A 55,929-nucleotide genomic window follows, 5' to 3' on the forward strand; every position below is an offset into this window, starting at 1 on the left:
GCATCAGCCCGGCGCTCACGGCGGGTGCGGGGATCATTCGCACAGACCGTCGCGGCGAGATCGTCGAGACGCTGCTCGAGAATCTTGCGGTCGGTGACCCGCAGCCGCCCCCAGAACGAACTCACCCCATTGGGGTCGTCCTTGTCATCGAACTCGATGTAGCAGTCCTTGGCGGTCGGATCAGACCGGATCACCGCGTCCGGATCGAACTTCTCGACCCAGAGATCCACCGCGTCGACCAGACCCTTCTCGGATTTGGTGCCGTAGTTGGCGGCCTCGCGGGCGATGGCGGCATCGATGAGCGCCATCGCGTCGGGATCCTCGACGAGGCGGGTGCGCCAGGTGATCGCATCGACCACCGTCGCCGAGACCTCACCGCGCGCGAAGACCGCCGCGGTGCGGGGCAGCCGATTGCGCAGTGCGACCGCGATGCGCATCTGTTTGGATGCCGCCGTCGGCCCCAGGTTGCAGGCCGCACTGATATCGGCCTTGGCCACTGCCCAGCCATCGATCAGCCGATATGCGATCTCGTCGTCCTCGTCATCACACTGTCGGGCAGTCACTTCGCCGATCAACGCGAGCCGACGGGCCGCGACTGCGGACTCGCACCGGGTCGTGGCCGCGACGGCGGTGGTGAGCATCGCATCACTCATCACCGCCAGCGCGGCCGGACTCGGCACTTCGAACATATGTGCAATCTACGCCGCGGCACCGACATCCGAGCCCGTCATCCACAGGCCAGGATTCATCCACAGATACCGAAAAAGCATTGGCGGACAGCCGATCCGAAGAGTACAAGCGCGCCTCAGCGCCTGCGCAGCACCATCACGTTGTCGGTCAGGTGCCCGGTCTGCCCATCGGGCCCGACCGCCTCACGAGCGACGGCCTCGACACGTACCCGCTCCCACTCGTCCCCGAGATCCAGCCCGGCCACCACTTCCTCGGCAGACGGGAACTCGACATGGCGGTGGTTGGACCAGGGCGGCGCCTCGCCGTGGTCGACGATCAGCAGCGTGCCGCCCGGCGTCACCGCCTCGGCGGCGCGGCGCAGCACCCGCACGCGATCCATCGGCAGCTTCGAATGCAGGAACTGCGCCGACACCAGGTCGAACTGCCCGTCCGGGAAAGTCTCCTCCAGATCGTGGTGCTGAAAATCGATGTGGCTCAGCAACTCCCCCGCATCCTCGGTGGCACGCTGCAGCGCGACATCGGACACATCCGTGGCGACCACCGACCACCCTCGGGCAGCCAGCCACATGGCGTCGGCCCCCTCCCCACAGCCGAGATCCAAGGCCCGGCCCGGTGAAAGCCCTTCTGCCACCTCGGCCACCCGCGCGTTGACGCGACCACTCCAGATCCGGTCGGCTCGGCCGTAGTGCGCATTCCAATGGTCCTGGGTCTGCGGGGTCGGCCACGGCGGCACCGGTAGGCCGACATCGTCGCCGAGCAGACTCTGCACCACGGCGGCGGCCGCCATCGATCCACTCGCCACCGCGGCGGCCACCTGCGGCATCTGCACGCTGACGTCGCCGGCGGCGAATACATTCGGCACGGTGGTGCGCTGGAACTGGTCCACGACAATGGCGTCCGCCGCCACCGGACTCGCCGGCGCGAAGTCAACCCCCAGGTGCGCGGCCAAGTGCGAACGCTGATGCAGTGTCGCGGCCACCAGCGCACCGCGGCGCGCCAGCGGTTCGCCCGATGCGAACCTGATCTCGACCAATTCACCTTTCTCCGAGTGGAATTCGGTTACCATCCGGTCGTCGACACGGAGCCCCTCGACTGCCGGGGCGGTACCACCGTTGGTCAGCAGGACGATATCGTCGGTCCAGCCGCGCAGCATCAGCGCCATGTGCACCGCTCGATCGCCATCGGCCAGCACCGCCAGCGGCTGGTCACGCACCTCCCATCCGTGGCAGAAGGGGCAGTGGAACACCGACCCACCCCACAACTGCGCCAGCCCGGGGATCTGCGGCGGCCGGTACTCCATCCCGGTCGCCAGCAGGATCCGCCGGGTACGCACGGACTCCCCGTCGACATCGAGCACGAGGCCCCCGTCATGATGGGAAGCGTCCGTCACGCGCCCCTTCCGGAACTGCACACTCGGATACTTCGCCAGTTCCTCGCCACCCATCGAGTACAGCTCGGCGGGCGGTCGACCATCATGTCCCAGCAGCCCCCCGACACCGTGCGCCGCCAGGTTGCTCTGCTCGCCGGCATCGATGACCAGTGTCTTCCGACGTGCCCGGCCCAGAACCAGCGCCGCACTCAGGCCGGCGGCACCGCCGCCGACGACCACACAATCCCATTGCGTATCCATGCCATCGAGCTTGCCGACGGCCGGTCAGAATGCCAAGCTGGTTTGCCATGGAGGCAAATCAACAGAGCGTCGACGACACCGTCCGTAAGCGACTGCGCGACCTGCGCACCCAGCAGGGCCTGACCCTGCAGGATGTGGCGGCCCGGGCCGCCATCGACGTATCCACGTTGAGCCGACTGGAATCCGGCAAACGACGATTGGCCCTGGATCATCTGCCCCGGCTGGCGAGTGCGCTGGCGGTCACCACCGACGAACTGCTACGCGAACCCGAATCCGCCGATCCCCGGGTCCGCGCCAGTTCACAGACCCGGCACGGGGTCACCTACTGGCCGCTGACCCGGCAGGGCCCGGTCGGCGGCAGGCACACCTACAAGGTGCGGGTCAGCCCCCGCCGCAACACTCCCCCCGCCGAGTTGCCGACGCATGAGGGCCAGGACTGGATGTACGTGCTGTCCGGAAAGCTGCGGCTCATTCTGGGCGAACGCGACTTCACCATCAAACCCGGTGAGGCCGTGGAGTTCTCGACCTGGACACCGCACTGGTTCGGCACCGTGGACGGACCCGTCGAAGCCATCATGATCTTCGACGTCCACGGCGAACGGCTACACCTGCACAGCTAGAGATACGACGTCTGGTTCACCAGTCGCACCGAGGCCAGCCCGTCCGGATAGAACTCGGCGATACTGAGCGACGCCAGATCCAGGTGCAGCCGGTACAGGATGCCGGCATTGCCGTCGAGCGCCAGTCGCAGCATCGTCTTGATGGGCGTCACATGCGACACCACCAGCACCGTCGTCCCGGCGTACTCGGCGACGATCCGGTTGCGGGCGGCGCGCACCCGATCGGCGACCGCATCGAAGCTCTCACCATCCGGTGGCGTCACACTGGTGTCACGTAACCAACGCCGATGCAGATCCGGATCCCGTTGCGCCGCTTCGGTGAACGTCAGCCCTTCCCAGGACCCGAAGTCGGTTTCGATCAATCCGTCGTCGGTCGTCACGTCCAGACCGAGTTCCTTGGCCGCGGCCGCGGCGGTCTGCTGTGCCCGCTGCAGCGGCGAGGACAACACCGCTCCGATACCACCCTGGGCACCGAGATACCGTGCCGCCGCCTCGGCCTGACTGCGGCCCAGCTCGGTCAACGCAGGATTGCCCCGGCCCGAATACCGGCGTTCGATGGACAGTTCGGTCTGACCGTGCCGCAGCAGCAACATCCGGGTCGGCTCGCCCCGGGCACCGCTCCAGCCCGGTGACGATGCGGGCACCGGCGCCGAGTCTGCGTTGTCCATGGCCGCGTTGTCCATGGCCGCGTTGTCCATGGCCGCGTTGTCCATGGCCTCGTTGGCCAACCGGTCGGCATGCGAATTCTGTTCCCGCGGAATCCATCCGTATTCGACCGGCCCGATCCGACGCGCCAGCGCGGTGGCCTCACGATGCAGTTCCAGCAGGTCGGGATGTTTGACCCGCCAGCGGCCCGACATCTGTTCGACCACCAGCTTGGAGTCCATGAACACCACCGCTTCGGTGGCATCGATTTCGGTCGCGGCCGTCAGACCCGCTATCAGACCCCGGTATTCGGCGACATTGTTGGTCGCCACGCCGATGGACTCGCGTCGCTCGGCGAGCACCGTCGAACGGTCTGCGCTGAACACCACGGCGCCGTACCCGGCCGGCCCCGGGTTGCCACGCGAACCACCGTCGGCCTCGACGACGACCTTCACTGCCGGAACCGCAGCAGGATCGCGCCGCATTCGGGGCAGCGCACCACGTCATCGTCGGCGGCCGCGGTGATCCTGGCGATCTCGCCGCGGTCGATCTCGATCCGGCACGCACCGCACCGGCGTCCCTGCAAAAGCCCGGCGCCCGCTCCGCCACCGGCACGCACCTTGTCGTACAACGCCACCAGGTCGGCATCCAACAGCGACACGAGTTCAGCGCGCCGGGTGCCCGAAACCTGCCGGATGTTGTCGATGTCCACCAGCGCCGCATCACGCGCCAGTTGCGCGGCCGACAGCGCGTTCTGCAGGGTGTCGATCCGGGTCAGATCGTCGGACTGCTTGCGCTGCAACTCTTCCCGACGTTCCATGATCTCCAGCAGTGACTCCTCCAGCGACGCCTGCCGACGCTCCAGAGTCTCCAGTTCGTGCTGCAGTTCGGTGAGCTGTTTGGCGTTCACCGTGCCGCCCTGCAGCAGCGCGCGGTCACGGTCCTCACGCTGGCGCACCGAGTCGATCTCGCTCTCCAGCTTGGCGATCTGACCGTCGAAGTCCTCCAGTGCGATGCCCACGACCGCCAACTGGTCGTTGGCGACCCGGTGCTCGTCGGCCACCCGCTCGAACTCCTGCTGCTCGGCCAGATTCTTGGCGCGATGCTCGACGCGGCGCATCTCGGCGTCGAGTTCGACCAGATCCAGAAGCGAACGCTGCTGGGTGACTGCGGCTTTCATGTTTGACGTCCTCCATCGATATTCCATGGATCGGTGCGTACGGTACTCACCCGCACCGGTAGTTCGGTCCCGAATCGTTCGCTCAGCAGCGCCGCAGCCTGATGGCACCACGGGTACTCGCTGGCCCAGTGCGCAACGTCGACGAGCGCGACATCGGAGACCCGGCCGTGTTCGTCGGCCGGATGGTGCCGCAGATCGGCGGTCACATAGGCGTCGACGCCGGACCGGGCCACCGTCGCCAGCAGCGAGTCCCCGGCGCCCCCACACACCGCCACCCGGGAGACCACCGCCTCGGCATCCCCGGCCCCCCGTACCCCCCAGGTGGTCGCGGGTAGCGCCCCTTGTACCCGAGAGACGAAGGCCGCCAACGGTTCCGGTTGCGGCAAGGAACAGATGCGCCCGATCCCCACGCCGGCGGGCAACGGTGCGAGGGCGAACACGTCGAACGCGGGCTCCTCGTACGGATGGCCGGCCCGCAGCGCGGCGAGGACCCGGGCGCGCAGCCGGGCCGGCGCGATCACCTCGATACGATCCTCGGTGACACGCTCGACCGTGCCCACCGACCCGATCGTCGGGGTCGCACCGTCATGCGGCAAGAACTGGCCCGTGCCGGCCACACTCCAACTGCAGCACGAATAGTCCCCGATCTGCCCGGCGCCCGCGGCGAACAGCGAATCCCGCAGCGGCCCGGCGTGATCGGCAGGCACGAACACGACCCATTTGTCCAGATCGGGCCCGGACGGCACCGGCGAGAGCACGTCCTCGACCAGCAGACCCAATGTGTCGGCCAGGGCGTCGGACACACCGGGCGAGGCCGAGTCGGCGTTGGTGTGCGCGGTGAACAGCGACCGGCCGCCCCGGATCAGCCGGTGGATCAACGCCCCCTTCGCCGTCGATGCGGCGACGGTGTCCACCCCGCGCAGCAACAACGGGTGGTGCGCCAACAGCAGACCGCCCTCGGGAACCTCGGCGGCCACCGCGTCGGTGGCGTCGACGGCGACCGTGACCGAGGTCACCGGCTCCGACGGATCACCGCACACCAGCCCGACCGAGTCCCAGTCCTGGGCCAACGCGGGCGGATAGGCCGCCTCCAGGACGGCGATCACCTCGGACAGCGGCACGCTCACCGGACCGACAGTAGTGCGCCGACCAGCCACACACGTACATCGGCGACAATGGAGGCGTGACCGTTTCCGAGCCCGATACCGCGACCCGCACTCCACAGCTGGTGCTGTTCGACCTCGATGGCACCCTGACGGACTCCGCCGACGGCATCGTGGCCAGCTTCCGGCACGCGCTGACCGAGGTCGGTGCCGTCGTGCCCGACGGTGACCTGGTCACCAGGATCGTCGGTCCGCCGATGCATCACACCCTGAGCGCGATGGGGCTGGGCGCCCGTGTCGACGAGGCCATCACGGCCTACCGGGCCGACTACACCACCCGCGGTTGGTCGATGAATCGCCTGTTCGACGGCATCCCCGAACTGCTGGCCGACCTGGAACGCGCCGGGGTGCGACTGGCGGTGGCGACCTCCAAGGCGCAGCCGACGGCCCAGCGCATCCTCACCCATTTCGGCTTGGACGGGCACTTCGAGGTGATCGCCGGTGCCAGCCCGGACGGCACCCGCGCCGCCAAGGCCGATGTGGTGGCACACGCCCTGGCCCAGCTCGCGCCGGTGCCCGACCGGGTGCTGATGATCGGTGACCGGTCCCACGATGTCGAGGGCGCGGCCGCCCACGGTATCGAGACCGTGGTGGTGGACTGGGGTTACGGCGGCGCCGACTTCGACGGACCGGACGCGCCGGCTCCGCTGCGCCGGGTGGCGACGATGGCCGAACTGCGGGAGGCCCTCAGTGTCTAGCCTGCATGTGACCTTCGTCTGCTCGGGCAACATCTGCCGCTCGCCGATGGCCGAGAAGATGTTCGCCCACCAGATCGAGCAGCGCGGGCTCGCCGAGCAGGTCCGGGTGACCAGCGCGGGCACCGGGCACTGGCATGTCGGCGACGGCGCAGACCGCCGCACCAACGCCGTGTTGGAGGCGCACGGCTACCCGACCACCCATCGCGCCGCCGAACTCGCCGACGACCATCTGGCCGCCGACATGGTCGTCGCGATGGGCCGCAATCACGCCCGCTTTCTGGCCGAAAAAGGTGTGCCGACAGAGCGGCTGCGGATGATGCGCGCCTTCGATCCGCGCTCGGGTGCGCATGCGCTCGACGTCGAGGATCCGTACTACGGCGGGCCGGAGGATTTCGAGGCGGTCTTCACCGTCATCGAGGCATCGCTGCCGGGTCTGCACGGCTGGGTCGACGAACGGCTGGCTTGTCGATGAGCGCTTGCGCGAAGAGGAGACGACCACGATGAAGCGCTGGGCGTTCCTGTTCCGGCCGCAGTGGCTGGCGCTGTATGTCGTGGTCGCCGCGTTCGCCTGGCTGTGTTTCACGGTGCTGGCGCCGTGGCAGCTGGGCAAGAACACCACCACCTCGCGCGAGAACGCCCAGATCGCATCATCGCTGAACACCGATCCGGTACCGCTGACAGATCTGCTGCCGCAGCAGGATTCGTCATCGCATGAGCATCAGTGGCAGCAGGTGACGGCCACCGGCCATTATCTGCCCGACAAGCAGGTGCTGGCCCGGCTGCGCTCGGTCGACGGGGCACCGGCCTACGAGGTGCTGGTGCCGTTCGTCGTGGACGACGGGCCGACGGTGCTGGTCAACCGGGGCTACGTCAAACCCGAACAGGGCACCGCGGTACCGCCCATCGCGGCGGCGCCCACCGAGACCGTGAGCATCACCGCGCGGCTGCGCGACCCGGAGGGCGTCTATCCCGGCAAGGACCCGTTCATCGCCGAGGGCGCGCAGCAGGTGTACACGATCAATCCCGGCCAGATCACGCAGGTCACCGGGGTGCCGTTGGCCGGTTCGTATCTGCAGCTCGTCGAGGAGCAACCCGGTGTGCTCGGTCCGATCCCGCTGCCCATCCTGGACGCCGGGCCGTTCCTGTCCTACGGCATCCAGTGGATCGCGTTCGGGATCATCGCGCCGATCGGCGTGGGTTACTTCATCCTGGCCGAGGTGAAGATCCGGCGCCGCGAGAAGGCCGCCTCGGCCGCAAGCCGAGAAACCAGCACGGCGGCCACTCCGGAGCCTGCAGCGCCGGTGTCTACCGAGCAGAAACTCGCCGACCGGTACGGCAGGCGAGGATGACCGCCAGCGTCGTCGCACAGGCCTGAACCAGCCGCGACAGCCGGGCACCCCGGCGTAGATCCGCGGCCGTCGGGGCCGGGCCGTCACCGAGCGTCGGCCGCATCTCCAGGCGGTGCGCGTACTGGGTCGGCCCGCCCAGGCGCACCCCCAGCGCACCCGCGAAGGATGCCTCGGCCACCCCGGCGTTCGGGCTGGGATGTTTGGCCGCATCGCGCTGCCAGGCCCGCCAGGCGGCACCCGGCGCCCCCGACACCGCGACGACCACCAGTCCGGTGGCCCGCGCACCGAGGTAGTTGAGCGCATCGTCGAATCGTGCTGCGGCCCAGCCGAACCGCAGATACCGCGGCGACTTGTGTCCGATCATCGCGTCCAGGGTGTTCGCGCCGCGGTACACCAGCAGCCCCGGTACCCCGGCCACCGCTCCCCACAGGATGGGTGCCACCTGCGCATCGGAGGTGTTCTCCGCCACCGATTCCAGTGCGGCGCGGGCCAGCCCGTCGGCGTCCAGCGCCGCCGGATCACGCCCGCACAGCGACGGTAGCAGCCCCCGGGCGCCGGCGATATCGTCACCGTCGAGCAGGTCGGCCAGCTCACCGCCGGTGCGGGCCAGCGAGGTGCCACCGAGCACGACATAGGTGCTCACCGCAGTCACCGCGGCGGTGGCCAGCGGGCCACGTCGGGCGGAGGCGCGCTCCACCAACAGGCCGAACGCGCCGAGCGCACCGAGCAGCACCCCGGTGTGGGCAACACCGGCCACCCGGTCATCGGTGTAGGTACGACGCTCCAGCGCGGCGGCCGCCGAGCCGAACAGGGCGACCGGATGGCCGCGCTGCGGGTCGGTGAAGTACAGATCGGCCAGGTAACCGGCTGCCAGGCCGAAGGCTCGGGCAGGACCTCTGTGCGCAAACACGTCGGGCAGCGTCTCACAAAGTGGTCTACTCGCTTACATGAGGTTGGGTCCACCGCGACGACCTACTCGCGTCGCCGATCTGATCAATCCGGCCGCGGCGCTCGCCCCGGCGGCCAATGTGATCATGCAGCTGTCCTCCCCCGGCGTCGGCCACGGCGTGTTGGAGAGCCCGGTGGACAGCGGAAATGTCTACAAGCATCCGTTCAAGCGGGCCCGCACCACCGGCACATATCTGGCCGCGGCGACCATCGGTACCGATGCGGACCGGGCACTGATCCGTTCCGCCGTGGACGGGGCGCATCGTCACATCAGGTCGGGCCCCGACAGCCCGGTGCGCTACAACGCCTTCGACCCGCGCCTGCAGCTCTGGGTGGCGGCGTGTCTGTATCGGTATTACATCGACCAGCACGAATTCCTGTACGGCCCACTCGACGATGACGCGGCCGACGCGGTGTACCGCGACGCCATCCGGCTGGGCACCACGCTGCAGGTGCGCCCGGAGATGTGGCCGGCCGACCGGGTCGCGTTCGACGAGTTCTGGAAACGCTCGCTGGAGGACCTGCACATCGATGAGCCGGTGCGCAGGCATCTGCACGGCGTGGCCGCACTGACCTTCCTACCCACCCCGCTGCGTCAGCTCGCCGGACCGGTGAACCTGTTTGCCACCACCGGATTTCTTCCCCCGGAGTTCCGCGAGCTGATGCGCCTGCGGTGGACACCGCGTCAGCAACGGGCCTTTGACCTGCTCATCAGGGCGCTCCGGTTGGCTGACCGGGTGGTCCCGCGGGAGGTCTATCTGATGGGTTATCAGCTCTACCTGTGGGATATGCGCAACCGTGCCCGGCGCGGCAGGTGCGTGGTCTGAACAGTTCACAAGGAGGTAGTCCCATGTCCTTCGCAGCACTCAACCATGTGGCGATCACCATCGCCGATATGGACGTCAGCGGACCGTGGTATCGCGCACTGATCGGCTCCGATCCGGTGCTCGACGAGCACACTGAGGCCGAATTCCGCCATCTGGTGTGGGCGCTGGACGGCGGCACGCTGTTCGGCATCCATCAGCACGACCGTGAGATCGAGGCAGGTGGATTCACCGAATTCCGTTGCGGTCTGGACCATGTCGGCTTCGGCGTGGAGAAACGAGCCGATCTGCAGGACTGGGTCCGACGGCTCGACGAGCTCGGCATCGCGCACAGCGGTGTGGTGGACGCGCACTACGGATCGGGGCTGAGCTTCCGCGATCCGGACGGCATCGCACTGGAATTCTTCGCACCACCCGGATGATTCGAGGCTATCGGATACCGGACATCGCGTCACCATGTTCATATCCGACCCATAGAGTCTCGAATATTCTCGTGGGCAATACATTTGAGCTTTCTATGCGTCAGGCCCACCGGCCACGGCTTGCTCATACGGTGAGAGCATCACGTCAGTTCCCACCACTTAGGAGAAGCCATGTCGAACATCACCTTCACCGTCGCCACCATCGCCGTCGCCCTCACCCCGGCCCTACCGCTGGCGGCAAGCGCCGCCGCGGCCGGACCGACCGGCGCGACGGCCGCCGAGACCGTCGAGGACTTGCGTGCCCAGGGGTACAGCGTGCAGGTCAGCGGAGCGACCATGAACGCTCCGCTGCACAGTTGCTCGGTCAACGGGGTACGCGAGATGCGCGGCCTCGGCGCGTCGGTCAACTCCGTCTACGTCGACGTCTCGTGTCCCCTGGAGTACGCCAACGACTGATCAACGGCGTGGGGAAAACCCCCGGTGATCCGTCGGGAATACCGCATGGCATCCGCCTTGTTGAAAGTGGACGATGAATTCAGACGCGAACAGCGTTCGCAGTAAACATATTTCGCACTTCAAGGAAAGAGATATCACGATGCGCAAGATTTTCTCCACCACCGTCATGTCACTCGCCCTGATGGGCGCCGCCGCCACGGTCGCCCCCTTCGCAACGGCGGCACCGGCCGGTCCGCAATCGGCCACCGAAACCGTCAACAACCTTCGCGCACAGGGTTACAACGTGCAGGTCAACGGAACTCGCAACGGTCCGTTGAGCAACTGCTCCGTGGACTCGGTGCGTGGCCCGAGCACCGATCGGCCGGGTGAAACGGTCTACGTCGACCTGTCTTGCCCGTTCGAGTATCAGTACTGACCCCGTTCGGCGCCCGGCCAAGCTGGCCGGGCGCCGTCGGTGTCCGCGGGCCACGAAGCGGGTATCCCCCGCGACATGTTGACCAGAATTGCGCGCACCGCCCTTCAATTCGTCGAAGGCATCGGTGGCGTCATCGGCATCCGGATCGGCACCGAGGAGCCGCTGTACCTGAGTGAAGGGCGCATCGGCCGCGCCGAGATCCGGCGATACGGACCGCGTATCGCCGCGCAGACATCGGTTGCCGGCCATGACCAGGACGCTCGTAGCACCGGGTTCAGGCGACTGGCCGGATACATCTTCGGCGGTAACCACCGTGCGACGCCGACACTCACCGAACAGCGCGGCGAGCAGATCGCGATGACCGCACCGGTTGCCCAGAGCTTCCAGGACGGCAGTTCGGTGATCCGCTTCTATCTGCCGTCCAGATGGTCGATGGACACCCTGCCCGAACCCGATGACAGCTCGATCACCGTGGTCGAGGTGCCGGGTGAACGCTATGCGGTGCTGAGCTTCAGCGGTGACCGCAGCAGCGCGGCAGTCACCGCCAAGTCGGCCGAGTTACTGGCAGAACTTGAAGGCACAGACGGCCAACCCGACGGCGACCCCGTCGCATGGTTCTACGACCCGCCGTGGACGCTACCGTTCCGGCGGCGCAACGAGGTCGCCGTGCGGCTGATTTCCTGAGCCGACTCAGTACTGGTACTCGAACGGGCAGGACAGGTCGACGAAGACCGTCTCACCAGGTCGATCGCTGTTCGGGCCGCGCACGGCGTCGACCGAACAATTGGTCAAGGGGCCATTACGTGTTCCGTTGACCTGCACGTTGTAACCCTGCGCACGAAGGTTGTTGACGGTTTCGGTGGCCGACTGGGGGCCGGCCGGAGCGGCGGAAGCGATCGGTGCGGCCGCCAGCAGCGAAGCCGACACACCGATCAAAGCCGCAGTGGACAAGCGAAGTTTCTGCATGACTGAATGCCTTTCTGGCAGCAGACCACCAGCCGGCAAACGTTTATGGCGTTCCGGTGGTTCCGTCTGCAATTGTGAAATCTGTTCGATATGACTGTCTTTGGCGCGTACTACTGGTTATTGATTTGCATTTCAATCGCTTTCAGGCACGGGACCCGCCTTTCGTGGACCACACCCTTGTCGTCTTTTGACATGTGGACCCCCCAGCGGTATCGCGAAGGGCCCCACACGAGCGACAACAACTCCCGACCGTGGAACATTCCGCATTTATCATCGGACTTCGTGACCGCTGCCACCAGCCGGGTAGCCCTACACCTGACCGGGGGTTATCCCCAAGTAAGGAATGTGCCGACCCGCGCTGCGCGTTAGAGTTTCTGACACGGATCCCGGCCATGCGCCGCCCGGAGTTTTCAGCACTCGATGAAAAGGAAGGTTCGAGAAAATGGCAACACAGAGTTTGGCGCGGCGGCGGGTTTCGGCACTGATCGGCGGTGCCGCCATCATAGCGATGATCGGTTTCACCGCCGCGTGCAGCACGGAAAGCGATCAGCCCGAGGAAACTCCCACCACCACCACGACGGAGCCCTCGCTGACGCCGACCGAGAAGTCGATCAACCCGGGCGGCGGCATCTTCACTCCGCCGGTGACCGCACCGCAGCAGACGGTCGAGGGTCCCAACGACTGACCGATACAACAAACAAGCGGGCGGGTCCGAATCCATTCGGGTCCGCCCGTTTGTTGTCTGCCGGGTTTTACTGGTGGGCGCGGACGGTATCGAACCGCCGACCGCTGGTGTGTAAAACCAGAGCTCTACCACTGAGCTACGCGCCCCGTCGCAGGCACGCTACCCTGCGGTGACCGCCTGCACGAAATCCTCAACCACTCCGCAGCGCTTCCAGGGCACGGCGCCAGTCGGCCGGTTCCCGCGGAACCCCTGGATCCTTCACCTCGGCGAACCGGATCACCCCGTCGGCGTCGATGGCGAAGGTGCCCCGATTCGGGTAGCCGGTGGCGTCGTTGAACACTCCGTACGAGCGGGCCACCGCTCCGTGCGGCCAGAAATCTGACAGCAGCGGGAAGTCGAAACCATGCTCGGCGGCCCAGGTCTTGTGGGTGGGCGGCGGACCGACCGAGATGGCCAGCACCGCGGTGTCGTCGCTCTGGTACTCGGCGAGCCGATCCCGGATCTCCCCGAGTTCCCCCTGACAGATCGGGGTGAAGGCGAGCGGAAAGAAGACCAGCAGCACATTGCGCGGCCGCAACGCCGACAGCGTCACCGGCCGGCCGTTCTGGTCCTTGAGCGTGAAGTCCGGCGCGGTTGTGCCGACCTGGAGCACGAACTACCGCCGGCCGGCGGCCTTGGATTTCGGCTGCACCAGCCTGCTGGCGATCCAGCCACCGAGATTCGCCGAGGAGGTCTGCATCAGACCCGCGGTCGGCGCGGACTCGGCGATTTCGGCGGGCTGCACATGGCCGGGCTGGCCGGTCTTGGGTGTCACCACCCAGATGACGCCGTCATCGGCCAGCGGCGTGATCGCATCCATCAGCCTGTCCACCAGATCACCGTCATCGTCGCGCCACCACAGCAGCACCACGTCGACCACCTCGTCGGAGTCCTCATCGAGCAACTCGCCGCCGCAGGCGTCCTCGATATCAGCCCGGATGTCGTCGTCGGTGTCCTCGTCCCAGCCCAACTCCTGGACGACCTGTTCCTTCACGATGCCCAACTTCTGGGCGTAGTTCGGGTCAGAGTCCTTCCCCGCCGCGACCACCTTCTGTCCTCCTCCAGCTCGTTTGAGTGCGCCTGCGAACTTCTGTGATCCCTATCGTCGCACGTGGTGTGGTGTTACCCACCCGCGTGTACGCAAGTTTCGGGTCAACATCGCGAAAATTCAGTCAATAGGCCGCATCGCACAGATCCAGGGCCAGGGTCCGCGAATCGTTCAGACGGTTGATCGCGTCATTGAACGGAACGGGGCCGATATCGTCCGCGATCGCGGTGGCGACCCCGCGGGCGGCGTCCACCCACCGGGTCAACGCATCACGCAGTTCGGGAGCCAAGGGGTCGGACAAGCTGCCCGAAACCAGGTCGGCGCTGCGGTTGAGCGACTCGATGGCCGGCCCGGCCGAGCTCGCGACGTCGGCACTGGTGTTATACGCGTCGACGTACCCGTTGACGGACGTGATGGCGTCTGCACTGCTGGAGCTCAGCGCCTCGCACGAGGAGTGCACCGCCTCCCGGGTGATCGAGGCCTGCCGCTCGGACTCCCTGGCTCTGGAACTGGCCGCCGATTCGGCGGCAGACGCCGAGACCGAGGCCTGGTAGACCGGCGCGTCGGCGGTGTCGACGGTGGCGGTGCCGGAGACGACGCTGCTGCACCCGACGACGATCATCGCCAGGCAGGCCGGTCCCGCGACGGCGAACGCGGCGATGCGCAGCCGCGTTGGAGCCGCAACGCCCCGCCAACTGGTCAGCATCACCGTCGAACTTACCGGTTGCGCGACCAGATCGCCGGATCATTCGTCGAGGCGACCCCGCACGGTGATGTCGGGCACGATAGGGGCAGGATATGGGATGCCACAAGCAACTAGATCCAGCCATAAAAAGCACCTTCTACAAAGGAGCCGTAGTTGACCACCGAGTTCGCGCGCCAAGATCTGGCCCAAAACTCCGGCACTGCAGGCGAACCCGACCGGGTCCGTGTGATCCGCGAAGGCGTCGCCTCCTATCTGCCCGATATCGATTCCGACGAGACCGCCGAATGGCTGGAGTCTTTCGACCAGTTGGTTGAGCGGTCCGGCCCGGCCCGCGCGCGGTACCTCATGCTGCGGCTGCTGGAGCGCGCCGGTGAGCAGCGCGTCGCCATTCCGGCGTTGACCTCCACCGATTACGTCAACACCATCCCGACCGAGCTGGAGCCCTGGTTCCCCGGCGACGAGGATGTCGAGCGACGGTACCGGGCCTGGATCCGGTGGAACGCCGCGATCATGGTGCACCGGGCGCAGCGCCCGGGAGTCGGTGTGGGCGGCCATATTTCGACCTATGCCTCCTCGGCGTCGCTGTACGAGGTGGGCTTCAACCACTTCTTCCGCGGCAAGGCCCACCCGGGCGGCGGCGACCAGATCTTCATCCAGGGACACGCCTCGCCGGGTGTCTACGCCCGCGCGTTCCTCGAGGGTCGACTGTCCACCGACCAACTGGATGGTTTCCGGCAGGAGCACAGCCACCCCGGCGGCGGCCTGCCCTCCTATCCGCACCCGCGTCTGATGCCGGACTTCTGGGAGTTCCCGACGGTGTCGATGGGCCTGGGCCCGATGAACGCCATCTACCAGGCGCGGTTCAACCACTACCTGCACGACCGCGGCATCAAGGACACCTCCGATCAGCATGTGTGGGCGTTTTTGGGCGACGGCGAGATGGACGAGCCCGAGAGCCGCGGCCTGATCCAGGTCGCCGCCAATGAGGGCCTGGACAACCTGACCTTCGTGGTGAACTGCAACCTGCAGCGCCTGGACGGTCCGGTGCGCGGTAACGGCAAGATCATCCAGGAACTGGAGTCCTTCTTCCGCGGTGCCGGCTGGAACGTCATCAAGGTGGTGTGGGGCCGCGAGTGGGATGCGCTGCTGCACGCCGACCGCGACGGCGCGCTGGTCAACCTGATGAACACCACCCCCGACGGTGACTACCAGACCTACAAGGCCAACGACGGCGCCTACGTGCGTGATCACTTCTTCGGACGCGATCCGCGCACCAAGGCCCTCGTCGACCCGATGACCGACACCGAGATCTGGAATCTCAAGCGCGGCGGGCACGACTACCGCAAGGTCTACGCCGCCTACCGCGCGGCGATGGAACACAAGGGCCAGCCGACGATCATCCTGGCCAAGACCATCAAGGGCTACACGCTGGGCCAGCACTTCGAGGGCCGCAACGCCACCCACCAGATGAAAAAGCTTGCGCTGGAAGACCTCAAGACGTTCCGCGATGTCACCCGAGTGCCGGTCACCGACGCGCAGCTCGAAGAGAATCCGTACCTGCCGCCCTACTACCACCCCGGGCCCAACTCGCCGGAGATCCGCTACCTGCTGGACCGCCGGCGCACGCTCGGCGGGTTCCTGCCCGAGCGCCGCACCAAGTCCAAGACGCTCACGCTGCCGGGTACCGATACGTACAAGGCGCTGAAGAAGGGTTCCGGCAAGCAGCCGGTGGCCACCACCATGGCTACCGTCCGTACCTTCAAGGAACTGTTGCGCGACAAGAACATCGGGTCACGCATCGTGCCGATCATCCCGGACGAGGCTCGCACCTTCGGGATGGACTCCTGGTTCCCGAGCCTGAAGATCTACAACCGCAACGGCCAGCTCTACACCGCGGTGGACTCCGAACTGATGCTGGCCTACAAGGAATCCGAGATCGGCCAGATCCTGCACGAGGGCATCAACGAGGCGGGCTCGACATCGAGCTTCACCGCGGTGGCCACCTCGTATGCCACCCACAACGAGCCGATGATCCCGATCTACATCTTCTACTCGATGTTCGGGTTCCAGCGCACCGGTGACGGGTTCTGGGCGGCGGCCGATCAGATGGCGCGCGGTTTCGTACTCGGCGCCACCGCGGGCCGCACCACGCTGACCGGTGAGGGACTGCAGCACGCCGACGGGCATTCGCTGCTGCTCGCCTCGACCAACCCGGCGGCGGTCACCTACGACCCGGCGTTCGCCTACGAGATCGCGCACATCGTGGAGAGTGGCCTGCAGCGGATGTACGGGGAGAACCCGGAGAACATCTTCTACTACATCACCATCTACAACGAGCCCTACGTGCAGCCGGCCGAGCCGGAGAACTTCGATCCCGAAGGTGTCCTCAAGGGGATGTACCGGTTCCGGGCGTCGGCGGAGAAGCGCAGCAGCACCGCGCAGATCCTGGCTTCGGGTGTCTCGATGCCCGAGGCGCTCAAGGCCGCCGACATGCTGGCCGAGAAGTGGGATGTGGCCGCCGACGTCTGGTCGGTGACCAGCTGGGGTGAGCTCAACCGCGACGGTGTCGAGGTCGAGAAGCAGCGGCTGCGCCATCCCGACCAAGAGGCTCCGACGGCGTACGTCACCAAGGTGCTCGCCGACGCCGCCGGACCGGTGGTCGCGTTCTCGGACTGGATGCGTGCGGTTCCCGAGCAGATCCGGCCCTGGGTGCCCGGCACCTACGTGACGCTGGGTACCGACGGGTTCGGCTTCTCCGACACCCGGCCTGCGGCCCGGCGCTACTTCAACACCGACGCCGAGTCCGTGGTGGTCGCGGTGCTGGAGGCCCTGGCCCGCGACGGCGAGATCGACCCGTCGGTCGCGATCGCTGCCGCCAAGGAGTACCGCATCGACGATGTGCAGGCCGCCGAGGTCTCCTTCGCCGACACCGGAAGCGCCTAAAAGCTGTCGGGCGCCCACAAGAGGTAGGCGTATCTTTTGGGGGTGCCCGACAATCCGTTCCCCGAGCCGCGCTCTCCGCTCACGATCCTGGAGAGCGTGCCGGAGTCGTTGCGACGCCGGTTGAAGCAGTACTCGGGCCGGCTCGCCACCGAGACGGTGCAGGCGATGCAGGAACGGCTGCCGTTCTTCGCCGAGCTGGAGGCCTCGCAACGCGCCAGCGTGCAGCTGGTGGTGCAGACTGCCGTCGTCAACTTCGCCGAGTGGCTGCACGACCCCACCAGCGACCTCGGCTACACCGCCGAGGCGTTCGCCCTGGTGCCCCAGGACCTCACCCGGCACGTCGCGCTGCGCCAGACGGTCGAGATGGTGCGGGTCACGACGGAGTTCCTCGAAGAGCTGCTGCCGATGCTGGGCCGTAACGAGGAGCAGACCAAGGCGCTGACCGTCGGTATCCTGCGCTACAGCCGCGACCTGGCGTTCGCCGCGGCCGCGACGTACGCCAACGCCGCCGAGGCGCGCGGAGCGTGGGATACCCGGATGGAGGCCAATGTCGTCGACGCCGTCGTGCGCGGCGACACCGGCCCCGAACTGCAATCCCAGGCGGCGGCACTGAACTGGGATGCGACCGGACCGGCCACCGTCATCGTCGGGATGCCGCGGCCCGATCGCATCGACCTGGCCATCGGCGATGTGCATGCGGTGGGTGGCCGGCACAAACGGGCCACGCTCTGCGACATCCACGGCACGTGGCTGGTCACCATCGTGTCCGGTTCACTCTCCCCGACCGACCGCTTCCTCACCGATCTGCTGACCGTCTTCGATGACGGGCCCGTCGTGACTGGGCCGACAGCGCCGAGCCTGTCCGGGTTGCACCGCAGCGCCGCCGAGGCGATGGCCGGGATGCGCGCGGTCGCCGGATGGGGTGGCGCGCCCCGGCCGGTGTCCGCCCGCGAACTACTGCCCGAACGCGCCCTACTGGGCGACGAGACGGCGATGGCGGCGCTGGAATCCGAGGTCATGCGCCCGCTGGCCGACGCGGGCCCGGCGCTCACCGAAACCCTGGACAGCTACCTGGATTCCGGTGGCGCCATCGAGGCTTGCGCACGCAAATTGTTCGTTCATCCAAACACCGTGCGCTACCGACTCAAGCGGATCACCGACTTCACCGGCCGCGATCCGACCGTCCCGCGCGATGCCTACGTCCTGCGGGTCGCCACCACGGTCGCCCGACTGCAACGTGACGCAGGCCACTTCAACGCGACAAACGGCACTACAACTGCGCTTATTGGACATAGCGGTGCGGGCTGGGGCGGATACACCCCCTGAGGAAAGGTTGCACGCAGGTCTCAGCACGATTGCTTCACGTGCGCTTTTGTGGAAACTCCACAAAAGAATAAGACAAGGTTCATAATCTCTTACACCGCACTATGAAGCCTTCACAGTGTTTTCTTAATCCCGTGCTTGCTTTGCTTGCTCCCGGACAGGGATCCCAGACACCCGGCATGCTGACCCCGTGGGTCGAGCTGCCCGGCGCCGCCGAGCGTCTCACCGCATGGTCGGAGATCGCCGGACTGGACCTGGTGACGCTGGGCACCACCGCCACCGCGGAGGAGATCACCGATACCGCGGTGACCCAACCCCTGGTCGTGGCCGCCACCCTGCTGGCCTACGAGGAGCTGACCAAGCGCGACCTCATCAGCGATAAAGAGGCCGTCGTCGCCGGCCATTCGGTCGGTGAGATCGCCGCCTACGCCATCGCCGGTGTCATCACCGCCGACGATGCCGTCAAGCTGGCCGCCACCCGCGGCGCCGAGATGGCCAAGGCCTGTGCGCTGGAGCCCACCGGCATGGCCGCCGTCCTCGGCGGCGACGAGGCCGAGGTGCTCGCTCGCCTGGAGTCGCTCGACCTGATCCCCGCCAACCGCAACGCCGCCGGCCAGATCGTCGCCGCCGGTGCCGTCGCCGCGCTGGAGAAGCTGGCCGAGGATCCCCCGGCCAAGGCCCGGGTCCGGGTGCTGGCCACCGCGGGCGCGTTCCACACGCACTACATGGCTCCGGCCGCCGAGGGTTACGCTGCCGCCGCCGCGACCGTCGCCACCGCCGAGCCCACCCGCACGCTGCTGTCCAACGCCGACGGCAAGCCGGTGAGCGGTGCCGCCGATGCGATGACCAAGCTGGTCGCCCAGATGACCCGTCCGGTGCGTTGGGACCTGACCAACGAGACGCTGCGCGGGCATGAGCTCTCTGCCGTCGTCGAGTTCCCGCCCGCCGGGACACTCGTCGGTATCGCCAAACGCGAACTGAAGGGCACTCCGACCAAGGCGGTCAAGGCCCCCGAAGACCTGGACGGACTCGCCGAGCTCTGACCGGCAAGTACGTCCCGAAAGAAGACAAGTCCAAACACACTCCGACAGCCGGAGTGCCGCAACAAGAAGGAGCCATAGTGGCCAACCAAGAAGAAATCATCGCCGGTCTCGCCGAGATCATCGAAGAGGTCACCGGCATCGAGCCCTCCGAGGTCACCCCGGAGAAGAGCTTCGTCGACGACCTGGACATCGACTCGCTGTCGATGGTGGAGATCGCCGTGCAGACCGAGGACAAGTACGGCGTGAAGATCCCGGACGAGGACCTGGCCGGCCTGCGCACCGTCGGTGACGTCGTCGCCTACATCCAGAAGCTGGAAGAAGAGAACCCCGAGGCTGCCGCCGCGCTGCGCGAGAAGTTCGGCCAGTGACCAAGCCTTCCACTGCTAACGGCGGTTTCCCGAATGTCGTGGTGACCGCTGTTACGGCGACCACTGCGCTCGCTCCGGACATCGAGAGCACGTGGAAGGGCCTGCTGGCCGGCGAGAGCGGTATCCACAAGCTCGAAGACGATTTCGTCGAGAAGTGGGACCTGGCAGCCAAGATCGGTGGCCACCTCAAGGAGCCGCTCGATCCGCTGATGTCCCGCCTCGAACACCGGCGGATGTCCTACGTGCAGCGGATGGCCAAGTATTTGGGCAACCAGCTGTGGGAGACCGCGGGCAAGCCCGAGGTCGATCCCGATCGCTTCACGGTCGTGATCGGCACCGGACTCGGTGGCGGCGAGAAGATCGTCGAGACCTATGACGCCATGAACGAGGGCGGGCCCCGCAAGGTATCCCCGCTCGCCGTTCAGATGATCATGCCCAACGGTGCGGCCGCGGTTGTCGGCCTCGAGCTCGGTGCCCGGGCCGGTGTCATCACCCCCGTGTCGGCCTGTTCGTCGGGTTCAGAGGGTATCGCCCACGCCTGGCGCCAGATCGTCATGGGTGACGCCGACTTCGCCGTCTGTGGTGGTGTCGAAGGTGCCATCGAGGCGCTGCCCATCGCGGCGTTCTCGATGATGCGCGCGATGTCGACCCGCAACGACGAGCCCGAGCGCGCGTCGCGTCCGTTCGACAAGGACCGGGACGGCTTCGTGTTCGGTGAAGCCGGTGCGCTGATGATCATCGAGACCGAGGAGCATGCCCTGGCCCGTGGCGCGAAGCCGCTGGCCCGCCTGATGGGTGCCGGTATCACCTCCGACGCGTTCCACATGGTGGCTCCGGCCGCGGACGGCCTGCGGGCCGGCCAGGCCATGAAGCGCGCGATGGAGACCGCGGGGCTGTCCGCCAAGGACATCTCGCATGTGAACGCGCACGCCACGGCCACCCCGATCGGTGACACCGCCGAAGCCAACGCACTGCGTGTGGCCGGTGTCGGTGAAGCCGCGGTCTACGCGCCGAAGTCGGCGCTGGGCCACTCGATCGGTGCGGTCGGTGCACTGGAGTCGATCCTGACGGTGCTCGCGCTGCGTGACGGCGTCATTCCGCCGACACTCAACTACGAGACACCCGATCCGGAGATCGATCTCGACGTTGTTGCGGGCGAGCCTCGTTATGGCGACTACCAGTACGCCATCAACAACTCGTTCGGCTTCGGCGGCCACAATGTGGCTCTGGCATTTGGGCGTTACTGAGGCTTCAGAACACAGGCCTCGTCAAGCAAATATCAGTACATGAGGTGGGGAACGGCTTGAACAAGCTGTCTACGGGGAACGGTCTACCCAACGTGGTCGTCACTGGCGTCGCCATGACGACCGCGTTGGCCACCGATGCGGACACAACGTGGAAGAAGTTGTTGGCCGGCGAGAGCGGCATCCGCCTGCTCGACGACGCCTTCGTCACGGAGTACGACCTGCCGGTGCGCATCGGCGGTCACCTGCTGGAGGATTTCGAGGACGAGCTCAACCGTGTCGAGAAGCGGCGGCTCTCCTACCTGCAGAAGATGTCGACGGTGATCGGGCGTCGGGTGTGGGAGAACGCCGGCTCCCCCGACGTCGACCACCGCCGGTTGATGGTGTCGATCGGCACCGGCCTCGGCTCGGCCGAAGAGTTGGTGTTCGCCTACGACGGCATGCGGGCCAAAGGTCTGCGCGCGGTGTCCCCGCTGGTGGTGCAGATGTACATGCCCAACGGGGCCGCCGCTGCAGTCGGCCTGGAGCGCAAGGCCAAAGCCGGTGTCAACACCGTCATCTCGGCGTGCGCCTCGGGTTCGGAAGGTATTGCCAACGCGTGGCGCCAGATCGTCCTCGGTGAGGCAGACATCGCGATCTGCGGTGGTGTCGAGACCAAGATCGAGGCAGTGCCGATCGCCGGTTTCGCCCAGATGCGCATCGTGCTGTCCAACACCAACGACGACCCGGCCGGCGCCTGCCGTCCCTTCGACCGCGACCGCAACGGTTTCGTCTTCGGTGAGGGCGGCGCGCTGATGGTCATCGAGACCGAGGAACACGCCAAGGCCCGCGGCGCGAACATCCTGGCCCGCATCATGGGTGCCAGCGTGACCTCCGACGGCTATCACATCGTGGCCCCGGACCCCAACGGTGAGCAGGCCGGGTACGCCATGACCCGATCGATCGAGCTGGCGGGTCTGCAGCCGACGGATATCGACCACATCAACGCGCACGCCACCGGCACCAGCGTCGGCGACGTCGCCGAGGGCGTGGCGATCAACAACGCGATGAAGGGGCACAAGCCCGCGGTGTACGCGCCGAAATCGGCACTGGGCCATTCGGTGGGTGCCGTGGGCGCGGTTGAGTCCATTCTCACCGTGTTCGCCTTGCGTGACGGCGTCATACCGCCCACGCTGAATCTCAAGAATCTGGATCCCGAGATCGACCTGGATGTCGTGGCTGGCGAGCCGCGCTCCGGTGACTTCACATACGCGATCAACAACTCGTTCGGATTCGGTGGGCACAATGTGGCGCTCACCTTTGGTAAGTACTGACAGCGGAGGACCACACATGACCACCATGGCACCCGAAGCGGCCGCCGAGTCGCTCGATCCACGTGACCCGCTGCTGCGCCTGAGCACGTTCTTCGACGACGGTTCCGTCTCGCTGCTGCACGAGCGGGACAAGTCCGGCGTGCTGGCCGCCGCCGGTACCGTCAACGGTGTGCGCACCGTCGCCTTCTGCACCGACGGCACCGTGATGGGTGGCGCCATGGGCATCGAGGGTTGCGCGCACATCGTCAACGCCTACGACACCGCGATCGAGGAGCAGAGCCCGATCGTGGGCATCTGGCACTCCGGCGGCGCCCGGTTGGCCGAGGGTGTCAAGGCCCTACACGCCGTCGGTCTGGTCTTCGAGGCCATGATCCGCGCGTCGGGCTACATTCCGCAGATCTCGGTTGTCGTCGGCTTCGCCGCCGGTGGCGCCGCCTACGGTCCGGCCCTGACCGATGTCATCATCATGGCGCCGGAGAGCAAGGTCTTCGTGACCGGACCCGACGTGGTGCGCAGCGTGACCGGCGAGGACGTCGACATGGTGTCCCTGGGTGGGCCGGAAGCCCATCACAAGAAGTCCGGTGTCTGCCACATCGTCGCCGACGACGAGCTCGACGCCTACGAGCGGGGCCGTCGCCTGGTCGGATTGTTCTGCCAGCAGGGCCATTTCGATCGCAGCAAGGCCGAGGCCGGCGACACCGACCTCAAGGCGCTGATGCCGGAGTCGGCGCGGCGCGCCTACGACGTGCACCCGATCGTGGAAGCACTGCTGGACAAGGATGCTCCGTTCGAGGAGTTCCAGTCGCGTTGGGCGCCTTCGATCGTCGTCGGACTGGGCCGGCTGGCCGGTCGCTCCGTCGGTGTCATCGCCAACAACCCGCTGCGTCTGGGCGGCTGCCTGAACTCCGAAAGTGCGGAGAAGTCGGCACGTTTCGTGCGCCTGTGCGATGCGTTCGGCATCCCGCTGGTCGTCGTCGTCGACGTCCCCGGCTACCTCCCCGGTGTGGACCAGGAATGGGGTGGCGTGGTGCGCCGCGGCGCCAAGCTGCTGCACGCGTTCGGTGAGGCCACCGTCCCGCGCGTCACCCTGGTGACCCGCAAGATCTACGGCGGCGCCTACATCGCGATGAACTCCCGCTCGCTGGGCGCCACCAAGGTGTTCGCCTGGCCGGAAGCCGAGGTCGCCGTGATGGGCGCCAAGGCCGCCGTCGGCATCCTGCACAAGCGTAAGTTGGCCGCCGCGCCCGATCATGAGCGCGAGGCCCTGCACGAAGAACTGGCCCTTGAGCACGAGCGGATCGCCGGCGGTGTGGACAGCGCCATCGAGATCGGCGTGGTGGACGCCAAGATCGACCCCGCGCACACCCGCAGTGTCATCACCCAGGCACTGGCCGAGGCACCGGCACGCCGCGGCCGGCATAAGAACATCCCGCTGTAAGCACACCTGCGGGGCCCGAGTGGCCGGTTATTGCACGCTTTTCGAAAAGCTGTGTCATAACCGGCCACTCGGCGTTTGTGCTTGCGGAATCGAGTCGACCAACGCGCGGGTGTATTCGTGCTGCGGGTTCGCGAAAACCTCGGCGGTGTCCCCGCTCTCGCGCACCTCACCGTGTTGCAGCACCGTCACGGTATCGGCGAACTGACGCACCACGCTGAGGTCATGGGAGATGAACAGGTAGCTCAGCCCGAACCGGACCTGCAGGTCGACGAGTACCTCCAGGATCTGCGACTGCACCGTCACATCCAATGCCGAAGTCGGTTCGTCGAGCACCAGGACCTTCGGGTTCAGACTCAGCGCTCTGGCTATCGCCACCCGCTGACGCTGACCGCCGGAGAGTTCCCGGATCCGTCGGCGCAGGAATGAATCATCCAGGCCGACAAGGGAAAGCACCTCCGCGGCGCGGTGGCGCCGGTCGGCCCGCGAGCCCTCCCGGTAGCGCAGCAGCGGCTCGGCAACCAACCGGCCCACCGGGAAGGTGGGATCCAGTGAGGTGAACGGGTTCTGGTAGACCAGCTGCAGATTCCGGTGCGCGGTACGCAACTGCGTCACGCTCAGGTGCGAGATGTCCTGTCCGGCCACCACCACCTGCCCCCGATCGGGTTCGACCAGACGCAACGCGATGCGCGCAAGGCTCGATTTGCCCGAGCCCGACTCCCCCACCAAAGCATGGGTGCGGCCCTCGCGGATATCGAAGGACACCCCCTTGAGCGCCTCGGTGCGGTGTGCACCATGCCCGAAGGTCTTGTGCACATCGGTGATTCGCAGGGCGAACTCATCCCGGGCCGGCGTGGGCCGACGGCGCACCGCGGCGGCGAACTTGTCCAGGTTCAGGCTCGGGACATCGCCGACGAGTTGCCGCGCGTAGGGCGACACCGGGTTGCGCAGCACGTCGACGGCCGCGCCGTACTCCTGCACGCGGCCGTCGTGCAGCACCACCACCTTGTCGGATCGCTGCGCGGCCAGCGACAGATCGTGGGTGATCAGCAACATCGAGAGACCCTGCTCGGCCTTCAACCGGTCGAGCAGGTCGAGGATGACCTTTTGAATGGTCACATCGAGTGCCGAGGTCGGCTCATCGGCAACGATCAGGCGGGGCCGCTGTGCGATGGCAATGGCGATCAGGACCCGCTGTAACTGCCCGCCGGACAGTTGATGCGGGTAGGACGCCAACGTCCGGGCGGGCCTGACGATGCCGACCGATTCCAGCAGATCGGCCGCCTGCCCCGGGTAGAGCCGCGGATCGGCGTACTCGGTGAGTCCGGATGCCCGGTAGGCCTCGAAGATCTGCTGGTCGATGCGGCGCACCGGATTCAGTGCCGAGGTGGGATCCTGCGGGATGTAACCGATGGCCCGGCCGCGGAGCTTGCGGAACTGGCGCTCGCGCAGCGGCCGGGTGTCGCGGCCGTGGAACTCGACCCGTCCGCCGATCGCCACCGACGGGTCGAGCAGTTTCAGGATGGCGTTGACCACGGTGGATTTACCGGACCCCGATTCGCCGACGATCGCGACGGTCGCCCCCGGTTCGACGGCGAAGGACACCCCGGCCACCGTCGGATCGGCGAGCCTGCCACCGTAGGCCACCGTGAGATCGTGCACGGCCAGCAGCGCATCGGCCGAAAGTTGGCTGCCGGTATGGACCTTCTCTGCGGCTACCGTCATGTCAGGTGCTCCTGCCGATCGACTTGCTGAGCTGGTTGAGGGACACCACCGACGCGACCATCACCAGCGCCGGGGTGTACACAAGCCATGGGTAGCGGTACAGGAAGTCCTTGCCGTCGGCGACCAGCAGACCCCAGTCCGGGCTCGGCGGCGGATTGCCGTAGCCGAGGAACGCCAGACCCGAGATGCTGATGATCGCCAGCCCGAACTGCAGCACCGCCAGCGCCAGCACCGAGCGGTACGCGTTGGGCAGCACATGGGCGAACAGGACCGAGAATCTGGTCCCGCCGATCAGATACGAGGATTCGACGAACGCCAGGTTCTTGACCCGCAACACCTCCGAGCGGATCAGTCTGCCGAACACGGCGATCGACGAAATACCCACGGCGATGGCCGCATTGACGGTCGCGAACCCCAGCGACACCACCACGATGACGGCCAGCAGAAATCCCGGGATGGCCAGCAGGATGTCGATGACACGTCCCAGCACGGCGTCGGTGCCGCGGCCCAGGAAACCCGCGGCCAATCCGACCAGCCCGCCGATCACCAACCCGATGGCCACCGCGAACACCGCGGTCAGCACAGCCGAGCGGGTCCCGAAGACCACCCGCGCGAAGATATCGCGGCCCAATTGGTCGGTGCCGAACAGATGCTCGGCCGACGGCGGTGCGAACTTGTCCGCGGGCACCCCGGCATACGGGTCGTGGCCGGTGAACAGGTCAGGCGCGATCGCCCAGGCCAGGATGGTGACCAGGAAGACAAGCGCGGCAACGGTATACACGTTGCGCAGCCGGACGAAGCCAGACAGGCGCAGTGCGGGACGGGGTAATGCCGCCAGCGCTACCATGCCGCCTTCTCTTTTCTGCGCACCGTGGCAGGCACCCGCAACCGCGGGTCGAGCACCGGGTACACCAGATCGACGATCAGGTTGATCACCAGGAACAGCACCGCGGCGAGCGTCACCGCGGCCTGCAGCACCGGCACATCCTGCTCGGTGGCGGCCACCTCGATGATGCTGCCGACGCCGTTGCGGCCGAAGATGGACTCGGTGATGATCGATCCGCCCAGCAGATCTCCGACGATGATCGCCGAGATGGTCAGTGTGGGCAGCGCGGCATTGGGCAGCAGGTGCCGGGAGAACAGCGTGAAACGACTGATCCCCTTTGAGATCGCCACCGTCGCATACTGCTGGGCCCGCGCGCCGTCCAGCGCGGTGATGAAGATCTGCGCGATCGGCGCCGATGCCGGGATCGCCAGTGTCACCGCGGGATAGATCAGCGCGTTCAGGCTCTGGTAATCGTTGATCAGGAACAGCCCGAGCTGGAACGAGAAGATGTCGATGACGATCAGCCCGATGAAGAAGTTCGGCATCGACAGGAACAACGACGGGAAGGCGCGGAACAGTCCGCCGCCCCATTGAGGGGGCAGATAGAACGCGGCGAGTGCGATGCCGAAGGCCAGCACCGTCGCGATCACGAAGGCGGTGCCGGCCAGTTGCAGTGTCGACGGGATACCGTCCCACAGCACCGCGGTGACCGGCCGGTTGGCACTCAGCGAGATCCCGAAGTCCCCCTGGGTCAACCGGCCCAAGGCGACACCGAGCTGTTCGAGCAGCGACCGGTCCAGCTTGTAATAGGCCAGCAGCTGCTGGATCTCGTCTTCGGAGTAGTTGTACTCCGGGTTGCGCAGGTGGCTGGACACCGGGTCACCCGGCAGCACCGTCACGATGACAAAAACGAGGATGTATACCCCGAGGATCGCAGCGACGGCCTGGGCGATCCGGGAGAGCACGTACGTGGTGCGTGGCGACACGATCAGGTGTCCAGCCAGGCGTCGTAGAAGCTGATCAGACCGAGCCCGTCGACATCGAGTCCCTGCACCGTCTGGTCCGCGCCCCAGGTCTGGCGGAACTCGTGGATCGGGATGTAGTAGGCGTTGTCGATGACATACTCCTGCACCCGCTCCGATGCCGCGATCCGTGCGTCCTCGGTCTTGGCCTGAGCCAGATCGGTTAGCAGGCCGTCGAGTTCGGCGCCGGGCTCCTTGAACTGATTACTCTGCGAGCTGTGCCACCACCGCCAGGCCTCACTCTGACTGCCTGCCAGCCAGTGGTTCTCGTAGAGCGGCACCTCGGGATCGGCGGTGATGGTGTTGTAGTTGGTGAAGTCGACACCCTTGATATCGAGCTTGACGCCGACCTGCTTCCACTGCTGCGCGACGAGTTGCAGATCGGCCTTGGACGTCGTGATGAACACCGACGGGTAGATGAACAGGTTCAGTTGTGCACCGTCGCGGGTCCGGTACCCGTCGGGATCGCGCCCGGTCCAGCCCGCCTCGTCCAGCAGTCGATTCGCCAGTTCCGGGTCGTAGCCGAACCGGTCACGCAGATCCAGTGTGCCCGGGACGATGTCGTTGAAGATCGATTTGGCCTCGGTCCACTGCCCGCCCGGGAAGTTGGTCTGCAGGATCTCCTGCCGGTTGATGGCGTGGGTCAACGCGCGACGGACCCGGATATCGTCGAGATACGGTGCGGTCAAGCGTAATTGCAGTCCCCAGACGCTACCGAAGAAACTCGGCGCGATCAGCTGGAAACCGTCCTGTTCGATCTGCGGTTCCTCGGTGGGTTGCACGTAGTGGATCACGTTGACCTGCCTGGATTGCAGCGCGCCGACCCGCAACGACGGTTCGATGACCTGCTGGACGGTGACCTTCTCCAGGTAGGCGCTGCCCTCGTGGCGGCGATCTGCCCGCGGCCAGGCATAGTCGTCGCGGCGGGCGAGCACGACTTCCTTGTTGGGGACCCAACTCTCGACGACAAACGGGCCGGTGCCATACACCTGGGACAGGTCGGATTGGGCCTCGATATCGGCGTTGATCGTTGCCGGCGCGAGGATGCCGACGGTGGTCCACGCGCCGAGTTTCTGGATGAAGTCTCCGAACGGCGCCGTCAACCGGATCTCCACCTGCTGGTCGGCGACCGGGACGGCCTCGTCGAACTCGTTGGGGAAGTAAGCGGATCGGACGATGCCGCGGGTGTCGTCACCCTTGCCGAGCAAGTTCAGGTTGGCCGCCACCGCGGCGGCGTCGAGTTTCTCGCCGTTGGAGAAGGTGACTCCGTCGCGGATCGTCAGAGTGAACCGGGTGCGTTCGTCGTTCTGGGTGAACCCGGTGGCCAGGTGTGGTGTGAAGGCGCCCTGGGCGTCGTAGTAGAACAGCCGCTCGACAACCTGGTTCCAGACCTGCGCGACATGCCAGGACCCGGTCTTCTGCTGCTGATAGCCGTCGATCAGCTTCTCGTTGAGATAGATGATCTGGCCACCGGCCTTGGGGGCACCGCCGGCGGCGGTTCCCCCGGCGGCGGCCCCGCCGGGGTTGCGGGGTGCGCAGGCGGCCAGGATGCCGCTGCCGGTGAGGACCGCACCGAGCGTCAGAAATGCGCGCCGGTCCAACGCGAATGCCATGAACTCCACAAGCCCTTCGGTGTAGGTGACTGGTCACGCGGCGTCGCGCGTCGACCGGTCACACTCATCACCGGTCGACGTGCGTCGCACACCGACATCGCGCCGGGCCGGGCGCAGGCAGGGCCGTCATGGCAGTTGAGTGTGGTACATCCGGGAGTGCCGACCAAGAGATGCTGGCTACGCGGATACCCACAGCTGTTCTTAACTGTGGTGTCAGCGGGTGGTATAGCCGCCGTTGGCGAAGATCGTCTGCCCGGTGATCCAATGCCCTTCGCCGGCCAGGAACACCACCAATGGGGCGATGTCCTCGATCAGGGTCAGTCGCTCCCCCATCCCCTGCGATTTGTGGAAGGCGACCCGCTCGGGCGTCTCCTGACCGTAGAAGAACGGGGTGTCCATCGGGCCGGGTCCGACATTGTTGACGCTGATACCGCGGGCGGAGAACTCCTTGGCGGCGGCGCGGGTGAAGTGTTCGACGGGGCTCTTGGCTCCGGCATAGGTGGAGTAGCCGTCGGTGAAGGCCGCCAGCAGCGAGGTGACGATGGTGACAACCGATCCCCCGTCGGCCAGCTGCCGTCCGGCCTGCTGCAGAAAGAAGTAGGCCGCCTTGGAGTTGATGTCGAACATCGAATCGTATTCGGCCTCGGTGGTTTCCACGATGGGCTTGCGCAGCACCTTGCCGACGGTGTTGACGGCGATATCGACGCTGCCGAAGGCATCGACGGCGGCGTCGAACAGTGCCGCCACGTTGGCGGGCACCGTCAGATCGCCCTGTACCTTGATGGCTCGGGCGCCGGCCTGCTCTACTTTCGCCACGGTGGCGTCGGCGTCGGCTTCGGTGGCCGGGCTGTTGTAGTGCACGGCGACGTTGACGCCGCGGGCGGCCAGGGTGGTGCTGATCAGGCCGCCGAGATTCTTGGCCCCGGCCGCGACGATGGCTGATTTTCCGGTGAGTGAGGTCATGCGCTCACGCTAACCAGCCATCTCACAATTGAAAAACAGTGAATTATGGCCTATTAACAAGCACTGATTGTAGATTGATGGGATGTTCACCGACCTGCGCCGGGTTGCCCACTTCATCGCCGTCGCCGAGGCCGGCAGTTTCACCGGCGCGGCGGCCACCTCGCATATCAGCCAACAGGCCCTGAGTCAGTCGGTGCAGCTGCTCGAAAAGGAGTTGTCGGCAACGCTTTTTGAGCGCTCCGGTCGCCGGATCACCCTGACCGCCGCGGGTGCCCAGCTGTTGATCGAGGGCCGCGTGCTGCTGGCCGCCGCGGATACCGTGGCCGATCGCGTGTTCCGGACCGCCGACGGGGCCGACGAACTCTTCGTCGTCGGCCATACCCCCGCGCTCAGCGGTGCCGAGGTCTACACACGGATCGAACCCGCGATCGACACCCGGCCGCAGCTGTCGGTCACCTTTCGGCAGCTGTACCCCGATGAGCTGGTGCGCGAGATCCTCAACGGCACGGTGCATCTCGGGCTGCGCCGTGGCGTGACCCCCACCAACGAGCTGTCCTCGGCGGTCATCGGATTCGACCGGGTGCGGCTTGCCGTACCCGCCGATCACCGATTGTCCGGTGCGACGGCGGTCGATATCCGCGAACTGGCCGGTGAACGGATCGCGCTGTGGTCACCGCCGGGGTCGTCGTACTACAGCGACTTCCTGATGGGCGCCTGTCGGCGGGCGGGTTACGAACCGGACTTCGTCGTCAGCCGGGTGCAGGGTTCGGCAACCGTGGCGGCACCGTTGACCACCGGCGCGGCGGCGTTCGTCACCACCCAGGCCGGGCCCGCGATGAACGGCCGGGTCAGCGTCATCGATGTGGAACCCGAACTGCTGGTCGGGGTGCAGGCCTTGTGGCAGCGCCACACCCACTCGGCTGTCCGCGACGCGATCCTCGCGTGATCCTCAGCCGGCGGTGAACTCCGCGGCCGCCTCCGCGACGCGGTCGCGGTCGGCGGCCACCAGCCCGATCCGGGTGCGACGGTCCAGGATGTCGGACGCGTCCAACGCTCCCTCATGGGTCACCGCGTATTCGAATTCGGCTCGGGTGACGTCGATCCCGTCGGCCAGCGGGTCGGTCGGGCGGTCGCAGGTCGCGCGGGCGATGACGTTGGGGGCCTCGGCGCCGTATCGGGCCACCAGCGCGGACGACAGGTCATGGGCGGTGCGCAGGGTGGACACCGGGTTGGCCGGTGCTCCGACCAACGGCAGGTTACGGGTGCGGCACGGCCCCGCGATCAGACCACGTTTCGCGATGGCCTGGTTCACCACATCCTCGGCCATGTACCGGTATTCGGTGAGCTTGCCACCGATGACGCTGATCAACCCGTCCGGCGATTCGGTGACCGCATGGTCGCGGGACAGGTCGGCGGTGTTGCCCTCGTTGTCGATCAACGGCCGCAACCCCGCGTAGGCGCCGCGGATGTCGGCCTGGGTCAAGGCGGTGTCCAGCGCGGTGTTGACGGTGTCGAGCAGGAACGTCACCTCCGACGGAGTTGGTTGCGGCACATCGGGTATCGGCCCGGGCGCATCTTCGTCGGTGAGCCCGAGATACACCCGGCCGAGCTGTTCGGGCATCGCGAACACAAATCGGTTCAGCTCGCCCGGGATCGGGATGGTCAGCGCGGCAGTGGGATTGCCGAAGGCCGCGGCGTCGAATACCAGGTGGGTGCCCCGGCTGGGCCGCAGCCGGATCGACGGGTCCACCTGACCCGCCCATACGCCGGTGGCGTTGACGACGGCCCGCGCCCGCACCTCGGTACGCCGGCCGGTCAATTCGTCGGTCAGTTGCACCGCATCCCCGCGGGCCACGCCGGCGGACACCCGGGTGAGGATGATCGCGCCGTGCTGCGCGGCGGTCCGGGCCACCGCGGTGACCAGGCGGGCATCGTCGATGAGTTGGCCATCGTAGGCCAGGAAGGCGCCGTCGAGTCCCGCCCGCCGAACCGTCGGGGCCAACCGGACCGCAGTGGCGGCGTCAACACGGCGCGACCGCGGCAGCACCGCGGCCGGTGTCCCGGCGAGCTTGCGCAGTCCGTCGCCGGCGAGAAAGCCGGTGCGCACCAAGGCCCGCGAGGCGCGGTTCATCGCCGGCAGCAACGGCACCAGCTGCGGCATGGCGCCGACCAGGTGGGGTGCGTTGCGGGTCATCAGGATTCCGCGTTCGACGGCGCTGCGCCGGGCGATCCCGATATTGCCCGACGCCAGGTACCGCAGACCGCCGTGCACCAGTTTGGAGCTCCAGCGACTGGTCCCGAACGCCAGGTCATGCTTCTCGACCAAGACCACCCGCAGACCACGGGTCGCCGCGTCCAGGGCGATCCCGGTGCCGGTGATACCGCCGCCGATCACCAGTAGGTCGACGGTGTCGTCCAATGCGTCGAGTTCGGTGGCGCGACGTGCCCGGTTGAGTGCGCTGTCCTTACCGGCTGCCGGGTTCATGGCTTCAGGTATCCGTTCAGGGCGTGGGCGAGCTCCTCGGCGAGTGCCTCGGCATCCAGGATTGGCTCCACCATCTGCGCCGACTGCACGGTGGACTGGGTGATGAGCAGACACATGGCGGCCAGCCGCCGCGGGTCGCCGGCCCGGACGCTGCCGTCCTCCTGGGCAAGTTTCAGTTGTCCGGCGACCGCGTCGATCAGGATCTGCTGGCTGGTGCCCAGCCGCTCGGCGATGTACACCATCGCCAGTTCGGGCGCGTTGTGCAGCACCGCCATCACGATGTCGTCGTGCTGCAGTCGGCCCGCGACGCCGACGATCCTGTCCACCAGGGCCTCCCGGTCGACCTCACCCGCGGCCGCGTCGTCATCGAGCACCCGCACCACCCGCGCGGTCAACAGCGCGGCCAGAATCGACTGGGTGTCGGGAAACCGCCGGTAAACGGTGGGGCGGCTGACACCAGCGCGGCGTGCGATCTCGGCGAGTGTCACCCGCTCGATGCCGAAGGCGAGAACGCAGTCGGCGGCCGCATCGAGGATGCGATCACCGAGCGATTCGGAGTTACGCATTGACATCATGTGTAAGACTGTAACTCATGACGCAAGCGAGTGCCGACCTGCAGCCCCCGATGAAGTGGAACGCCTGGGGCGACCCGGACGCCGCCAAACCGCTGTCCGAGGGCATCCGCAGCCTGCTCAAGGCGGCCCTCGGGATCGACGGTCCGGCCGCACCCGAGCTCGCGGCTGCCGAGGTGCGACTTCGCCCATCCGCACTGACCGACGCCGACCGCTCAGCGCTCGAAGCGGTGCTCAGCGCGCCGTACTGCCGCACCGATGATGCCAGCCGACTGCTCCGCGCGGGCGGCAAGTCGACACCGGATCTGCTGCGCCGCAGGGATACCGGGGTTCAGGATGCTCCCGACGCGGTGCTGCTGCCCGCCGATCATGACCAGGTAGTCGGGGTGCTCAAGGTCTGCGCCGAGCGTCGCATCGCGGTCGTCCCGTTCGGCGGCGGTACCAGCGTGGTCGGCGGTCTGGACCCGCTGCGAGGTGGTTTCGGTGCGGTGGTGTCGGTGGACCTGCGCCGCCTGGACACACTGCACGGCCTGGACCCGGTGTCCGGCGAGGCCGAACTGGGCGCCGGTGTCACGGGTCCGCGCGCCGAGGAACTGCTCGGCGCACACGGATTCTCGCTCGGCCACTTCCCGCAGAGCTTCCAGTTCGCCACCATCGGCGGATTCGCGGCCACCCGCTCCTCCGGCCAGGATTCCGCGGGCTACGGGCGATTCGACGACATGGTCCGCGGACTCACCGTCGCCACCCCCGCCGGTGTGCTGGACCTGGGCCGCGCTCCGGCGTCGGCGGCCGGTCCCGATCTGCGCCAGCTCATCGTCGGCTCCGAGGGCGTGTTCGGCATCATCACCAAGGTCCGGGTTCGGGTGCATCCGGTGCCGGCGACCACCCGGTACGAGGCCTGGTCCTTCCCCGATTTCGGTACCGGCGCCGCCGCTCTGCGCGCGGTGATACAGACCGGCACCGGACCGACCGTCATCCGGCTCTCCGATGAGGCAGAGACCGGGGTCAACCTGGCGACCACCGAGAGCATCGGCGAAAAGACCATCACCGGAGGGTGTTTGGCCATCACCGCCTTCGAGGGTACCGACGCGCACACAATGAGTCGGCACGAGGAGACCGCGGCCGTGCTGCGCGCACACGGCGGCACATCACTGGGCGAAGGCCCGGCCAAGGCCTGGGAGCACGGCCGGTTCAATGCGCCGTACCTGCGCGACTCGCTGCTGTCGGCGGGCGCGTTGTGCGAGACGCTGGAGACCGCCACCAACTGGTCCAATATCGACGCCCTCAAGGTGGCCGTCACCACCGCGTTGACCGAATCGCTGGGGCAGGCGCTGGTGATGTGCCATATTTCGCACGTGTACCCCACCGGCGCATCGCTGTACTTCACCGTCGTCGCCGCCCAGCAGGGCGATCCACTCGCCCAGTGGCAGCAGGCCAAGATCGCGGCATCGGATGCCATGGTGCGCACCGGGGCCACCATCACCCACCACCACGCGGTCGGCGCGGATCACCGACCGTGGATGCAGGCCGAGATCGGCGACCTCGGCGTCGAGGTGCTCCGCTCGGTGAAGGCGGCGCTGGATCCGACCGGAATCATGAACCCGGGCAAGCTGATCCCGTGATGCATACCTCATGACACCGCAGCGGGTCACCGTCCTGACCAACCCGGCGTCGGGGCACGGCAGCGCACCGCACGCCGCAGAACGGGCCATCACGCAGTTGCACCGTCGCGGTGTCGACGTGGTCGCGATCGCGGGCACCGATGCCGCCCATGCCCGCCGACTGGTGGAGGGCGCCCTGGAGCGCGGGATGGATGCGCTGGTGGTGGTCGGCGGTGACGGCATCATCTCACTGGCCCTGCAGGTGCTCGCGCAGACCGACATCCCGCTCGGCATCATCCCGGCCGGCACCGGCAATGACCACGCCCGAGAATTCGGCATTCCGACAAAGGATCCCGAGGCCGCGGCCGATGCCATCGTCGACGGCGGAGTCGCGACATACGACCTGGGCCGCATCCGTGGCGACGACGGCACCGACCGCTGGTTCGGCACCGTGATGGCCGCCGGATTCGATTCCCTGGTGACCGACCGGACCAATCGGATGACCTGGCCGCACGGCCGGATGCGTTACAACCTCGCGATGATCGCCGAGATCTCCAAGCTGCGTCTGCTGCCGTTCCGGTTCGTCTTCGACGGCGAGGAGGTGACCTCCGACCTGACGCTGGCCGCCTTCGGCAACACCCGTAGTTACGGCGGTGGCATGCTGATCACGCCGGGTGCCGACGCCTCCGACGGCCTGCTGGACGTGACGATGGTCGCCTCGGCATCCCGGGCCAAGCTGATCCGGTTGTTCCCCACCGTCTTCAAGGGCACACATGTGCATCTTGACGAGGTGACGACCCGGCGGGCCCGCACCATCCGGGTCGAGTGCCCGGGGATCAATGCCTATGCCGACGGTGAGTACGTCTGCCCGCTGCCGGTGGAGGTGTCCGCGGTGCCGGGCGCGCTGAAGGTGCTGCGGCCGTAACGCATCGGCGAGCAACCGTGTCCGTACAAGACACACCGCGCATCAGGTACAGTTCGCGGTCGCTCGCGGCCTAACTGAGAGCCGCAAGCAGATTCATCAGGTGCGTGATGGCATCGGTGACCGGGCGGGCCGGTAGCGCCGGGTCGATGGCACGCTGGATGCCCAGCCCGATCCCCGCACTCAGCAGCAGATTGCCCAGATCGTCGAAACTGCCTGTCACATTGTCGATCTCGGACTCGGTGATACCGAGGTCGGCCGACATCGAACGCAGCACACCGACCACCATGTCAGCGGCGTCGCGGCGCAGCGTGGTGATCATCGCTCCCAGTTCGGGGTTATTGCGGGACAGCACCACGAATTCCAACTCCAACATGGTCCAGCCGACATCGCCCGCGGTGCGTTCCAGCCAGCCGTTGATGGCTCCGATGCGGGTGTCCAGATCGGCCACGGCGAACGCCACGTGAGCCATTTCCCCGAGTTTCTCGCGGTGGATCAGCCCGAGCACCTCGCTGCACAATTTGGGCTTACTGCCGAAGTTCGAGTAGACCGCCCCCTTGGAGAAGCCGGCATCCTCGGCGATGTCCTCCAGGCTGGTCGCCGCGTACCCGTGCTCCAGGAAGCGGCGTTTGGCGACCTGAAGGAGGTCGGCACGGGTCTGCTCCTGGCGTTCGGCCCTGGTCAGACGCGGCATGAGCAGATCATATACCCGGGGTATTGATTGAACTGGAAGTATTCAGATACCGTCGGTATCCGATAACGGAGGTTCTGACATGAAGCGATCTCTTGATGGTGCGGTCGTCATCGTCACCGGCGGAGCACGCGGTATCGGCGCCGCGACCGCCGAGATGTTCCGCGCCCGGGGCGCCACGGTATGGGTCGGGGACATCGATACCCCGGACAGCCACCTCGACGTGACCGACAGCGCCTCCTGGCAGCGGTTCGTCACCGCGGTGCTCGATACACACGGCCGCATCGACGTCGTGGTCAACAATGCGGGCGTGATGCCACTGGGCGCCTTCGACACCGAGAGCGAGGGCACCACCGATCTGGTGCTCGACGTCAACGTGCGTGGTGTCCTCAACGGGATGCGCGCCGTGCTACCGATCATGCTCGCCCAGGGGTCCGGGCACATCGTCAACGTCGCCTCGATGGCCGGCATGATCCCGATCCCTGGCATGGTCAGTTACAACGCCAGCAAGTTCGCGACGCTGGGCGCCTCGCTGGCCGCGCGGCGTGAGTACGCGGACAGCGGCATCACCGTGTCGGCCGTGCTGCCGTCGGCGGTACGCACCGAGTTGGCATCCGGGGTGCGACTGGGTGCCGGACTACCGACGGTCGACGCCGAGGATGTCGCGAAGGCCATCCTCGGCACGGTGCGGACCCGCGCGGCGCGCACCTCGGTCCCCCGCTGGGTGGCGCCGATGTGGGCACTCACCGACGCACTGGTCCCCGAACCGGTGCAGCGCTTCGTGCGCGATCGCATCGACGACCACCGCGCGCTGACCTCGATCGACACCACCGGTCGCGCGGCGTACACCCAACGCCTGCAACGACAGTCGAGCGATCACGCGGCGGTCCGGTCATGACCCGGGCTCTGGTCATCGGGTGCGGCGGCACCATCGGCGGGGCATGGATCGTGGCCGCGTTGCACGCCCTGGCCGAGCAGACCGGCCGGCAACCCGGTGATGCGGACATCCTGCAAGGCACATCGGCCGGTGCCGAACTGGTGACCATGCTCGGCGGTGGTGTGTCGGTAGCGGATCTGGTCGCCATGCACCGCGGTACCTCGACCGATGAACGGCTGTGCCGGCACGTCGCCGACACCCCGCCGAGCCTGCCGCCGATTCCGTTGCCGCGGTTGCTCAATCCGGCCCTGTTGCGCACCCAGCGCGGCCTGGCGGCGATGACCGGTATCGCCCCCACCGGCCGTGGTGATGCGGGCTGGTTGCAGCGCCTCGCCGACGGGTTCGCCGGTCCATCGGGCTGGGTGGACCACCCGGACACCCGGATGGTGGCCTTCGATTACCGGCGCGGCGAACGGGTGAAGCTCGGAGCGGGTGACGCCACCCTGGGTGCGGCACTTCGCGCCTCGTGGGCGATCCCGGGTTGGACGCCGCCGGTGGACATCGCCGGCCGTCGCTTCGTCGACGGCGGCGCGGCGTCCACGGCATCGGTGGACCTGGTGGCGGCCGACACCATCTACGTGATCACACCGATGGCCTCCGAATCGGGCACGCGTGCACCGGGTCCCGGCGGATGGCTGGAACACACGCTGCTGCGCCGGCCGATGTCGGCCGGGCTGGACCGTGAGGTGGCAGCGGTGCGGGGTCGCGGCACGCAGGTGGTGCTGATCCGGCCCGACGAGAACGATCTGGCCGGACTCGGTGCGCATTTCATGCGGGCCGACCGGCGACTAGACGCCTTCGAATCCGCCATGCGCACCGCACCCGCGACGGTGCGCCGGGCGCTCGCGGTCAGCGAGGACGCCCGGTGAACCGACAGCCACGCGTCATCGTGATCGGTGCCGGGATGGCCGGTATAGCCACCGCATATACCCTGCAGCGCAACGGTTTCGACGATTTCATAGTCCTGGAGAAGGGCGCCGACGTCGGCGGGGTCTGGCATTGGAACCGCTATCCCGGATTGACCTGTGATGTGCCGTCGCAGATCTACCAGTACGGGTTCGCCCCCATGCCCGACTGGAGCCGACTGTGGGCCACCGGCGACGAGATCCGGGACTATCACCGCGATATCGTCGAGCGCTTCGGTCTCGGCGCGCACCTTCGACTGAACACCGAGGTGACCGAAGCCCGCTATGACGCCGGGACGTGGACCGTGACCACCGCCGAGGGCGAGGTCCTGACAGCCGATTTCGTCATCTGCGCCACCGGGGTACTGCACCACCCGTTCACACCCGACATCCCCGGGCTCGACAGCTTCGCCGGGCCCGTGGTGCACACCGCACGCTGGGACCCGGCGTTGCAGACCGCCGGTCGACGGATCGCGGTCATCGGCACCGGGTCCACCGGCGTGCAGGTGGTGTCCGCGCTGCAACCCGACGCCGCCACGGTGACCCATTTCGCGCGATCAGCGCAGTGGATTCTGTGGGCGCCGATGGGCCTGCGGCAGCCGCGTGTGCTCGCCGAGGCGTGGCGGCGGTGGCCGGTACTGCTGGACGTCACCTTCGACCGCCTGCAGTGGATGTCGAACATCCTGGCCGATGTCGTCACCACCCCGTCCTGGCGGCGGCGACTGGTGCAGGCCTACGCCCGCGCGAGTCTGCGAACCCAGATCCGGGATCCGGAGCTGCGTGCGCAACTCACCCCGGACTATCAGCCGCTGTGCAAGCGACAGGTGGTCTCGGGCAGCTACTACCGGGCGATCACCGCGCCGAACACCAGCCTGGTCACGGACCCGATCACCGAGGTGACCCCGACCGGGATCCGCACCGCCGACGGCGAGCACCACGACGTCGACGTGATCGTGCTGGCGACCGGCTTCCACGCGCACAACTACATGCGGCCGATGACGGTGACCGGTCGAGACGGCACCACCCTCGATGACGCCTGGGTGAAGGGTCCACGCGCCTACCGGATGACGGCGATCCCGGGATTTCCGAACCTGTTCACCGTGCTGGGTCCGAACTCCCCTACCGGGTCGATCCCGTTGCAGTACTCCGCGGAGCTGTCCGCCCGCTATATCGTGGCGTGGCTCAACCGGTTCCGCGTCGGCGACCTCGACGAGGTGGAGGTCACCGAGGAAGCCACCGAGGAATTCAACGTCGCCGTCGCCGAAGCGCTGGGGCCCACTGTGTGGAACACCGGCTGCAACTCCTGGTACTTCACCGAGGACGGCACCATCGACCTGTGGCCGTGGGACCGCAAGACCCTCACGGCCATGCTGAGCGAGCCGGACCCGGAGCACTTCGTAACGCGGTGAGCGACCGCAAAACGCTCACCGAACGCGGCGTGTTGTGTACCGACGCGGTCGCTCGCGCGAAAGAGAAGAGCTACCCGACGCCGCGGTTGAGCCAGGTCACCTCGCCGGTGTCCCCACCACCGCGGTAGGGCTCCAGCGACTCGTCCCATGCGGTGCCCAGCACCGAGTCCAGATCAGCGATCAGCGCGTCGGCACCGGAGGCCATCAGGGTGCGCAGCCGCTGCTCGCCGACCATCACATCACCGTTGGCGCTCATCGAGCCGCTCCACAGCCCGAGCTGCGGGGTGTGGCACCAGCGGTGCCCGTCGACGCCGTCGCTGGGATCCTCGGTGACCTCGAAGCGCAGCACCGACCAGGACCGCAGCGCGTTCGCCAACTGCGCACCGGTGCCGACCGGGCCCACCCAGTTCGTCACAGCACGCAGTTGCCCGGGCATGGCGGGCTGGGGCGTCCACTTGAGGTTCGCCCGCGCCGACAGGGTCGACGAAAGAGCCCACTCCACGTGTGGGCATACCGCCGCGGGCGAGGCGTGAACGTAAACCACGCCAGTTGTCGCCTCGGCGAACTGGTTCGACGCACGCATACTTTTGCTCCTTCGGCTCCACGAGGGACGTCTTCCCCAACGACCTGGTGTTACCGAAATGTGCAGTTGTTTCGTGCGTGTCTATTGTGCCTTGTGAGGCGGGTGTTGCGCTAGTGTGCCCCGAATTCTCTCAGGACTCCATCAGAGATGGCCGGCCACAGCGGATAGGTCCAGTCCCCGAAATCACGGTCGGTGAGGACCACCAAGGCCAGGTCAGCGACTGGATCGACCCACAGAAACGTCCCCGACTGGCCGAAATGCCCGAAGGTCGCCGGCGAGTTCGCCGCGCCGGTCCAGTGCGGTGATTTCCCGTCCCGGATCTCGAAACCCAATCCCCAGTCGTTGGGGCGTTGTGATCCGAACCCGGGCAACACCCCGTTCAGACCGGGGAACTGCACCGACGTCGCCGCGGCGTGCATCTCGGCGGTCACCAGCACCGGGCGCAGCAGCTCGGCGGCGAAGCGCGCCAGATCGGCCACCGTGGACTCGCCGCCATACCCGGCCGCGGCCGCACCGCCGTTCAGTGCCGAGGACGTCATGCCCAGCGGTTCGAAAACCGCCTCCGTGAGATAGGTCTGCACCGGGATGTCGGTGGCCGACTCGAGCGCCTCGGCCAGCAGCGTGAACCCGTAATTGGAGTAGATACGGCGGGTACCGGGTGCGGCCAAAACGCTGAACTCATCCCCGTCGCTTCGCTCGCCCCTGGAGCCCTGCATGGCCACCCCGGACGTGTGCGCCAGCAGATGCCGCACCGTCGACCCGGGCGGTCCGGCCGGGTCGTCGAGCTCGAAGGCACCCTCCTCCACGGCGACCTGGGCGGCCCGGGCGATGAGCGGTTTGGTGACCGAGGCCAGCCGGAACGCCTTCTCGACATCCCCGTGGGTGGCCAGCAGACCGGAAGGCCCGACCACCGCGGCGGCGGCGGCCAGAACCGGCCAGTCGTCGATGAGATCGAGTGCACTCATAGGCGCCCGAGCCTACTGGTGCGGCGTCTCGGGCTTGATCGCCACGTAGTAAGTGCACGTAGCAGTGGTTGAGGACATCCGATTCGATCTCGTGCACCTCGATATGGACGAACCCGGCCTCGGTCAGCATCGACCCGTCCCCAACACCGCCGGAGATCAGGACTTTTACCCGAAACTGGACACCTGTCTGACGAATCTTCCGGCCGCGTATTAGGTTGTAGACATGAGTTGTCGCACGCCTGCTGTAGGTTTACTAACGAGCAACTCGAAACACTGACGGTAAACACGCGGCCTGGCCGCAGCACCCCACCACACGAAAGGTCCGTTCTCGGCATGAGTCAGACAGTGCGCGGCGTCATCTCCCGTTCCAAGGGTCAGCCCGTCGAGTTGGTCGACATCGTGATCCCTGATCCCGGTCCGGGTGAGGTGGTCGTGGCGATCCAGGCGTGCGGTGTCTGCCATACCGACCTGACCTACCGCGAGGGCGGCATCAACGACGAGTACCCGTTCCTGCTCGGCCACGAGGCCGCCGGCATCGTCGAGACCATCGGCGAAGGTGTCACCCATGTCGAGGTCGGCGATTTTGTCATCCTGAACTGGCGCGCGGTGTGCGGGGAATGCCGGGCCTGCAAGCGTGGCCGCCCGCACCTGTGCTTCGACACCTTCAACGCCACCCAGAAGATGACCCTGACCGACGGCACCGAACTGTCCCCGGCCCTGGGCATCGGCGCGTTCGCCGACAAGACCCTGGTCCACGAGGGCCAGTGCACCAAGGTCGACTCGGCGGCCGACCCCGCCGTGGCCGGACTGCTCGGCTGCGGCGTGATGGCCGGTATCGGCGCGGCCATCAACACCGGCGCGGTCAACCGCGATGACACCGTCGCCGTCATCGGCTGCGGCGGCGTGGGCGATGCCGCCATCGCCGGGGCCGCCCTGGTCGGCGCGCGGCGCATCATCGCCGTCGACGTCGACGACCGCAAACTGCACACCGCACGCGAATTCGGCGCCACCCACACCATCAATGCCGAAGACCTCGACGCCGTCGAGACCATTCAGGACCTCACCGACGGCAACGGTGCCGATGTCGTCATCGACGCGGTGGGCCGCCCGGAGACCTGGAAGCAGGCCTTCTACGCCCGCGACCTGGCCGGCACCGTCGTGCTGGTGGGTGTGCCCACTCCGGACATGAAGCTCGAGATGCCGCTGGTCGACTTCTTCTCCCGCGGCGGGTCGCTGAAGTCCTCCTGGTACGGCGACTGCCTGCCCGAGCGTGACTTCCCCACCCTCATCAGCCTCTACCTGCAGGGCCGGCTGCCGCTGGAGAAGTTCGTCTCCGAACGCATCAGCCTCGACGCCATCGAGGACGCCTTCCACAAGATGCACGCCGGTGAGGTGCTGCGGTCCGTGGTGGTCCTGTGACCGGCAACGTGCAGCGCGTCGTCACCTCCGGGACATTCAGCCTCGACGGCGGCACCTGGGACGTCGACAACAACATCTGGCTGCTCGGTGACGACTCCGATGTGATCGTCTTCGACGCCGCGCACACCGCCGACCCGATCATCGAGGCCGTCGCCGGGCGCAACGTCGTCGCCGTGATCTGCACCCACGGACACAACGATCACATCACCGTCGCCCCCGAACTCGCCAAAGCTCTCGACACCCCGGTGTTCCTGCACCCGGCCGACGAGATGCTCTGGCGCGTCGTGCATCCCGAGGCCGAATTCCGCACCGTCACCGACGGTCAGGTCCTGACCGCCGGCGGTATCGAGATCCACGCCCTGCACACACCCGGCCACTCGCCGGGATCGGTCTGCTGGTCCGCGCCGGAACTGAACGCCGTCATCTCCGGGGACACGCTGTTCCAAGGCGGACCCGGTGCCACCGGCCGCTCCTACTCGGACTTCCCGACCATTCTGGAGTCCATCTCCAAACGCCTCGGTACCCTGCCCGATGAGACCGTCGTCTACACCGGCCACGGCGACACCACCACCATCGGCGGCGAACTGGTCAACTACGACGACTGGGTCAAGAGAGGCCACTGACCTCAAAAGATCAACGAGATGGTTGCTGAGACGGCCGTCAAGGCAACCATTTCGTGCATCTTGGCAGGCCCGTCGCCGTCCGGGGAGTTGCTGGGATCGCAGCACTCGGCATGGGCTGTCGGCAAGGCGCAAAACGCCTGTTAAACAGGCTAAAGTCGGCTCATGGCACAGCCGTTTCTGCGGATACTGACACTGTGCCTGACGCTGTGTCTGACGGTGGCGTGTTCGGCACCGCAACCGGACCGTGTCTTCATTCGCTCCGAGGCATCGCCGGCACCGGCCGCCCCAGAGGTCCCAGTGTTCGGCGTCAAGGGCACGAACCTGACCCTCGATGGAAAACCGTGGTGGCCGGTGGGGATCAACGCCTATCAACTGGGCACCGACTGGACCGTCAACGCCGGCTGCGGAGCCCAGGTCGACCTGGACACCTTCTTCCGCCAGCTGCCCCCGCACTCGTTGACGCGGTTCAATGCGTTCTCCAGCCTGGCCACGAACAAGGAGACCGGGCTGCTGGACTTCGGTGCACTCGACGCGGTGGTGCGCGCGGCCGAACGGCACGGCCAACTGCTGATCGCCGTGCTGTCCAGCAACGAGGGCAGCTGCGAAGGCGACGTATTCAAGAACTACCGGTGGTACACCGAGGGCTGGCGCACCGATATCAGCCCCGGCGCGCCGATGACCTTCGCGAAATGGCTCGACACCGCGGTGGCGCGGTGGGGGAACTCCCCCGCACTGGCCGGTTGGACCGCCGTCGGCGAACCCGAACCGTCGGACTGCACAGACAGCGCATGCACCTGGCAGCTACGGCAGTGCCACGTCGATTCGGCCCAGGTGCTGCGCGAATTCTACGACGCCACCGGTGCGCGGATTCACGAACTGGACCCCGGTACAACCACTTTCAGTGGCCATGCCGGCGGAAGTCAGTGCGGCGCGGCACGCGAGGAGTTCCAGTACGTCAGCGCATCACCGGGAATCGACGTGTTGGAGTACCACTTCTACGAATCGATGGACTCGCTGCCCGGCAATCCCGCCGACGGCCTGGCTCGGCGCGTGGAACAGGCACGTGCACTGGACAAACCCCTGCTGATCACCGAGATCGGTATGGAGGCCGGATCCTGCGGCTCAACCGACGACCGGGAACAGGTGCTGCGCGGCGCCTTCACCGAGATGCGCAGGCAGGGCGCCGCCGGCGCGATGTTCTGGTCTTATGTACCCGACCCCCGGCATGACGAGTGCACACTCGACATCGGCCCGACGGATCCGCTGATGCGCTTGGTCGGCAGCACCGTCTAGTTTGCGATCAGCGTGAGCCAGTCCCTACCGGGTTGGTGCCACGACGCCGATAGTGAACTGCCATGACGACTTCGAACGGGCGCTCGGCTGCGATCATCGGCGCCGGCCAGACCGGTGTGACGGCCGCGCTGGGCCTGCTGGACAACGGTTTTGACGTCACCCTGTACAGCGACCGCAACCAAGCCGAACTGCGTGACGGCGTGCCGGCGACCGGGACCGCACTGATCTTCGGTGAAGCCCAGCGCGCCGAGGAGAGTCTCGGGCTGAACACCTATCTGGCGACCGCGCCGACGTCGACCGGACAGAGCGTGCGGGTGCGCGATGGTTCGGACGAGGCGATCGCCTTCGACGGGTGGTTTGACGGGGCCCGTGGTGTCGCGGTCGACACGCGGCTCAAGGCCGATGACCGGTTGACGTTGTTCCGGCAGCGCGGCGGTCGGTTCGTCGTCGAGGCCGTCGATCCACAACGGCTCGACGGTATCGCCGCGCAGGCGGATCTGACCCTGGTCGCCACCGGCCGCGGTGGGTTGTCCGCCCTATTCCCGGTCGACGCCACACGCACGGTCTATGACACCCCGCAGCGTCAGCTGCTCGCCTTCTCGGTGACCGGGCTCGGCCACGGACCGGAGGTGTTCGCGCACCGCAGCAGCGCCGGCGGGCAGCATCACGCCTTCACGGTGGTGGCCGGGCAGGGCGAAACCTTCTGGGGGCCGTATCTGCACAAGGATGCCGGACCGAGCTGGGCGTTCCTGGGCTGGGCCCACCCCGGCAGCGACTGGGCGCACCGGTTCGCCTCGGTCACCGACGCGGTATCGGCGCTGGAGGTCACCACGGGGCTGCATCGCGACTACATCGACTGGGATCTGCCGGAGGTCAGCCGCCTGCGGGTCATCGAGGAGGATCGGCATTCCTGGCTGACCGGTGCGGTCACCCAGGTGGTCCGCACCGGGATCGGACACACTGCCGGTGGGCATCCGGTGGCCGCGCTCGGTGACACCGCAATCTCCTACGACCCGATCGGCGGGCAGGGGGCGCAGGGAGGCCTGATCCACGCCGCCGCGTTGGTGCACAAGGCCGCCGCGCATGACGGCCCGTTCGACACCGACTGGCTGACAGCGGCATTCGAGGATTTCTACGATCACCGCGGCCGCGCCGCCCAGCGGGTCACCCAGCTGTTCCTGGCCGACCCGGACTTCGCCGCCTACGGCAACCTATTCTTCGCCGCGGCCAGTGGCAGCCCGCGCTTCGCGGGGCGGCTGTTCGGGCTGCTCGACAACCCGCGCCCGTTCGAGAGCGTCACCGACGAACGGTCTGCCAAGGCGCTGATCACCGATCTGGCCGGCGAGCCCGCCGACGAGGTGCTGGCCCGCTTTGTCCCGGCCGGCAGGTTCGAGCGGTCCAGGCTGCTGCTACCCGCCGCTTAACAGGCGCCGCTTCTCGGATTCGAACTCCGCCTCGGTCAGTGCCCCCGAGTCGCGCAGCGCGGCCAGCGTCTTGAGCGCTTCGATGCGGATGCCGTCCTCGGTCGGCACATAGGACTGCACCGCTCCGAAGGTCACCGCGGGTGCATCCCCGACGCTGAATGTCGGCGGGATCGGCCGGGCGGTGCGTCGTACCCGTGCGGCCCACACCCGCGCGATGATCAGAGCGAGGACACCGAGGCCGAATACCGCCGCACACCACCACGGCGCCTGCCCCATCGAACTGGCGTGGCCGAACGCCAGCCGCGGGTTGATGAAGGCCGTGACGTTCCCGTCGGTGCGGACGGTGTAGTCACCCGCCTCGGCGATATCGGCGACCCAGACCCGGACACGCGCATCGTTGTTGACCGTCGTGGTGCTGCCGATGCTTTCCGTGATCTCGGGGTCGGGCACCCCGGCGGGCTGCTCGATGCCCAGCCGCAGGTCGGGTATCGGTAGCCCGCCGCCGCCGGTGGTACCGATGATCTGGGTGTGGAAGCTGATCGTCACCTCCCCCGCCGGCAGCCGCAACTCGGCTCGGCCGGGGATCGGGACCTCACCGTAGGCGTTGTAGCGGTCGAACACGAACACGTTGAGCAGAAGGGTGACGATGAACCCGATACCGGTGGCCACCACGGTCAGCACCGCGATCACGGTGAGCAGCCGGGGCACGGTTGCTGGTGACATACCGCGAAGTCTGACACGTGCATCGGCGGCGCGTACCGGCGTACGGGACTACCCTGACGAGAATGCCCGAGTCGAGCGTGGTGGTGCGCCCCATACCGGTGGGCAGCGGCGACTACAGTGCTGCCTCCCGGTTGCAGGCCGCCGGTCTGAAGCGCGCGATCGGGTTGTTCGAACAGGCCGCCGCGGCGGTGCCGATCCCGCGCGCTCCGCTGCCGATCGTGATCGCCGACTACGGCGCCGCCAACGGTCACAATTCGCTGCTGCCCCTCAATGCGGCGATCGCCGTGCTGCGCAAGCGCACCCGCCCGGAGCATTCGATCCTGGTCACCCACACCGATGTCCCGGAGAACGACTTCTGCGAGCTGTTCCGCGTGCTCGGTGACGATCCGGACAGCTACCTGCGTCATGACGCGGCGACCTTCTCCTCAGCGGTCGGGCGGTCGTTCTACACCCAGATACTGCCCGCCAACACCGTCAGCCTCGGCTGGTCATCCTGGTCGATCCTGTGGCTGAGCAGCATCCCGGCCACGGTGGGAGACCACGTGCACTCCTCGCTCAGCGCCGACAGTGAAGTCCGCGGCAGTTATGCGCGGCTGGCCGCCCGCGATTGGCATGAGTTCGTCGCCTATCGCGGGCGGGAACTGTGCCCGGGTGGTCGTGCCGTGGTGATGACGATGGCGATCACCGAGGACGGCGAATTCGGCTACCGACCATTGTTCGCCGCGCTGCTGGCCGAGCTGACGGAACTGGTGGCGCGCAACGTGATCACCGCCGATGAGCTGTGCCGGATGTCGATCCCGATCGCGGGACGCGCGGCGGCAGATTTCGCCACCCCGTTCGCACCATCCGGCCGGTTGGAACAGCTGACGATCGAACATTTGGAAGTGTTCGATGCCGAGGACCGGTTCTGGCGCCAGTACCAGAAGGACGGTGACACCAAGGCTTTCGGCGCTCAGTGGGGCGCGTTCCTGCGGGCTGCGGTGTTCGGAGCGCTGGCAGGCTTCGTCGACCCGGCCCGGCGGGCCGGGTTCTGTGATGCGTTGCAGGCTGGAGTCAGCGCTCGGATGGCCGCCGAACCGCAGGAGATGCAGATCCCGATGGCGCAGGTGGTGCTGCACAAGAAGCCGCGCAGCTAGCCCCAGGCGGGCACGGCGGCGTCGATGAGATGCGGCCCGGGTGCGGCCAGCGCGGCGCGGAACTGATCGGCGAGTTCCTCGGCCGTGGTCGCCCTGCTGGCCGGTACTCCGAAACCCGTTGCGATGGCCACGAAATCGATGTCCGGGCGACTGATGTCCAGCAGTGACCTGGCCTGCTCCCCCGTCTCGTGCGCCCCGACCCTGGCGAGTTCCAGCTGCAGGATGGCGTAGGCGTGGTTGTTCAGGATCACCACCGTGATGTCGAGGTTCTCCCGGGCCATCGTCCACAACGCCGAGATCGTGTACAGCGCACTACCGTCGGCCTGTAAGGCGATCACCGGACGGTCCGGGGCGGCGACGGCGGCGCCCACGGCCACCGGCAGCCCCTGCCCGATCGCACCACCGGTCAAGGTCAGCACATCGTGGCGCGGCGATCCCGCGGTTGCGGCGGGCAGCAGCACACCGCTGGTGTTGGCCTCATCGGAGATGACGGCCCGCTCGGGCAGCAGCGCACCGATCACCTGCGCCCAGTTCGCCACCGTCAGTGGACCACTGGGCAATTCCGGGACCGACGTCTCCGGTAGCTGCAGCGGTCCGGCGCCGAGTTGGTCGGCCAGCGCGCCGAGGTCACCGGGTGCCATCACATGAGTCTGCACACCGGCCGGAACCAGGCTGCTGGGCTTGCCCGGATAAGCGAAGAAGGCCACCGGCGCCCGCGCACCGGCCAGCACCAGATGACTGACCCCGGCGAGCTGTTGTTCGGCCTGCTCGGCCAGGTACCCGAGCCGCTCGATCACCGGAAGTCCCTGCCCTCGTTGAAGTTTGGCGGGGAAGGTCTCGACCAGCAGGCGAGCCCCGGTGGCGGCCGCAATCCGCGCGGCGGCGGTCGACCCGGCCGCGGATGTCGCCTCACCGCCCAGCAACACGACGGTGTCGGGGCCGTGCGACCGCAGTACGTCCAGCGCCACGTCGATGCCCACCCCGGTATCGACGGGCGTGTCGACAGTCGGCCGTTCGACCGGCGGTTCGGCCGGGCTCCACGAGTAGTCGGCGGGCAGAATCACCGTCGCGACCCGACCCGGTGGTCCGAGCGCCGCGGTGATGGCGGCATCGACGGCCGGGCCGAGGTCTGCCGCCGAATCCGGGCGGACCACCACCCCGTCAGGCCAGCCGGCCAGTGCCTCGATATCGGATTCCAGTGGTGCGTCGAACGGCACATGTCCCGTGGCGTGATCGCCGACAACGTTGACCACCGGCGAGTGTGCGCGCCGCGCATTGTGCAGATTGGCCAACCCGTTGGCCAGCCCGGGACCGAGGTGCAGCAGGGTGGCCGCCGGTGTGCCGGCTATGCGGGCGTAACCGTCGGCCGCGCCGGTGGCGACCCCCTCGAACAGACACAGCACCGCCCGCATAGCCGGGGCGGAGTCCAGCGCCGCCACGAAATGCATCTCGGAGGTGCCCGGGTTGGCGAAGCACGCCGACACGCCCGCGGCGAGCAATCGTTCGATGACTATCTGGGCCCCGGTTGCCGTCACCCACACCAAGTTAGCGGATGGTCCCCACACCGGGAATCAGCGGGAGATCCAGCGCCGTCACCCACCCCGGCGGCAGGTCGTTGACCGCGGGCACCGCATTGAGCGCGCGCAGCCCGGTGGCCAGACAACCGGCGGCTGCGGCATCACGCCCCGACCCGTCGGTGAAGCGGAACGCGGTCTCCTGCGAAATGCTCGGCGTCCCTTCGATATCCACACGGTAGACGTCGTTGTCGTTGCCGGTCGGCCAGTCCGGTGCGGCGTCCAGGCCGATCCGGTTGACATGCTCGAGCTGGATGCGGGTCTCACCGTGGTAGCGACCGTTGATGGTGAACCGGACGGCAGCCACATTGCCCGACTCGATAACCCCCTTCGCGGATTTGCGATCCTCGGGGGTGACCCACTTCTCCCAGGTCGTGGTGATCTCGTCGAGCGTGATCCCGGCCGCATGAGCGATCATCGGAACCGTTGCGCCCCAAGCCATGATGAGGATCTCCGGGCTCTCCAGCAGCGGCCGGTACTCGGGCGGGCGCCCGATGCCCATCTCGAATTCGTAGTCACCGGTGTAGTTGGTGTAATCCAGCAGTTCGGAGGCCCGCACGGTCTTCACCTCCGAACACAGTCCCATCAGCGTCAGCGGGAACAGGTCGTTGGCGAAACCCGGGTCGATGCCGGTGGTGAAACATGAGGCCTGGCCCACCTCGCACGCCTGCGTGATCGGATCGATCCAGTTGGGCGGGTTCAGGTGCATCTGCGGCCACACCCACGGTGTCATGGCCGTCGAGGTGACGTCGATACCGGCCCGCAGGAAGCACGTGATCAGCTCGATGTTGGCGTCGGCCTGCGCGGCCGTCGGCCCGTAGTGCACCAAAGCGTCGGGTTTCAACGCGATCAGCGCATCGACGTCATCGGTCGCGGTGATGCCCAACGCCCCGCCCAGGCCGCAGATCTCACCGACGTCACGGCCGACCTTCGCCGGATTGCTGACGCCCACCCCGACCAGTTCGAACGCCGGGTGTTTGACGATCTCGGCGATCACCATGGCGCCGACGAAACCTGTGCCCCAGACCACTACACGCTTGCTCATCGCATTGCTCCTAGTAGCACCGGCGCAGGCCGCCGGGTTCGCAGTACAGCGGGTATTCCTGGACCGGGATGGGCAACGGGTCGCGGAAGGTCAGCGTGAACGGTTTGGTCTCCAACGTCGCGGGCAGCCCGCAGACCTGGTTGTGCGAGATGGTGCGCACCCCGGTCATGGTGACCGAGTCGAACTTGTACGTCTCGTAGAGCGGAACCGTGTCACCGTTCGGACAGGTCAACCCGTCCATGGTGTTGACGTTGTAGGTCCATTGCCCACTGGTGAGCTTGGCGTCACCACCCTTGGCGACCGCGGTCGGTGTCGAGCTGACCTTCAGCACACAGGCGACCGGGTCGCGGATCTCGACCCGCAGATCACCCACGACCGGCACACAGATCGGGTAGATCGCCCAGTTGGCCTCGGGCAGACCGTCCTGGTGGAAGGTGTAGTTGCCCTCCAGGATGTGCTGCGGGTTGGCCTGGGCCGGTGCGGCGAACACCACCATGCCCACCGCCAGGAGCGCGACACTGAACAATCCGCGAAGTGTGTTCACACGTCGCAGTATTGCAGGGCCCATCTGACCCGTCCGGCGTTTGCTCCGTGAGAGGGTTCCGGACATGACCTCATTGGACGGGAAAGTCGCATTGATCACCGGGGCGTCGGCTGGGCTGGGCGCCGCCACGGCCAAGCTGTTCGCCGAGCGCGGGGCCACCGTGTACGGCGTGGCCAGGAATACCGATCGGATGGCCGAGGTGTTCGCCGAGGTACCCGGCGGGCGGTTCCGGTCCTATGACATCGGCTCGGCGCAGGCCTGCAAGCAGGCCGTGGACGACTGTGTCGAGGCGTTCGGGCGTGTCGATGTGCTGGCCAATGTGGCCGGGTTCCACCAGATGCGTCGCACCTCCGCGGTCACCGATGCCGACTGGGATCTCGATCTCGCGGTCAATCTCAACGGGCCGTTCTTCCTGTGTCGGGCCGCGCTGCCGCATCTGCTTGCCGCCGGCGGCAACATCGTGAACGTGGCATCGGTCGCCGGGGTCGAAGGCGAGGTGTACTCGGCCGGCTACTGCGCCGCCAAGCACGGGCTGATCGGGTTGACCCGGGCACTGGCGGTCGAGTTCACCAAGGAGACGCTGCGCGTCAATGCGGTGTGCCCGGGCGGCATGCTGACCGCGCAGGTCACCGAGTTCGCCGCGCCCGAGGATGCCGACTGGGATCTGATCATGCGTATCGCCGCGCCGCGCGGAATGATGGATCCGACCGACGTCGCCAAGACCATCGCGTTCCTGGCCAGTGACGACGCGGCCGCAATCCACGGCGCGGTCTACCGCGTCGACAACGGGAAGGGTGCCGACTGATGAACGAAATCGCCTCGGGGACAGACTCGATCGGCACGGTCGGCAGCACGGCGGTCGAAGGTTCGATCGGCACGGTGGGCGGCGCCGGGGTGGCCGGCTCGATCGGCACGGTCGGCAGCGCCGGGGTCGTCGGATCCATCGCCACCGTGCAGAGCGCGGGGGTCGCGGGGTCGATCGGCACCGGCGGTAGCGCCGGGGTGGCCGGCGGGTTCGCGGTCGTCGGCAGCGCCTTCCTGGTGTTGTGTGCGGCCCTGGTCGGCTGTGTGGCCTGCCTGGGCTGCGTGGCGTGCCGCAAGTGCGCGGCCTGTGTGGGGTGCGTTGCGTGCACCGACTGTGTCGGTTGTGTCGGGTGCGTCAACTGCTCGGGCCTGCGCGGTGCCGTAGGCCTGCGCGACGTGCACGCCTGAGTCGCGCCGGAGAGCTAGCCGACCGGGGCGACGCGGATACCGGTTGCCACGGAGAGCCGAGCCGATTCCCGCGCCTCCGCCCCCACCTGTCGAGAAGGCGCCGACGAACGCCGTGACGCTGAGCATCAAGCGTGAAGGGTTGCGCGCCAAGGTGACTGTGGGCAACACCTCAGACCTGCAGGCGCAATGCACCTACCGGGCCAGGGAGGTGTACACGGTGGTGGTGACGTGCACTGCCGACTTCAACGGTGAGAACGTCGAGATCGGCCGTGTGCAACAGGACTTCTCGAGCTTCTGGTCAGCGCGGGATCTGGGGACCGATCTTGCGGGCCAGGTCGACGGCTGCCGCGCTGGACTCGTCGGCCGACATCGACAGGACAGCGACCTGGACCAGGTTGTTGCGGCCGCCCGCGGCAAACTCCACCTGCCCGGGCACCAGATAACGCATGCCGTCCGGCCCCGGTGTACCCACATCGGGAAACCCAGGTTCGGGCGGCGGGAGGGTGTTGTTCACCGCCGAACCCGGATTCCCGATCTCGTGACGTCCTGCGCTGACAGCAGCGCGCACGCATCGATCACCACCGCAGCGGCCACCGACGACGTCTCGGCGGCCTCCTCCGCCCCGGGGCGGGATCGTCCACAGTGGGTTGCGAGCCGCAACCCGCCACGAACAACATCGACCCCAGCACGAGAACCCGCGACACCTTCAGATGGTCAGCCATCAGCCAGACGCTAGCGACGGCGCGATACCGGATCCCGCTTGCGAGCAGATGGTTAGGTACGGCGGCGGCCCATCAGCGCCGCACCGCCGACCGCGCCGAGGCTCAGCACGGCGCACGCGACTGCCGCGGTGATCAACAGCGTCTGGTTGTCGCCCCCGGTTTCCGGCGCGGCCTCGGCGGCCAGCCGCAACCGGTAGTCACCGGGCAGCGGAGCCTCGCGCGGCTCGTCAAGACCCGGGTACTGCTGGGTGCGGTGCACCTCGAAAAGCCGCTCCCCTCCGGCACTCTGCTTCCACACACCCCAGGCCGGGGTCACCCCGTCCAGCAGCACCCGACGTTCGCCGTAGCGGGCGTCATCGCCGACATCGACGATGCGCTGCACCCGGAACGGCTCGTACACCGCATCCGAGTAGCGCACCTGGACCGGCACGTTGTCGTAGCGGTACAGCGGCGGTGGGGGCGGCGGGGCGATGGCATTGATATTGGCGATGTTGGGGATGAAGCCGCCCCCGAAGAAGCTGCCGACCGCGACCCCGACCGCCGTGCTGACCACGGTGTTGATGGTGTTGAGAACCACCGCGGTGAAGCTGTAGGCGGCCAGGTCGGCGACGTACATGACCATTCGCTGCAACGGCGGGATCGTCACGACGCGCGGCCGGTTCTCGTACTCGTAGACGATGCGCACCGGGTCGCGGTACGGATTGACGATCATCGGCCGGTAGAACTCGTCGTACTGCACCCAGTCCGGATTCCACTGCCGCACGCGACGGTCCCAGTCACGTTGTTCGGCGCGCAGCTCACGCTGATCCTCGCGCAGTTGGCGCTGGTCCTCGCGCAGCTGTCGCTGATCCTCCCGCAAATCGCGGCGCTCGTCGTCCAGGCGGTCGCGCTCCCGCTCGACACCGATCAACGACGACAGCTGCGCGAGTTCGTCGACGCGGGCCGGTTCGGGCTTCACCTCGACCGGCGCCGCGATGCGCGCCAGCTCGACATCGGCGGCCGGGGCCGCGAGAGTGTCGGGTTTCAGCGTCTCGATGACCGCGGCGGTCTTTTCCACCTCGGAGGATTCGACGGATTCCGACGGTTCCGTGGTCTCTGACGGCTCCGAAGATTCGGTGGGCGCCGCGGGTTCCGAAGTCTCGGTGGGCTTCGCGGTTTCGGTGGGCTTCGCGGTTTCGGTGGGCTTCGCGGTTTCGGTGGACTCGGCCGAGGTCTCGGCGGCTACCTCCGCGGGCTTCTCGGTGGTGGTCTCGGCGGAGCGGACGGGCCGCTCGGCCGTGGTGGGCTTCGCGGTGTGGGTGGGCTCCGCAGCGGGCTCGGCGGCCGGGGCCGACGTGCGCGGTGCCGGTGTTGGAGTCGTGCTGCGCGGCGAAGACGGTGCCACGGTCGACGAGGTCACCGCCGACGACGTGACCGGCGTCTGGGTCCGCGGTGCCGGCGCGGCCGTCGTGCTGACCGTGGTTCTGGGCGTCGTGGGCTCCGCCACCACCGGCTCGGGTGCTGGTTCGGCCGTCGGCGTCACCACGGGTTCGGGTTCGGGCTCGGCGGTCTTCGTGACCACCGGTGAGTCGGGCACCGGCGCGACCGTCGGCGTCGTGACCTCGACCACCGGCTCGGGTGTGCGCTCCACCGTCGCCTCGGCGGTCGGCTGCTCGTACACCGTCTCCGGCTCGGGCACCTCGACGGTGGTCGTCTCCGCGGAAGACGGATCGGCGATCGCCGGTGCCACGCCGACCGTCAATGCGGTCAGCGACAGCACCACCGTGGAGGCCACCCCGGCCACCAGGCTGCGCATCAGGAATTCCTCACGTGCGGCACTCATGGTGCATCGACTCCTCGAAGTTCTAGGAGCAGGGCAATTCTCAGCCACTACTGCATTGCGCAGTCATCTCCCCCGACACCGGCCGTGCGGCCCAGCAGCTGTCTCGCATGGTTCATCGCTGTGGGCGCCGCAGTGTTACATGGCCACGGAAGTACCTGCTTTCAGCCAACCGGGCCGTCAACCGGTTTCGGCTGAAGCCACGCAGATCCTGACCGCAGGTGATCTGACACCATGACCGGATGCCCACCCGCGAATTCGTCCTCACCGACGAATTCCGCGACGCCATGGAACTGTTGGCCCACGGCCGGCACATGTTCCTCACCGGTAAGGCCGGCACCGGCAAGTCGACGTTGATCCGGCGTTTCATGGCGCAGACCGACCGCAATGTGGTGGTCGTCGCACCCACCGGGATCGCCGCACTCAATGTCGACGGCTACACCGTGCACCGACTGTTCGGGTTCAACGCCACCACCACGCTGGCCGATATCCGGACCGGCCGCTACTACCCCGGACGGTTCGCCCGGACGGTCAAGGCACTGGACACCCTGATCATCGATGAGGCGTCGATGGTCCGCGCCGACCTGTTCGACAAGGTGGCCGCCGCGCTGGGACGGTACGGCCCCGATCCGGGTGCCCCGTTCGGCGGGGTGCAACTGGTCCTGGTCGGCGACCTCTACCAGCTGCCGCCGGTGGTCACCGAGAACGAGGCCGCCTTCTTCGCCGACCGGTACGGGACCCCGTACTTCTTCTCCGCGGACAGCTTCGACCGCGACGAGTTCCCTATGGTCGCGCTGACCACGGTGTTCCGCCAGCTCGGCGACGACCGAATGACCGCCATACTCAACGAGATCCGTGAGGGTGTGCTGCTCGGGCATGCGCAGGCCGAACTGAACGCCCGCACCGATCCGGACTTCGTGCCGCCCGATGACGAGTTCTGGCTGACGCTGGCCCCGACGAACCGACTGGTGACTGCGCGCAACCGGCAGCAGCTCGGGCGGCTCGACGGTGACGAGATCGTCG

57 protein-coding genes and 1 tRNA gene (1 of these 58 only partly in view) are annotated in these 55,929 nt (G+C 67.3%); 31 read left to right on the forward strand and 27 right to left on the reverse strand.

Features of this window, described 5'->3' with window-relative positions; all coding sequences use genetic code 11:
• Positions 1-689, reverse strand: a 689-nt coding sequence (locus tag ACLBYA_RS12155; protein WP_447709664.1) for a DUF222 domain-containing protein, incomplete at its 3' end; no start/stop codon positions are given.
• 116 nt (positions 690-805) lie between these two features.
• Entirely contained in the window at positions 806-2,320 is a 1,515-nt protein-coding gene (locus ACLBYA_RS12160) for an FAD-dependent oxidoreductase (protein WP_447709665.1), read from the reverse strand.
• A 47-nt stretch (positions 2,321-2,367) separates the two neighbouring features.
• On the opposite strand from ACLBYA_RS12160, the gene ACLBYA_RS12165 reads away from it, so the two are divergent.
• Positions 2,368-2,940 (forward strand): helix-turn-helix domain-containing protein, encoded by a 573-nt coding sequence (locus ACLBYA_RS12165; RefSeq protein WP_447709666.1) that lies wholly within the window; start codon positions 2,368-2,370, stop codon positions 2,938-2,940.
• On the opposite strand, the gene ACLBYA_RS12170 is transcribed toward ACLBYA_RS12165, so the two are convergent.
• From ACLBYA_RS12170 to ACLBYA_RS12180, 3 genes are read right to left on the reverse strand one after another with little or no spacing between them, the layout of a single operon-like run.
• Entirely contained in the window at positions 2,937-4,040 is a 1,104-nt protein-coding gene (locus ACLBYA_RS12170; RefSeq protein WP_447709667.1) for a bifunctional RNase H/acid phosphatase, read from the reverse strand. The genes ACLBYA_RS12165 and ACLBYA_RS12170 overlap by 4 nt on opposite strands.
• Positions 4,037-4,765 carry a zinc ribbon domain-containing protein gene (locus ACLBYA_RS12175; RefSeq protein WP_447709668.1) on the reverse strand — a complete coding sequence of 243 codons (729 nt, stop codon included), beginning with the start codon at positions 4,763-4,765 and terminating at the stop codon, positions 4,037-4,039. Before ACLBYA_RS12175 ends, ACLBYA_RS12170 begins: the two co-directional genes overlap by 4 nt.
• Positions 4,762-5,892 carry a Nif3-like dinuclear metal center hexameric protein gene (locus tag ACLBYA_RS12180; protein ID WP_447709669.1) on the reverse strand — a complete coding sequence of 377 codons (1,131 nt, stop codon included), beginning with the start codon at positions 5,890-5,892 and terminating at the stop codon, positions 4,762-4,764. The genes ACLBYA_RS12175 and ACLBYA_RS12180 overlap by 4 nt, the downstream gene beginning before the upstream one ends.
• A gap of 56 nt (positions 5,893-5,948) precedes the next feature.
• Between ACLBYA_RS12180 and ACLBYA_RS12185 the strand changes: the two genes are divergently transcribed.
• The 3 genes from ACLBYA_RS12185 to ACLBYA_RS12195 are packed head-to-tail and all read left to right on the forward strand — an operon-like array spanning position 5,949 to position 7,975.
• Positions 5,949-6,626, forward strand: coding sequence for an HAD-IA family hydrolase (locus tag ACLBYA_RS12185; protein WP_447709670.1), 678 nt, complete (start codon positions 5,949-5,951; stop codon positions 6,624-6,626).
• Entirely contained in the window at positions 6,619-7,098 is a 480-nt protein-coding gene (locus tag ACLBYA_RS12190; RefSeq protein ID WP_447709671.1) for a low molecular weight protein-tyrosine-phosphatase, read from the forward strand. The genes ACLBYA_RS12185 and ACLBYA_RS12190 overlap by 8 nt, the downstream gene beginning before the upstream one ends.
• 28 nt (positions 7,099-7,126) lie before the next feature.
• On the forward strand, positions 7,127-7,975 hold the full coding sequence (locus ACLBYA_RS12195; RefSeq protein WP_447709672.1) for an SURF1 family cytochrome oxidase biogenesis protein: 849 nt from the start codon (positions 7,127-7,129) through the stop codon (positions 7,973-7,975).
• Here ACLBYA_RS12195 and ACLBYA_RS12200 read toward each other — a convergent pair.
• Entirely contained in the window at positions 7,932-8,885 is a 954-nt protein-coding gene (locus ACLBYA_RS12200) for a cobalamin biosynthesis protein (RefSeq protein ID WP_447709673.1), read from the reverse strand. The two genes, ACLBYA_RS12195 and ACLBYA_RS12200, sit on opposite strands and share 44 nt — an antisense overlap.
• A 37-nt stretch (positions 8,886-8,922) precedes the next feature.
• Here ACLBYA_RS12200 and ACLBYA_RS12205 point away from each other — a divergent pair, with 37 nt between their 5' ends.
• The 5 genes from ACLBYA_RS12205 to ACLBYA_RS12225 all read left to right on the forward strand — a co-directional run bounded on the left by ACLBYA_RS12205 (position 8,923) and on the right by ACLBYA_RS12225 (position 11,724).
• Positions 8,923-9,750, forward strand: coding sequence for an oxygenase MpaB family protein (locus ACLBYA_RS12205; RefSeq protein WP_447709674.1), 828 nt, complete (start codon positions 8,923-8,925; stop codon positions 9,748-9,750).
• A 23-nt stretch (positions 9,751-9,773) separates the two neighbouring features.
• Positions 9,774-10,169, forward strand: coding sequence for a VOC family protein (locus ACLBYA_RS12210; protein ID WP_447709675.1), 396 nt, complete (start codon positions 9,774-9,776; stop codon positions 10,167-10,169).
• A gap of 171 nt (positions 10,170-10,340) precedes the next feature.
• The gene (locus ACLBYA_RS12215) at positions 10,341-10,625 is read left to right on the forward strand and encodes a hypothetical protein (RefSeq protein WP_447709676.1); all 285 of its coding nucleotides are present in this window, start codon (positions 10,341-10,343) and stop codon (positions 10,623-10,625) included.
• A 73-nt stretch (positions 10,626-10,698) separates the two neighbouring features.
• A complete protein-coding gene (locus ACLBYA_RS12220; protein WP_447709677.1) occupies positions 10,699-11,040 on the forward strand; it encodes a hypothetical protein in 342 nt (113 codons plus the stop codon).
• 75 nt (positions 11,041-11,115) lie between these two features.
• On the forward strand, positions 11,116-11,724 hold the full coding sequence (locus tag ACLBYA_RS12225; RefSeq protein WP_447709678.1) for an SOUL family heme-binding protein: 609 nt from the start codon (positions 11,116-11,118) through the stop codon (positions 11,722-11,724).
• A gap of 6 nt (positions 11,725-11,730) precedes the next feature.
• Here ACLBYA_RS12225 and ACLBYA_RS12230 read toward each other — a convergent pair whose 3' ends face one another.
• Positions 11,731-12,006 (reverse strand): hypothetical protein, encoded by a 276-nt coding sequence (locus ACLBYA_RS12230; RefSeq protein ID WP_447709679.1) that lies wholly within the window; start codon positions 12,004-12,006, stop codon positions 11,731-11,733.
• Between the two features lie 442 nt (positions 12,007-12,448).
• On the opposite strand from ACLBYA_RS12230, the gene ACLBYA_RS12235 reads away from it, so the two are divergent.
• Positions 12,449-12,691: a hypothetical protein gene (locus ACLBYA_RS12235; RefSeq protein WP_447709680.1), complete on the forward strand. Its 243-nt coding sequence runs from the start codon at positions 12,449-12,451 to the stop codon at positions 12,689-12,691.
• Between the two features lie 71 nt (positions 12,692-12,762).
• Here ACLBYA_RS12235 and ACLBYA_RS12240 read toward each other — a convergent pair.
• The 4 genes from ACLBYA_RS12240 to ACLBYA_RS12255 form a co-directional block, all read right to left on the reverse strand.
• Positions 12,763-12,837 (reverse strand) — tRNA-Val (locus ACLBYA_RS12240).
• Between the two features lie 44 nt (positions 12,838-12,881).
• The gene (locus tag ACLBYA_RS12245; protein ID WP_447709681.1) at positions 12,882-13,343 is read right to left on the reverse strand and encodes a peroxiredoxin; all 462 of its coding nucleotides are present in this window, start codon (positions 13,341-13,343) and stop codon (positions 12,882-12,884) included.
• A 3-nt stretch (positions 13,344-13,346) separates the two neighbouring features.
• Positions 13,347-13,778 (reverse strand): DUF3052 domain-containing protein, encoded by a 432-nt coding sequence (locus tag ACLBYA_RS12250; RefSeq protein ID WP_447709682.1) that lies wholly within the window; start codon positions 13,776-13,778, stop codon positions 13,347-13,349.
• 124 nt (positions 13,779-13,902) lie between these two features.
• Positions 13,903-14,484 (reverse strand): hypothetical protein, encoded by a 582-nt coding sequence (locus ACLBYA_RS12255; RefSeq protein ID WP_447709683.1) that lies wholly within the window; start codon positions 14,482-14,484, stop codon positions 13,903-13,905.
• Between the two features lie 153 nt (positions 14,485-14,637).
• Here ACLBYA_RS12255 and aceE point away from each other — a divergent pair, with 153 nt between their 5' ends.
• From aceE to ACLBYA_RS12290, 7 genes are all read left to right on the forward strand, one after another.
• Positions 14,638-17,427, forward strand: a complete 2,790-nt coding sequence (gene aceE / locus ACLBYA_RS12260; RefSeq protein ID WP_447709684.1) for a pyruvate dehydrogenase (acetyl-transferring), homodimeric type — start codon at positions 14,638-14,640, stop codon at positions 17,425-17,427.
• Between the two features lie 42 nt (positions 17,428-17,469).
• Positions 17,470-18,753 (forward strand): PucR family transcriptional regulator, encoded by a 1,284-nt coding sequence (locus ACLBYA_RS12265; RefSeq protein ID WP_447709685.1) that lies wholly within the window; start codon positions 17,470-17,472, stop codon positions 18,751-18,753.
• 131 nt (positions 18,754-18,884) lie between these two features.
• On the forward strand, positions 18,885-19,793 hold the full coding sequence (locus ACLBYA_RS12270; protein WP_447709686.1) for an ACP S-malonyltransferase: 909 nt from the start codon (positions 18,885-18,887) through the stop codon (positions 19,791-19,793).
• A gap of 74 nt (positions 19,794-19,867) precedes the next feature.
• Positions 19,868-20,161: a meromycolate extension acyl carrier protein AcpM gene (gene acpM / locus ACLBYA_RS12275; protein WP_447709896.1), complete on the forward strand. Its 294-nt coding sequence runs from the start codon at positions 19,868-19,870 to the stop codon at positions 20,159-20,161.
• Entirely contained in the window at positions 20,158-21,408 is a 1,251-nt protein-coding gene (kasA, locus tag ACLBYA_RS12280) for a 3-oxoacyl-ACP synthase KasA (RefSeq protein WP_447709687.1), read from the forward strand. The genes acpM and kasA overlap by 4 nt, the downstream gene beginning before the upstream one ends.
• Before the next feature lie 56 nt (positions 21,409-21,464).
• The gene (gene kasB / locus ACLBYA_RS12285) at positions 21,465-22,718 is read left to right on the forward strand and encodes a 3-oxoacyl-ACP synthase KasB (RefSeq protein WP_447709688.1); all 1,254 of its coding nucleotides are present in this window, start codon (positions 21,465-21,467) and stop codon (positions 22,716-22,718) included.
• A gap of 16 nt (positions 22,719-22,734) precedes the next feature.
• On the forward strand, positions 22,735-24,156 hold the full coding sequence (locus ACLBYA_RS12290) for an acyl-CoA carboxylase subunit beta (RefSeq protein WP_447709689.1): 1,422 nt from the start codon (positions 22,735-22,737) through the stop codon (positions 24,154-24,156).
• A gap of 54 nt (positions 24,157-24,210) precedes the next feature.
• Here ACLBYA_RS12290 and ACLBYA_RS12295 read toward each other — a convergent pair whose 3' ends face one another.
• The 5 genes from ACLBYA_RS12295 to ACLBYA_RS12315 form a co-directional block, all read right to left on the reverse strand.
• Complete coding sequence (locus ACLBYA_RS12295; RefSeq protein WP_447709690.1) at positions 24,211-25,878, reverse strand: dipeptide ABC transporter ATP-binding protein; 1,668 nt, start codon at positions 25,876-25,878, stop codon at positions 24,211-24,213.
• Between the two features lies 1 nt (position 25,879).
• Entirely contained in the window at positions 25,880-26,725 is an 846-nt protein-coding gene (locus ACLBYA_RS12300; RefSeq protein WP_447709691.1) for an ABC transporter permease, read from the reverse strand.
• Complete coding sequence (locus ACLBYA_RS12305; RefSeq protein WP_447709692.1) at positions 26,719-27,690, reverse strand: ABC transporter permease; 972 nt, start codon at positions 27,688-27,690, stop codon at positions 26,719-26,721. Before ACLBYA_RS12305 ends, ACLBYA_RS12300 begins: the two co-directional genes overlap by 7 nt.
• A gap of 2 nt (positions 27,691-27,692) precedes the next feature.
• Complete coding sequence (locus ACLBYA_RS12310) at positions 27,693-29,339, reverse strand: ABC transporter substrate-binding protein (RefSeq protein WP_447709693.1); 1,647 nt, start codon at positions 29,337-29,339, stop codon at positions 27,693-27,695.
• A 213-nt stretch (positions 29,340-29,552) separates the two neighbouring features.
• A complete protein-coding gene (locus ACLBYA_RS12315; RefSeq protein WP_447709694.1) occupies positions 29,553-30,302 on the reverse strand; it encodes an SDR family oxidoreductase in 750 nt (249 codons plus the stop codon).
• An 82-nt stretch (positions 30,303-30,384) separates the two neighbouring features.
• On the opposite strand from ACLBYA_RS12315, the gene ACLBYA_RS12320 reads away from it, so the two are divergent.
• Positions 30,385-31,248, forward strand: a complete 864-nt coding sequence (locus ACLBYA_RS12320; protein WP_447709695.1) for a LysR family transcriptional regulator — start codon at positions 30,385-30,387, stop codon at positions 31,246-31,248.
• Between the two features lie 3 nt (positions 31,249-31,251).
• Here ACLBYA_RS12320 and ACLBYA_RS12325 read toward each other — a convergent pair whose 3' ends face one another.
• Positions 31,252-32,787, reverse strand: a complete 1,536-nt coding sequence (locus ACLBYA_RS12325) for a glycerol-3-phosphate dehydrogenase/oxidase (protein ID WP_447709696.1) — start codon at positions 32,785-32,787, stop codon at positions 31,252-31,254.
• A complete protein-coding gene (locus ACLBYA_RS12330) occupies positions 32,784-33,362 on the reverse strand; it encodes a TetR/AcrR family transcriptional regulator (protein WP_447709697.1) in 579 nt (192 codons plus the stop codon). The genes ACLBYA_RS12325 and ACLBYA_RS12330 overlap by 4 nt, the downstream gene beginning before the upstream one ends.
• A gap of 50 nt (positions 33,363-33,412) precedes the next feature.
• Here ACLBYA_RS12330 and ACLBYA_RS12335 point away from each other — a divergent pair, with 50 nt between their 5' ends.
• Together ACLBYA_RS12335 and ACLBYA_RS12340 are read left to right on the forward strand one after the other, a co-directional pair.
• Complete coding sequence (locus ACLBYA_RS12335) at positions 33,413-34,981, forward strand: FAD-binding oxidoreductase (RefSeq protein WP_447709897.1); 1,569 nt, start codon at positions 33,413-33,415, stop codon at positions 34,979-34,981.
• 10 nt (positions 34,982-34,991) lie between these two features.
• Positions 34,992-35,885 (forward strand): diacylglycerol kinase, encoded by an 894-nt coding sequence (locus tag ACLBYA_RS12340; RefSeq protein WP_447709698.1) that lies wholly within the window; start codon positions 34,992-34,994, stop codon positions 35,883-35,885.
• Positions 35,886-35,955: 70 nt separating this feature from the next.
• On the opposite strand, the gene ACLBYA_RS12345 is transcribed toward ACLBYA_RS12340, so the two are convergent.
• Positions 35,956-36,576, reverse strand: coding sequence for a TetR/AcrR family transcriptional regulator (locus tag ACLBYA_RS12345; protein ID WP_447709699.1), 621 nt, complete (start codon positions 36,574-36,576; stop codon positions 35,956-35,958).
• A gap of 79 nt (positions 36,577-36,655) precedes the next feature.
• Here ACLBYA_RS12345 and ACLBYA_RS12350 point away from each other — a divergent pair, with 79 nt between their 5' ends.
• The 3 genes from ACLBYA_RS12350 to ACLBYA_RS12360 are packed head-to-tail and all read left to right on the forward strand — an operon-like array spanning position 36,656 to position 39,824.
• Positions 36,656-37,471 (forward strand): SDR family oxidoreductase, encoded by an 816-nt coding sequence (locus tag ACLBYA_RS12350; protein ID WP_447709700.1) that lies wholly within the window; start codon positions 36,656-36,658, stop codon positions 37,469-37,471.
• The gene (locus ACLBYA_RS12355) at positions 37,468-38,379 is read left to right on the forward strand and encodes a patatin-like phospholipase family protein (RefSeq protein ID WP_447709701.1); all 912 of its coding nucleotides are present in this window, start codon (positions 37,468-37,470) and stop codon (positions 38,377-38,379) included. Before ACLBYA_RS12350 ends, ACLBYA_RS12355 begins: the two co-directional genes overlap by 4 nt.
• A 35-nt stretch (positions 38,380-38,414) precedes the next feature.
• Positions 38,415-39,824, forward strand: a complete 1,410-nt coding sequence (locus ACLBYA_RS12360; RefSeq protein WP_447709898.1) for a flavin-containing monooxygenase — start codon at positions 38,415-38,417, stop codon at positions 39,822-39,824.
• A gap of 70 nt (positions 39,825-39,894) precedes the next feature.
• Here ACLBYA_RS12360 and ACLBYA_RS12365 read toward each other — a convergent pair whose 3' ends face one another.
• Complete coding sequence (locus ACLBYA_RS12365; protein ID WP_447709702.1) at positions 39,895-40,407, reverse strand: DUF3145 domain-containing protein; 513 nt, start codon at positions 40,405-40,407, stop codon at positions 39,895-39,897.
• A 110-nt stretch (positions 40,408-40,517) separates the two neighbouring features.
• A complete protein-coding gene (locus ACLBYA_RS12370) occupies positions 40,518-41,372 on the reverse strand; it encodes a serine hydrolase domain-containing protein (RefSeq protein ID WP_447709703.1) in 855 nt (284 codons plus the stop codon).
• Positions 41,373-41,705: 333 nt separating this feature from the next.
• Between ACLBYA_RS12370 and ACLBYA_RS12375 the strand changes: the two genes are divergently transcribed.
• The 4 genes from ACLBYA_RS12375 (at position 41,706) to ACLBYA_RS12390 (ending at position 46,131) form a co-directional block, all read left to right on the forward strand.
• Entirely contained in the window at positions 41,706-42,791 is a 1,086-nt protein-coding gene (locus ACLBYA_RS12375; protein WP_447709704.1) for an S-(hydroxymethyl)mycothiol dehydrogenase, read from the forward strand.
• On the forward strand, positions 42,788-43,414 hold the full coding sequence (locus ACLBYA_RS12380) for an MBL fold metallo-hydrolase (protein WP_447709705.1): 627 nt from the start codon (positions 42,788-42,790) through the stop codon (positions 43,412-43,414). The genes ACLBYA_RS12375 and ACLBYA_RS12380 overlap by 4 nt, the downstream gene beginning before the upstream one ends.
• Before the next feature lie 162 nt (positions 43,415-43,576).
• Positions 43,577-44,707, forward strand: coding sequence for a beta-mannosidase (locus ACLBYA_RS12385; RefSeq protein ID WP_447709706.1), 1,131 nt, complete (start codon positions 43,577-43,579; stop codon positions 44,705-44,707).
• A gap of 62 nt (positions 44,708-44,769) precedes the next feature.
• On the forward strand, positions 44,770-46,131 hold the full coding sequence (locus ACLBYA_RS12390; protein ID WP_447709707.1) for a styrene monooxygenase/indole monooxygenase family protein: 1,362 nt from the start codon (positions 44,770-44,772) through the stop codon (positions 46,129-46,131).
• Here ACLBYA_RS12390 and ACLBYA_RS12395 read toward each other — a convergent pair.
• Positions 46,117-46,854: an SHOCT domain-containing protein gene (locus tag ACLBYA_RS12395; protein ID WP_447709708.1), complete on the reverse strand. Its 738-nt coding sequence runs from the start codon at positions 46,852-46,854 to the stop codon at positions 46,117-46,119. The genes ACLBYA_RS12390 and ACLBYA_RS12395 overlap by 15 nt on opposite strands.
• A 62-nt stretch (positions 46,855-46,916) precedes the next feature.
• Here ACLBYA_RS12395 and ACLBYA_RS12400 point away from each other — a divergent pair, with 62 nt between their 5' ends.
• The gene (locus ACLBYA_RS12400; protein ID WP_447709709.1) at positions 46,917-47,990 is read left to right on the forward strand and encodes an SAM-dependent methyltransferase; all 1,074 of its coding nucleotides are present in this window, start codon (positions 46,917-46,919) and stop codon (positions 47,988-47,990) included.
• Here ACLBYA_RS12400 and ACLBYA_RS12405 read toward each other — a convergent pair.
• From ACLBYA_RS12405 to ACLBYA_RS12415, 3 genes are read right to left on the reverse strand one after another with little or no spacing between them, the layout of a single operon-like run.
• Entirely contained in the window at positions 47,987-49,525 is a 1,539-nt protein-coding gene (locus ACLBYA_RS12405) for an acetolactate synthase large subunit (RefSeq protein ID WP_447709710.1), read from the reverse strand. The genes ACLBYA_RS12400 and ACLBYA_RS12405 overlap by 4 nt on opposite strands.
• A gap of 10 nt (positions 49,526-49,535) precedes the next feature.
• Complete coding sequence (locus ACLBYA_RS12410; protein WP_447709711.1) at positions 49,536-50,609, reverse strand: NAD(P)H-dependent amine dehydrogenase family protein; 1,074 nt, start codon at positions 50,607-50,609, stop codon at positions 49,536-49,538.
• 10 nt (positions 50,610-50,619) lie between these two features.
• Entirely contained in the window at positions 50,620-51,153 is a 534-nt protein-coding gene (locus tag ACLBYA_RS12415; RefSeq protein ID WP_447709712.1) for a hypothetical protein, read from the reverse strand.
• Positions 51,154-51,217: 64 nt separating this feature from the next.
• On the opposite strand from ACLBYA_RS12415, the gene ACLBYA_RS12420 reads away from it, so the two are divergent.
• Both ACLBYA_RS12420 and ACLBYA_RS12425 read left to right on the forward strand, forming a co-directional pair.
• Positions 51,218-51,958 (forward strand): SDR family NAD(P)-dependent oxidoreductase, encoded by a 741-nt coding sequence (locus ACLBYA_RS12420; protein WP_447709713.1) that lies wholly within the window; start codon positions 51,218-51,220, stop codon positions 51,956-51,958.
• Positions 51,958-52,365 (forward strand): hypothetical protein, encoded by a 408-nt coding sequence (locus tag ACLBYA_RS12425; RefSeq protein WP_447709714.1) that lies wholly within the window; start codon positions 51,958-51,960, stop codon positions 52,363-52,365. The genes ACLBYA_RS12420 and ACLBYA_RS12425 overlap by 1 nt, the downstream gene beginning before the upstream one ends.
• Before the next feature lie 298 nt (positions 52,366-52,663).
• Here ACLBYA_RS12425 and ACLBYA_RS12430 read toward each other — a convergent pair whose 3' ends face one another.
• Both ACLBYA_RS12430 and ACLBYA_RS12435 read right to left on the reverse strand, forming a co-directional pair.
• Positions 52,664-52,879 (reverse strand): hypothetical protein, encoded by a 216-nt coding sequence (locus ACLBYA_RS12430; RefSeq protein WP_447709715.1) that lies wholly within the window; start codon positions 52,877-52,879, stop codon positions 52,664-52,666.
• A 260-nt stretch (positions 52,880-53,139) separates the two neighbouring features.
• A complete protein-coding gene (locus ACLBYA_RS12435; protein WP_447709716.1) occupies positions 53,140-54,909 on the reverse strand; it encodes a hypothetical protein in 1,770 nt (589 codons plus the stop codon).
• Between the two features lie 239 nt (positions 54,910-55,148).
• Between ACLBYA_RS12435 and ACLBYA_RS12440 the strand changes: the two genes are divergently transcribed.
• Positions 55,149-55,929, forward strand: the beginning of a protein-coding gene (locus ACLBYA_RS12440) for an AAA family ATPase (RefSeq protein WP_447709717.1). The gene runs 1,574 nt beyond the window's last position; 781 of the gene's 2,355 nt are visible here — the first part of the coding sequence; it begins with the start codon at positions 55,149-55,151; the stop codon falls past the right edge of the window.

The organism is Mycobacterium sp. C31M (assembly GCF_053345865.1).

What these genes read in the sequence shown, in the direction of transcription:
- ACLBYA_RS12345 (WP_447709699.1), bottom strand. Translation starts at nt 36,576, where the DNA reads ATGCCGCGTCTGACCAGGGCCGAACGCCAGGAGCAGACCCGTGCCGAC.
- ACLBYA_RS12205 (WP_447709674.1), top strand. Translation starts at nt 8,923, where the DNA reads ATGAGGTTGGGTCCACCGCGACGACCTACTCGCGTCGCCGATCTGATC.
- ACLBYA_RS12330 (WP_447709697.1), bottom strand. Translation starts at nt 33,362, where the DNA reads ATGATGTCAATGCGTAACTCCGAATCGCTCGGTGATCGCATCCTCGAT.
- ACLBYA_RS12300 (WP_447709691.1), bottom strand. Translation starts at nt 26,725, where the DNA reads ATGGTAGCGCTGGCGGCATTACCCCGTCCCGCACTGCGCCTGTCTGGC.
- ACLBYA_RS12400 (WP_447709709.1), top strand. Translation starts at nt 46,917, where the DNA reads ATGCCCGAGTCGAGCGTGGTGGTGCGCCCCATACCGGTGGGCAGCGGC.
- ACLBYA_RS12385 (WP_447709706.1), top strand. Translation starts at nt 43,577, where the DNA reads ATGGCACAGCCGTTTCTGCGGATACTGACACTGTGCCTGACGCTGTGT.
- ACLBYA_RS12410 (WP_447709711.1), bottom strand. Translation starts at nt 50,609, where the DNA reads ATGAGCAAGCGTGTAGTGGTCTGGGGCACAGGTTTCGTCGGCGCCATG.
- ACLBYA_RS12435 (WP_447709716.1), bottom strand. Translation starts at nt 54,909, where the DNA reads ATGAGTGCCGCACGTGAGGAATTCCTGATGCGCAGCCTGGTGGCCGGG.
- ACLBYA_RS12320 (WP_447709695.1), top strand. Translation starts at nt 30,385, where the DNA reads ATGTTCACCGACCTGCGCCGGGTTGCCCACTTCATCGCCGTCGCCGAG.
- ACLBYA_RS12175 (WP_447709668.1), bottom strand. Translation starts at nt 4,765, where the DNA reads ATGAAAGCCGCAGTCACCCAGCAGCGTTCGCTTCTGGATCTGGTCGAA.
- ACLBYA_RS12425 (WP_447709714.1), top strand. Translation starts at nt 51,958, where the DNA reads ATGAACGAAATCGCCTCGGGGACAGACTCGATCGGCACGGTCGGCAGC.
- ACLBYA_RS12255 (WP_447709683.1), bottom strand. Translation starts at nt 14,484, where the DNA reads ATGCTGACCAGTTGGCGGGGCGTTGCGGCTCCAACGCGGCTGCGCATC.
- ACLBYA_RS12235 (WP_447709680.1), top strand. Translation starts at nt 12,449, where the DNA reads ATGGCAACACAGAGTTTGGCGCGGCGGCGGGTTTCGGCACTGATCGGC.
- ACLBYA_RS12390 (WP_447709707.1), top strand. Translation starts at nt 44,770, where the DNA reads ATGACGACTTCGAACGGGCGCTCGGCTGCGATCATCGGCGCCGGCCAG.
- ACLBYA_RS12325 (WP_447709696.1), bottom strand. Translation starts at nt 32,787, where the DNA reads ATGAACCCGGCAGCCGGTAAGGACAGCGCACTCAACCGGGCACGTCGC.
- ACLBYA_RS12220 (WP_447709677.1), top strand. Translation starts at nt 10,699, where the DNA reads ATGAATTCAGACGCGAACAGCGTTCGCAGTAAACATATTTCGCACTTC.
- ACLBYA_RS12355 (WP_447709701.1), top strand. Translation starts at nt 37,468, where the DNA reads ATGACCCGGGCTCTGGTCATCGGGTGCGGCGGCACCATCGGCGGGGCA.
- ACLBYA_RS12165 (WP_447709666.1), top strand. Translation starts at nt 2,368, where the DNA reads ATGGAGGCAAATCAACAGAGCGTCGACGACACCGTCCGTAAGCGACTG.
- ACLBYA_RS12230 (WP_447709679.1), bottom strand. Translation starts at nt 12,006, where the DNA reads ATGCAGAAACTTCGCTTGTCCACTGCGGCTTTGATCGGTGTGTCGGCT.
- ACLBYA_RS12210 (WP_447709675.1), top strand. Translation starts at nt 9,774, where the DNA reads ATGTCCTTCGCAGCACTCAACCATGTGGCGATCACCATCGCCGATATG.
- ACLBYA_RS12195 (WP_447709672.1), top strand. Translation starts at nt 7,127, where the DNA reads ATGAAGCGCTGGGCGTTCCTGTTCCGGCCGCAGTGGCTGGCGCTGTAT.
- ACLBYA_RS12350 (WP_447709700.1), top strand. Translation starts at nt 36,656, where the DNA reads ATGAAGCGATCTCTTGATGGTGCGGTCGTCATCGTCACCGGCGGAGCA.
- ACLBYA_RS12310 (WP_447709693.1), bottom strand. Translation starts at nt 29,339, where the DNA reads ATGGCATTCGCGTTGGACCGGCGCGCATTTCTGACGCTCGGTGCGGTC.
- ACLBYA_RS12315 (WP_447709694.1), bottom strand. Translation starts at nt 30,302, where the DNA reads ATGACCTCACTCACCGGAAAATCAGCCATCGTCGCGGCCGGGGCCAAG.
- ACLBYA_RS12375 (WP_447709704.1), top strand. Translation starts at nt 41,706, where the DNA reads ATGAGTCAGACAGTGCGCGGCGTCATCTCCCGTTCCAAGGGTCAGCCC.
- ACLBYA_RS12225 (WP_447709678.1), top strand. Translation starts at nt 11,116, where the DNA reads ATGTTGACCAGAATTGCGCGCACCGCCCTTCAATTCGTCGAAGGCATC.
- ACLBYA_RS12370 (WP_447709703.1), bottom strand. Translation starts at nt 41,372, where the DNA reads ATGAGTGCACTCGATCTCATCGACGACTGGCCGGTTCTGGCCGCCGCC.
- ACLBYA_RS12160 (WP_447709665.1), bottom strand. Translation starts at nt 2,320, where the DNA reads ATGGATACGCAATGGGATTGTGTGGTCGTCGGCGGCGGTGCCGCCGGC.
- ACLBYA_RS12395 (WP_447709708.1), bottom strand. Translation starts at nt 46,854, where the DNA reads ATGTCACCAGCAACCGTGCCCCGGCTGCTCACCGTGATCGCGGTGCTG.
- ACLBYA_RS12215 (WP_447709676.1), top strand. Translation starts at nt 10,341, where the DNA reads ATGTCGAACATCACCTTCACCGTCGCCACCATCGCCGTCGCCCTCACC.
- ACLBYA_RS12295 (WP_447709690.1), bottom strand. Translation starts at nt 25,878, where the DNA reads ATGACGGTAGCCGCAGAGAAGGTCCATACCGGCAGCCAACTTTCGGCC.
- ACLBYA_RS12420 (WP_447709713.1), top strand. Translation starts at nt 51,218, where the DNA reads ATGACCTCATTGGACGGGAAAGTCGCATTGATCACCGGGGCGTCGGCT.
- ACLBYA_RS12335 (WP_447709897.1), top strand. Translation starts at nt 33,413, where the DNA reads ATGAAGTGGAACGCCTGGGGCGACCCGGACGCCGCCAAACCGCTGTCC.
- ACLBYA_RS12340 (WP_447709698.1), top strand. Translation starts at nt 34,992, where the DNA reads ATGACACCGCAGCGGGTCACCGTCCTGACCAACCCGGCGTCGGGGCAC.
- ACLBYA_RS12365 (WP_447709702.1), bottom strand. Translation starts at nt 40,407, where the DNA reads ATGCGTGCGTCGAACCAGTTCGCCGAGGCGACAACTGGCGTGGTTTAC.
- ACLBYA_RS12290 (WP_447709689.1), top strand. Translation starts at nt 22,735, where the DNA reads ATGACCACCATGGCACCCGAAGCGGCCGCCGAGTCGCTCGATCCACGT.
- ACLBYA_RS12360 (WP_447709898.1), top strand. Translation starts at nt 38,415, where the DNA reads ATGGCCGGTATAGCCACCGCATATACCCTGCAGCGCAACGGTTTCGAC.